The sequence below is a fragment of the Paenibacillus sp. 01T442 genome (genome assembly GCF_056398345.1).
On record NZ_JBFTPF010000009.1, the window covers coordinates 57672 to 114249 of the forward strand.

62 protein-coding genes and 1 pseudogene (2 of these 63 only partly in view) are annotated in these 56578 nt (G+C 44.3%); 49 read left to right on the forward strand and 14 right to left on the reverse strand.

What is annotated here, in order from left to right:
• From AC1DLM_RS10515 to AC1DLM_RS10555, 9 genes are all read left to right on the forward strand, one after another.
• On the forward strand, window positions 1–380 hold the 3' portion of the coding sequence (locus tag AC1DLM_RS10515; RefSeq protein ID WP_441986892.1) for a DinB family protein. 97 nt of this gene lie to the left of the window's left edge; the window shows 380 of its 477 coding nt (coding positions 98–477); the start codon falls outside the window, past its left edge; the stop codon is at window positions 378–380.
• Between the two features lie 13 nt (window positions 381–393).
• Window positions 394–924, forward strand: coding sequence for a GNAT family N-acetyltransferase (locus AC1DLM_RS10520; protein ID WP_441986891.1), 531 nt, complete (start codon window positions 394–396; stop codon window positions 922–924).
• 17 nt (window positions 925–941) lie between these two features.
• Window positions 942–2270 (forward strand): LLM class flavin-dependent oxidoreductase, encoded by a 1329-nt coding sequence (locus tag AC1DLM_RS10525; RefSeq protein ID WP_441986890.1) that lies wholly within the window; start codon window positions 942–944, stop codon window positions 2268–2270.
• 863 nt (window positions 2271–3133) lie between these two features.
• Window positions 3134–3967, forward strand: coding sequence for an electron transfer flavoprotein subunit beta/FixA family protein (locus AC1DLM_RS10530; RefSeq protein ID WP_441986889.1), 834 nt, complete (start codon window positions 3134–3136; stop codon window positions 3965–3967).
• 24 nt (window positions 3968–3991) lie between these two features.
• On the forward strand, window positions 3992–5128 hold the full coding sequence (locus AC1DLM_RS10535) for an electron transfer flavoprotein subunit alpha/FixB family protein (protein WP_441986888.1): 1137 nt from the start codon (window positions 3992–3994) through the stop codon (window positions 5126–5128).
• The gene (locus AC1DLM_RS10540; protein WP_056614817.1) at window positions 5125–6435 is read left to right on the forward strand and encodes an FAD-dependent oxidoreductase; all 1311 of its coding nucleotides are present in this window, start codon (window positions 5125–5127) and stop codon (window positions 6433–6435) included. The genes AC1DLM_RS10535 and AC1DLM_RS10540 overlap by 4 nt, the downstream gene beginning before the upstream one ends.
• On the forward strand, window positions 6432–6719 hold the full coding sequence (locus AC1DLM_RS10545; protein WP_028554142.1) for a ferredoxin family protein: 288 nt from the start codon (window positions 6432–6434) through the stop codon (window positions 6717–6719). The genes AC1DLM_RS10540 and AC1DLM_RS10545 overlap by 4 nt, the downstream gene beginning before the upstream one ends.
• Before the next feature lie 153 nt (window positions 6720–6872).
• Window positions 6873–9068, forward strand: coding sequence for an alpha-galactosidase (locus AC1DLM_RS10550; protein ID WP_441986887.1), 2196 nt, complete (start codon window positions 6873–6875; stop codon window positions 9066–9068).
• A gap of 368 nt (window positions 9069–9436) precedes the next feature.
• Entirely contained in the window at window positions 9437–9949 is a 513-nt protein-coding gene (locus AC1DLM_RS10555) for a DinB family protein (protein WP_441986886.1), read from the forward strand.
• Between the two features lie 41 nt (window positions 9950–9990).
• Here AC1DLM_RS10555 and AC1DLM_RS10560 read toward each other — a convergent pair whose 3' ends face one another.
• Both AC1DLM_RS10560 and AC1DLM_RS10565 read right to left on the reverse strand, forming a co-directional pair.
• Complete coding sequence (locus AC1DLM_RS10560; protein WP_028554145.1) at window positions 9991–10218, reverse strand: hypothetical protein; 228 nt, start codon at window positions 10216–10218, stop codon at window positions 9991–9993.
• Window positions 10219–10423: 205 nt separating this feature from the next.
• Entirely contained in the window at window positions 10424–11218 is a 795-nt protein-coding gene (locus tag AC1DLM_RS10565) for an AraC family transcriptional regulator (RefSeq protein ID WP_441986885.1), read from the reverse strand.
• Between the two features lie 131 nt (window positions 11219–11349).
• Between AC1DLM_RS10565 and AC1DLM_RS10570 the strand changes: the two genes are divergently transcribed.
• Both AC1DLM_RS10570 and AC1DLM_RS10575 read left to right on the forward strand, forming a co-directional pair.
• Window positions 11350–12120, forward strand: coding sequence for a sugar phosphate isomerase/epimerase family protein (locus AC1DLM_RS10570; RefSeq protein WP_441986884.1), 771 nt, complete (start codon window positions 11350–11352; stop codon window positions 12118–12120).
• Between the two features lie 32 nt (window positions 12121–12152).
• A complete protein-coding gene (locus AC1DLM_RS10575; protein ID WP_441986883.1) occupies window positions 12153–13172 on the forward strand; it encodes a Gfo/Idh/MocA family protein in 1020 nt (339 codons plus the stop codon).
• Between the two features lie 123 nt (window positions 13173–13295).
• Here the strand turns inward: AC1DLM_RS10575 and AC1DLM_RS10580 are convergent, their stop codons facing one another.
• Complete coding sequence (locus AC1DLM_RS10580) at window positions 13296–15413, reverse strand: LTA synthase family protein (protein ID WP_441986882.1); 2118 nt, start codon at window positions 15411–15413, stop codon at window positions 13296–13298.
• Window positions 15414–15621: 208 nt separating this feature from the next.
• Here AC1DLM_RS10580 and AC1DLM_RS10585 point away from each other — a divergent pair, with 208 nt between their 5' ends.
• The gene (locus tag AC1DLM_RS10585; RefSeq protein WP_441987051.1) at window positions 15622–16488 is read left to right on the forward strand and encodes a YitT family protein; all 867 of its coding nucleotides are present in this window, start codon (window positions 15622–15624) and stop codon (window positions 16486–16488) included.
• Window positions 16489–16492: 4 nt separating this feature from the next.
• On the opposite strand, the gene AC1DLM_RS10590 is transcribed toward AC1DLM_RS10585, so the two are convergent.
• Both AC1DLM_RS10590 and AC1DLM_RS10595 read right to left on the reverse strand, forming a co-directional pair.
• Complete coding sequence (locus AC1DLM_RS10590; protein ID WP_441986881.1) at window positions 16493–17203, reverse strand: response regulator transcription factor; 711 nt, start codon at window positions 17201–17203, stop codon at window positions 16493–16495.
• A gap of 26 nt (window positions 17204–17229) precedes the next feature.
• Complete coding sequence (locus AC1DLM_RS10595; RefSeq protein ID WP_477569919.1) at window positions 17230–18579, reverse strand: sensor histidine kinase; 1350 nt, start codon at window positions 18577–18579, stop codon at window positions 17230–17232.
• Between the two features lie 147 nt (window positions 18580–18726).
• Here AC1DLM_RS10595 and AC1DLM_RS10600 point away from each other — a divergent pair, with 147 nt between their 5' ends.
• Both AC1DLM_RS10600 and AC1DLM_RS10605 read left to right on the forward strand, forming a co-directional pair.
• Window positions 18727–19647: a lysostaphin resistance A-like protein gene (locus tag AC1DLM_RS10600; RefSeq protein ID WP_477569920.1), complete on the forward strand. Its 921-nt coding sequence runs from the start codon at window positions 18727–18729 to the stop codon at window positions 19645–19647.
• 83 nt (window positions 19648–19730) lie between these two features.
• Window positions 19731–20642 (forward strand): aldose 1-epimerase, encoded by a 912-nt coding sequence (locus AC1DLM_RS10605; RefSeq protein ID WP_441987050.1) that lies wholly within the window; start codon window positions 19731–19733, stop codon window positions 20640–20642.
• Window position 20643: 1 nt separating this feature from the next.
• Here AC1DLM_RS10605 and AC1DLM_RS10610 read toward each other — a convergent pair whose 3' ends face one another.
• The 3 genes from AC1DLM_RS10610 to AC1DLM_RS10620 form a co-directional block, all read right to left on the reverse strand.
• Window positions 20644–21024, reverse strand: coding sequence for a YmaF family protein (locus AC1DLM_RS10610; RefSeq protein ID WP_441986878.1), 381 nt, complete (start codon window positions 21022–21024; stop codon window positions 20644–20646).
• 57 nt (window positions 21025–21081) lie between these two features.
• Window positions 21082–23175, reverse strand: a complete 2094-nt coding sequence (locus AC1DLM_RS10615; RefSeq protein ID WP_441986877.1) for an LTA synthase family protein — start codon at window positions 23173–23175, stop codon at window positions 21082–21084.
• A 76-nt stretch (window positions 23176–23251) separates the two neighbouring features.
• Entirely contained in the window at window positions 23252–23893 is a 642-nt protein-coding gene (locus tag AC1DLM_RS10620; protein ID WP_477569921.1) for a DsbA family oxidoreductase, read from the reverse strand.
• 1215 nt (window positions 23894–25108) lie between these two features.
• On the opposite strand from AC1DLM_RS10620, the gene AC1DLM_RS10625 reads away from it, so the two are divergent.
• The 8 genes from AC1DLM_RS10625 to AC1DLM_RS10660 all read left to right on the forward strand — a co-directional run bounded on the left by AC1DLM_RS10625 (window position 25109) and on the right by AC1DLM_RS10660 (window position 32430).
• Window positions 25109–25699, forward strand: coding sequence for a transposase (locus tag AC1DLM_RS10625; protein ID WP_441986875.1), 591 nt, complete (start codon window positions 25109–25111; stop codon window positions 25697–25699).
• 105 nt (window positions 25700–25804) lie between these two features.
• A complete protein-coding gene (yidD, locus tag AC1DLM_RS10630) occupies window positions 25805–26029 on the forward strand; it encodes a membrane protein insertion efficiency factor YidD (protein ID WP_216626085.1) in 225 nt (74 codons plus the stop codon).
• Window positions 26030–26436: 407 nt separating this feature from the next.
• Window positions 26437–28437 (forward strand): methionine--tRNA ligase, encoded by a 2001-nt coding sequence (metG, locus tag AC1DLM_RS10635; RefSeq protein ID WP_477569922.1) that lies wholly within the window; start codon window positions 26437–26439, stop codon window positions 28435–28437.
• Between the two features lie 127 nt (window positions 28438–28564).
• On the forward strand, window positions 28565–28990 hold the full coding sequence (locus tag AC1DLM_RS10640; RefSeq protein ID WP_441986873.1) for a hypothetical protein: 426 nt from the start codon (window positions 28565–28567) through the stop codon (window positions 28988–28990).
• A 176-nt stretch (window positions 28991–29166) separates the two neighbouring features.
• Window positions 29167–30081 carry a metal ABC transporter substrate-binding protein gene (locus tag AC1DLM_RS10645; RefSeq protein ID WP_477569923.1) on the forward strand — a complete coding sequence of 305 codons (915 nt, stop codon included), beginning with the start codon at window positions 29167–29169 and terminating at the stop codon, window positions 30079–30081.
• A gap of 39 nt (window positions 30082–30120) precedes the next feature.
• Window positions 30121–30900: a metal ABC transporter ATP-binding protein gene (locus AC1DLM_RS10650; protein WP_441986871.1), complete on the forward strand. Its 780-nt coding sequence runs from the start codon at window positions 30121–30123 to the stop codon at window positions 30898–30900.
• Window positions 30901–30912: 12 nt separating this feature from the next.
• On the forward strand, window positions 30913–31713 hold the full coding sequence (locus AC1DLM_RS10655) for a metal ABC transporter permease (RefSeq protein ID WP_056614758.1): 801 nt from the start codon (window positions 30913–30915) through the stop codon (window positions 31711–31713).
• 3 nt (window positions 31714–31716) lie between these two features.
• Window positions 31717–32430, forward strand: a complete 714-nt coding sequence (locus AC1DLM_RS10660; protein ID WP_441986870.1) for a cytochrome c biogenesis CcdA family protein — start codon at window positions 31717–31719, stop codon at window positions 32428–32430.
• A gap of 5 nt (window positions 32431–32435) precedes the next feature.
• On the opposite strand, the pseudogene splB reads toward AC1DLM_RS10660, so the two are convergent.
• Window positions 32436–33497, reverse strand: a pseudogene (splB, locus tag AC1DLM_RS10665) (spore photoproduct lyase).
• A gap of 158 nt (window positions 33498–33655) precedes the next feature.
• Between splB and mntR the strand changes: the two are divergent.
• Together mntR and AC1DLM_RS10675 are read left to right on the forward strand one after the other, a co-directional pair.
• Window positions 33656–34081: a transcriptional regulator MntR gene (mntR, locus tag AC1DLM_RS10670; RefSeq protein WP_056614749.1), complete on the forward strand. Its 426-nt coding sequence runs from the start codon at window positions 33656–33658 to the stop codon at window positions 34079–34081.
• A 111-nt stretch (window positions 34082–34192) separates the two neighbouring features.
• Window positions 34193–35170, forward strand: coding sequence for a patatin-like phospholipase family protein (locus AC1DLM_RS10675; RefSeq protein ID WP_441986868.1), 978 nt, complete (start codon window positions 34193–34195; stop codon window positions 35168–35170).
• Here the strand turns inward: AC1DLM_RS10675 and AC1DLM_RS10680 are convergent.
• Complete coding sequence (locus AC1DLM_RS10680; protein WP_441986867.1) at window positions 35167–35424, reverse strand: hypothetical protein; 258 nt, start codon at window positions 35422–35424, stop codon at window positions 35167–35169. The genes AC1DLM_RS10675 and AC1DLM_RS10680 overlap by 4 nt on opposite strands.
• Entirely contained in the window at window positions 35421–36311 is an 891-nt protein-coding gene (locus AC1DLM_RS10685) for a DUF1385 domain-containing protein (protein WP_056616997.1), read from the reverse strand. Before AC1DLM_RS10685 ends, AC1DLM_RS10680 begins: the two co-directional genes overlap by 4 nt.
• A gap of 199 nt (window positions 36312–36510) precedes the next feature.
• On the opposite strand from AC1DLM_RS10685, the gene AC1DLM_RS10690 reads away from it, so the two are divergent.
• From AC1DLM_RS10690 to AC1DLM_RS10710, 5 genes are all read left to right on the forward strand, one after another.
• Complete coding sequence (locus AC1DLM_RS10690) at window positions 36511–37002, forward strand: YqhR family membrane protein (RefSeq protein WP_441986866.1); 492 nt, start codon at window positions 36511–36513, stop codon at window positions 37000–37002.
• Window positions 37003–37081: 79 nt separating this feature from the next.
• Window positions 37082–37513: a type II 3-dehydroquinate dehydratase gene (aroQ, locus tag AC1DLM_RS10695; protein ID WP_171630163.1), complete on the forward strand. Its 432-nt coding sequence runs from the start codon at window positions 37082–37084 to the stop codon at window positions 37511–37513.
• Between the two features lie 60 nt (window positions 37514–37573).
• Window positions 37574–38647, forward strand: a complete 1074-nt coding sequence (locus AC1DLM_RS10700) for a M24 family metallopeptidase (RefSeq protein WP_441986865.1) — start codon at window positions 37574–37576, stop codon at window positions 38645–38647.
• A gap of 15 nt (window positions 38648–38662) precedes the next feature.
• Complete coding sequence (gene efp, locus AC1DLM_RS10705) at window positions 38663–39226, forward strand: elongation factor P (protein ID WP_171630165.1); 564 nt, start codon at window positions 38663–38665, stop codon at window positions 39224–39226.
• 125 nt (window positions 39227–39351) lie between these two features.
• Window positions 39352–40608: an aspartate kinase gene (locus tag AC1DLM_RS10710; RefSeq protein ID WP_056614731.1), complete on the forward strand. Its 1257-nt coding sequence runs from the start codon at window positions 39352–39354 to the stop codon at window positions 40606–40608.
• A 9-nt stretch (window positions 40609–40617) separates the two neighbouring features.
• Here AC1DLM_RS10710 and AC1DLM_RS10715 read toward each other — a convergent pair whose 3' ends face one another.
• The 3 genes from AC1DLM_RS10715 to comA form a co-directional block, all read right to left on the reverse strand.
• Entirely contained in the window at window positions 40618–41082 is a 465-nt protein-coding gene (locus AC1DLM_RS10715) for a DUF441 domain-containing protein (RefSeq protein WP_056616992.1), read from the reverse strand.
• A 78-nt stretch (window positions 41083–41160) separates the two neighbouring features.
• A complete protein-coding gene (locus AC1DLM_RS10720; RefSeq protein WP_441986864.1) occupies window positions 41161–41880 on the reverse strand; it encodes a 2-phosphosulfolactate phosphatase in 720 nt (239 codons plus the stop codon).
• 3 nt (window positions 41881–41883) lie between these two features.
• Window positions 41884–42687 (reverse strand): phosphosulfolactate synthase, encoded by an 804-nt coding sequence (gene comA / locus AC1DLM_RS10725; protein WP_441986863.1) that lies wholly within the window; start codon window positions 42685–42687, stop codon window positions 41884–41886.
• A gap of 202 nt (window positions 42688–42889) precedes the next feature.
• On the opposite strand from comA, the gene AC1DLM_RS10730 reads away from it, so the two are divergent.
• The 20 genes from AC1DLM_RS10730 to dxs all read left to right on the forward strand — a co-directional run.
• On the forward strand, window positions 42890–43153 hold the full coding sequence (locus AC1DLM_RS10730; protein ID WP_171630169.1) for a YqhV family protein: 264 nt from the start codon (window positions 42890–42892) through the stop codon (window positions 43151–43153).
• A 72-nt stretch (window positions 43154–43225) separates the two neighbouring features.
• On the forward strand, window positions 43226–44194 hold the full coding sequence (gene spoIIIAA, locus AC1DLM_RS10735) for a stage III sporulation protein AA (protein ID WP_441986862.1): 969 nt from the start codon (window positions 43226–43228) through the stop codon (window positions 44192–44194).
• Window positions 44195–44215: 21 nt separating this feature from the next.
• Entirely contained in the window at window positions 44216–44734 is a 519-nt protein-coding gene (gene spoIIIAB, locus AC1DLM_RS10740) for a stage III sporulation protein SpoIIIAB (protein ID WP_441986861.1), read from the forward strand.
• Between the two features lie 58 nt (window positions 44735–44792).
• Entirely contained in the window at window positions 44793–44996 is a 204-nt protein-coding gene (gene spoIIIAC, locus AC1DLM_RS10745; protein WP_056614718.1) for a stage III sporulation protein AC, read from the forward strand.
• 9 nt (window positions 44997–45005) lie between these two features.
• The gene (gene spoIIIAD / locus AC1DLM_RS10750) at window positions 45006–45395 is read left to right on the forward strand and encodes a stage III sporulation protein AD (RefSeq protein ID WP_056614713.1); all 390 of its coding nucleotides are present in this window, start codon (window positions 45006–45008) and stop codon (window positions 45393–45395) included.
• A gap of 25 nt (window positions 45396–45420) precedes the next feature.
• Window positions 45421–46620 (forward strand): stage III sporulation protein AE, encoded by a 1200-nt coding sequence (gene spoIIIAE / locus AC1DLM_RS10755; RefSeq protein ID WP_056614710.1) that lies wholly within the window; start codon window positions 45421–45423, stop codon window positions 46618–46620.
• Between the two features lie 13 nt (window positions 46621–46633).
• Complete coding sequence (gene spoIIIAF, locus AC1DLM_RS10760; protein ID WP_441986860.1) at window positions 46634–47380, forward strand: stage III sporulation protein AF; 747 nt, start codon at window positions 46634–46636, stop codon at window positions 47378–47380.
• 4 nt (window positions 47381–47384) lie between these two features.
• Window positions 47385–48026, forward strand: coding sequence for a stage III sporulation protein AG (spoIIIAG, locus tag AC1DLM_RS10765; protein WP_441986859.1), 642 nt, complete (start codon window positions 47385–47387; stop codon window positions 48024–48026).
• A 39-nt stretch (window positions 48027–48065) separates the two neighbouring features.
• Entirely contained in the window at window positions 48066–48803 is a 738-nt protein-coding gene (locus tag AC1DLM_RS10770) for a SpoIIIAH-like family protein (RefSeq protein ID WP_477569924.1), read from the forward strand.
• A gap of 157 nt (window positions 48804–48960) precedes the next feature.
• A complete protein-coding gene (gene accB / locus AC1DLM_RS10775) occupies window positions 48961–49455 on the forward strand; it encodes an acetyl-CoA carboxylase biotin carboxyl carrier protein (protein WP_441986857.1) in 495 nt (164 codons plus the stop codon).
• 66 nt (window positions 49456–49521) lie between these two features.
• On the forward strand, window positions 49522–50880 hold the full coding sequence (accC, locus tag AC1DLM_RS10780; RefSeq protein WP_477569925.1) for an acetyl-CoA carboxylase biotin carboxylase subunit: 1359 nt from the start codon (window positions 49522–49524) through the stop codon (window positions 50878–50880).
• Between the two features lie 196 nt (window positions 50881–51076).
• Window positions 51077–51490 (forward strand): Asp23/Gls24 family envelope stress response protein, encoded by a 414-nt coding sequence (locus AC1DLM_RS10785; RefSeq protein WP_171630178.1) that lies wholly within the window; start codon window positions 51077–51079, stop codon window positions 51488–51490.
• 85 nt (window positions 51491–51575) lie between these two features.
• Window positions 51576–52136, forward strand: coding sequence for an alkaline shock response membrane anchor protein AmaP (gene amaP, locus AC1DLM_RS10790; protein ID WP_171630179.1), 561 nt, complete (start codon window positions 51576–51578; stop codon window positions 52134–52136).
• A 14-nt stretch (window positions 52137–52150) separates the two neighbouring features.
• Window positions 52151–52378 carry a DUF2273 domain-containing protein gene (locus AC1DLM_RS10795; RefSeq protein ID WP_441986855.1) on the forward strand — a complete coding sequence of 76 codons (228 nt, stop codon included), beginning with the start codon at window positions 52151–52153 and terminating at the stop codon, window positions 52376–52378.
• A gap of 119 nt (window positions 52379–52497) precedes the next feature.
• Window positions 52498–52959: a transcription antitermination factor NusB gene (gene nusB / locus AC1DLM_RS10800; protein WP_171630181.1), complete on the forward strand. Its 462-nt coding sequence runs from the start codon at window positions 52498–52500 to the stop codon at window positions 52957–52959.
• Between the two features lie 68 nt (window positions 52960–53027).
• Window positions 53028–53894, forward strand: coding sequence for a bifunctional methylenetetrahydrofolate dehydrogenase/methenyltetrahydrofolate cyclohydrolase FolD (gene folD / locus AC1DLM_RS10805; RefSeq protein ID WP_441986854.1), 867 nt, complete (start codon window positions 53028–53030; stop codon window positions 53892–53894).
• 7 nt (window positions 53895–53901) lie between these two features.
• Window positions 53902–55272 (forward strand): exodeoxyribonuclease VII large subunit, encoded by a 1371-nt coding sequence (gene xseA, locus AC1DLM_RS10810; RefSeq protein WP_441986853.1) that lies wholly within the window; start codon window positions 53902–53904, stop codon window positions 55270–55272.
• Complete coding sequence (gene xseB, locus AC1DLM_RS10815) at window positions 55259–55510, forward strand: exodeoxyribonuclease VII small subunit (RefSeq protein WP_056614667.1); 252 nt, start codon at window positions 55259–55261, stop codon at window positions 55508–55510. The genes xseA and xseB overlap by 14 nt, the downstream gene beginning before the upstream one ends.
• Window positions 55506–56420, forward strand: a complete 915-nt coding sequence (locus tag AC1DLM_RS10820) for a polyprenyl synthetase family protein (protein ID WP_376769489.1) — start codon at window positions 55506–55508, stop codon at window positions 56418–56420. The genes xseB and AC1DLM_RS10820 overlap by 5 nt, the downstream gene beginning before the upstream one ends.
• Before the next feature lie 114 nt (window positions 56421–56534).
• On the forward strand, window positions 56535–56578 hold the 5' portion of the coding sequence (gene dxs / locus AC1DLM_RS10825) for a 1-deoxy-D-xylulose-5-phosphate synthase (protein WP_441986852.1). The gene runs 1849 nt beyond the window's last position; the window shows 44 of its 1893 coding nt (coding positions 1–44); it begins with the start codon at window positions 56535–56537; its stop codon lies off the right edge, out of view.

Here is a 56578-nt window from a genome sequence, read left to right on the forward strand (position 1 = left end):
AGCCAGCGCTGGATAAATGGAGTGTAACGGAGGTTCTCTCTCATTTGGCTGACCATAATATTGTCGTTTCCTTCCGAATCCGCGCTATTATTTCGGGTGCATCGGCCATATTGCCGGCTTTTGATCAAGATCCATGGGTCAGCAGCGCCAAAGCCAATGAAGGCTTAGCTTCCGATATTTTAGTTTTATTTCAGTCTTTACTCGTATATAACCATGAGCTTTTTGGACGATTAACACCCGATGATTGGGAGAAAACAGGCGTTAATTTCAAAGGACAAACACTCACACTCAAAGATGTGGTCGACTCCTTTATCGCACATGTGCAGGTTCATTTGGCACAAATTGCACGAATCAAGAATGCGCTGGAAGCGCGCGTTTAGGGAGGGATTCAGTATGACGGATGCAAAAGACATTCACATTCGGGAAGCCAATGATGGTGACCGCGAAGCGATCCGCAGAGTTCTGGAAGATGCCTATGGTCAATATCGGGATGTACTACCTCCTGAAGGATGGGATCAATATAAGGAAAATATTATCGCCTCCGTGGATAGTAGCAAGCCAATCGCGCGTATTATTGCACTAATCGATGATGAAGTTGTGGGTAGCTCACAGTTGTTTCAATCCTCCGAAGCCGCATACGGAGCGCCTGAGCTTGAGATTGAGTCACCTATCCTTCGTTTGCTAGCGGTTTCGCCAAGTGCCAGAGGCAAGGGAATCGCTACCGCACTAATAAAAGAAAATGTGAGACGCGCTGCCGAGTTAGGTGCTGCTACACTTCATTTGCACACTTCGGATATGATGGAATCGGCTGTGAAGCTTTATGAACGTTTAGGCTTCGAACGTGCTTACGATAAGGATATCCAAAAAGGTGAAATACTCGTGAAAAGCTATCGGCTGCACATACAGACTGCAGCGATATTGTGAAAGGACGGAGAGAAACGATGACAAAACAAAAGCAAATCAAACTAGGTGCCATCATTCATGGGGTAGGTGGTCATGTGTCAGGCTGGAGACATCCTGAGGCGATTACGGATGCCAGTGTGAATTTTGGCTTTTATAAACAGCAAGCACAGAAAGCCGAATCCGGTAAATTCGATCTTGTATTTATTGCTGATGGCTTATATATTACCGAAAAATCGATTCCACATTTTCTTAATCGGTTCGAACCAATTACCATTCTTTCCGCGTTAGCATCGGTCACCTCGCACATTGGCCTGGTGGGGACGTTATCAACGTCATATAGTGAGCCTTTCACCGTGGCCCGTCAGTTTGCATCCATTGATTTAATCAGTGACGGACGTTCCGGTTGGAACGTAGTTACCTCTCCACTGGAAGGTTCAGCCAAAAACTATAGCAAAGCGGAGCACCCCTCACATCCCGAGCGCTATCGGATCGCTAATGAATATTTGGAAGTGACACGCGGGCTATGGGATTCGTGGGAAGATGATGCTTTTGTGCGTGATAAGGAGAGCGGTGTGTTTTTTGACCCAAGCAAGCTTCATACCTTGAACCACAAAGGTGAATATTTCTCCGTCCAGGGGCCTTTGAATATTGCTCGTTCAAGACAAGGGCAACCGGTCATTTTCCAAGCAGGCGCTTCAGAGGATGGCCGAGCGTTTGCTGCGAAAGTGGCGGATGCGATTTTTGCAGGACATGAGTCGATTGACGAAGCGAAAGCTTACTATGCTGATATCAAAAAAAGAGCAGCCTCGGAAGGCCGCAATCCGGATGAAGTCGTTATTCTACCGGGCATTGCCCCGATAATCGGACTCACAGAAGAAGAAGCCGAGCGCAAATATCAAGAAGTCGCGAACCTCGTCACAATTGACAAAGCGCTCGATTATCTAGGGAGATTCTTCGAGCATCACGATTTCTCTCAGTATCCGTTGGATGAGCCATTCCCTGACCTAGGTGATTTTGGCAGCAATAGCTTCCGTAGCGGAACCGATAAAATTAAGCAAACAGCCAAAGAGAAAAACCTAACACTGCGCCAAGTCGCTTTAAATGTAGCTACGCCTCGTAACGAATTCACAGGCACGCCTGAATACGTTGCAGATCGTGTGCAAGCGTGGTTCGAAGAAAATGCCGCTGATGGTTTTATCATCGCCGCTGCCTTGCCAAAAGGATTGGACGACTTCGTTGATTACGTAGTACCCATTCTACAAGAGCGCGGATTGTATAGAACAGAGTATGAAGCAGATACGCTTCGCGGGAATCTAGGTATACCAGTTCCAGCGAATCGATATACCAAGGTGAATGTGGAGGCGTAAGTACTCCCCCTTGTCTACACTATGCACATTGATCGATTCATCACAGTATATTAACGTTGTTTCACTAGGTATCTGTAAGACTGTCCATATGGCTGAAAAGCCAGTGGGCAGTTTTTTAGTACAATTAACGTATCCAAAACATAGCAGCTAACTTAACCATACATCCCATTCAATCCCTTCCCAAACGATACGCGTGAAACAATCCGGTCAATCTACTCAAACAACGAAATTCACTCAATCCACAACTAATTCACCCAATTCACTCGATTCACGCATTCTACTCTTTTCACTAAATTCACCCAATCCACGCTACCCCGTGTACTACTCCAAGCACACCACACCCTCAACATAATCTGCTCATTCTAACTCAACTCACGCAACTTTGCAGACTCACCCACTGTGCTCCCCCTAATCTATCGAGAAAAACAATTTCTGTGGTATCTACAATAAAAAATAGATTCAAAATTCTCATTAAGGGAAATCACACTATGAGTTTTTTCGAACGGGAGGGAGAACAGGGTTTTCAATAAAAGATTGATTCTAGTTGCTCTTAAGTCAGTTAAGTCAGTAATTAAATTACTTCAATGACTCTTGTAGATATCGCAGAAAATGACTTTCAGTGAAATAGCTCGTCGAATGAGAGCAAGTAACTGAATTTTTTCAACGGTTTAGTCAAGTTCCTTATCTTCGCGCATATACTGTTTTAGATTCTTATCCATATGCTTGTTCGAAAGGTCACAGAATGAGCTGAAAGCGATTACGCATCGACATTTACGTGACAAAATTCACAATGATGACAGGCCCACTCAGAACAGTTGTTTAACATGCAAGCCAGTTCCCCGCAGAAATAGGAGGGTGCAGAGATGCTGCATATTGTCGTCTGTATTAAACAAGTACCGGATTCTAGAGAAATTCGCATTGATCCCAAGAATAATACGCTCATTCGTCAAGGTGTTCCCAGTATTGTGAATTTCTACGATATGCATGGTTTGGAAGAAGCGTTGCGCATAAAAGATGAGCAAGGTGCGCGCATTACAGTTGTTACTATGGGACCGCCGCCCGCAGAAAAAGGACTTAAGGAATGTATTTCTTTAGGCGCCGATGACGCCGTGTTGGTGACGGATCGTGGTTTTGCTGGAGCGGATACGCTAGCGACCTCGTACGTTGTTGCTCGAACAATTCGCAAAATTGCGGAAACGTGGGGGCCGGTGGATATCGTATTTTGTGGAAAACAAACGCTAGATGGTGATACTGGACAAGTTGGCCCAGGCGTAGCCTGCCGATTGGATTTGGAACAACTTACCTATGTCAATAAAGTGGTTAAGGTCGATGAAGAAAAACGCAAAGTACGTGTTCATCGTTTGCTGGAGGATGGCATTGAAGTGGTAGAGACAAGCATGCCAGTACTGATCACCGCACTGAAAGAGCTGAATAAAGTGCGACGAGCATCATTGCCGGGCATGATTCGAGCGGCTAGATATAAGCCTACTGTATGGACTACGGCAGATTTTCCAGATTTGGAGCGGGCAAAGATTGGACTCAAAGGCTCGCCAACGATTGTTGCCAAAACGTGGGTACCCGAGATCAAAGCGGTGAAAACGGAAATGATCGCTTTCGATAGTCCAGAAACTGGCGCAGCTCAGCTGGCCGACAAGATATTGACGAAGGACATGCAAAGCCTATTAGATTGGGCTTAATAGTTAGGAACGGAGGATGACACGATGGCAAGAGAAACAGAACAGATTGATCCGTCGATGCCGGACTGGTCGGCATATCGTGGGGTTTTGATCGTTGTTGAGCAGCGCGAGGGCATCGCGAAAAAGGTGTCCTGGCAGCTGCTAGGAGAAGGCAAAAAGCTGGCAGCAAAGCTGGAAGCGCCGCTCATGGCGCTCGTCATTGGCGAGAATGTCGCACATCTCGCTGATGGAGCCGTGGCCTACGGCGCGGATCGGGTTTACCTTTGCGAAGCCGCGGAGCTTCGCAACTACAGGACCCGGCCATATAGCCGGGTCTGTCTGAAGCTGATTGAGGAAGCGAAGCCAGAGATCGTGCTGTTCGGCGCGACGGCGACAGGTCGCGACTTAGCAGGTGCGATTGCAACGCACCTGCCGACGGGGCTGACGGCCGACACAACGCAGCTCGACGTGGAGCCGCCGCCGTCGCGGCTGTTGCTGGCCAGCCGGCCGGCTTTCTCCGAGAAGATGATGGCCACCATCCTCTGTAAGCAGTACCGGCCGCAGATGGCGACAGCGCGCGCCGGTGTATTCCAAGCGCTGCCGAAAGACGCGGAGCGCCAAGGAGAGATCATCCGTATCGAAGCTACGATGCGGGAGGAAGAGATTGACGCGCAGGTGCTCGACTTCCTGCGCGAAACAGGGAAACTCAATCTCGAGGACTGCGAGATTATCGTTGCTGGGGGCCGTGGACTTGGTGGGCCCGATGCTTTCAAGCTTCTCGCCGAGCTAGCGGACGCGCTAGGCGGTGTCGTTGGCGCGTCGCGCGCTGCCGTTGATGCGGGCTGGATTAGCCACGAGCATCAGGTAGGGCAGACGGGCGCGACGGTGCGACCGAAGCTCTATTTCGCCATCGGCATCTCTGGCGCCGTGCAGCATACGGTCGGGATGAGTCATGCCGATGTCGTCGTCGCGATCAACAAAGATGAGAAAGCGCCTATTTTCCAATTTGCCCATTACGGTCTTGTTGGGGATTTATTCAAAATTGTTCCTGCGATTACAGAGGAATTCAGGAAACGACGTACGCTTTTCGGTATTCATCCTCAGGTGGTTGATGCCTCCATATCCACTACACAGACGCAGTCAGAGGCGACCTTCGCCCGAGAAAGGAGTGAAGCGAAATGAATGAAAAATTCGACGCGATCGTCGTTGGCGGTGGTCCCGCTGGGGCGGCTGCAGCACTAACGATGGCCAGAGCGGGGTTATCGGTTGTACTGCTTGAAAGAGGCGAGTTTCCAGGCGCCAAGAATATTTTTGGCGGTGTCCTCTATCGTAAGCAAATCGAGGAGCTTGTTCCTGAGTTTTGGACAGAGAAGAATTTTCCGATGGAGCGCTATATTGTTGAACAGCGGATCTGGATGATGGGCAAAGAGTCTATGGTCACGTTTGGCCATCGCAATGAGGCTTACAAAGAACCTTACAATTGCTTCACGGGTCTGCGGGTCAAATTCGATCAATGGTTCGCTGAAAAAGCTGTAGCAGCAGGCGCCATTCCGATTTATGAAACGGTGGCATTGGATGTTATTCGTGAAGGAAATAAGGTTGTAGGCGTACGAACCGACCGTGATGACGGCGATTTATATGCAGATGTTGTCGTCATTGCTGATGGCGTTAACTCCTTGCTCGGTAAGGCCATGGGGATCCATAAGGAATGGATGCCGGATGAGGTGTCATTAGCGGTCAAAGAGGTTATTGCGCTGCCAAGAGAGAAGATTGAGGACCGCTTTGGTCTTGAGGGGGACGAAGGTGTCACCATCGAATTTATGGGCGAAACGTCACTCGGTATGGCGGGTATGGGCTTTCTATACACGAATAAAGAAACGATCTCGTTAGGGGTCGGTGTGATGGTCAACCATTTGCGGGATAAAAAGGTGAAGCCATACGCTGTACTTGACGCGGTTAAACAGCATCCGATGATTCGGAAGTTGATTCAAGGCGGGGAGACCAAGGAATATTCCGGTCATCTTATTCCAGAAGGGGGCTTTCATTCAATCCCAACCCTATCTGGTGATGGCTGGTGTGTCTGTGGTGATGCCGCGCAGTTGATTAACTTTGTCCACCGGGAGGGGACGAATCTCGCTATGACCTCGGGCCGTTTGGCAGGGGAGGCTATTATCGAAGCGAAAGCTCGCGGGGATTTTACAGCCCCAACGATGCATCTTTACGATAATAAAATCAAAGAATCTTTTGTGCACAAAGATCTACAGAAGTACAAAGGAATGCACCAATTTTTGAAAGAGCAGGATCCTGAGTTATTGTTCGATCGACTGCCACGTGCTGTAAACGAAGCCGCTTACAATATGTTCCTCGTGGATGGGATAACGAAAGCCGAAAAGCAAAGAATGGCCATGAAGCTCATCAAAAATGCCGCAGGCGGTACGGTAAACTTGATGAAGCTGGGCTATAAGGGATGGAGGGCGATGAACGGATGAGCCAAAGTGATATTTCAGATAAACTGTTCACCATTCGTTACAAATGCGATGATAAATCCCACCTTGTCATTAAAGATAAACAAACCTGCTTGAATTGTGTAACAAAGGATTGTAATTATTTTTGTCCTTCCGATGTGTATGAGTGGGAAAAAAAGCTAAAGATCACGACTGTCGCATTTGAGAATTGTATTGAATGTGGTACGTGTCGCATTGCGTGTCCTTCTTATAACATCGATTGGGTGTATCCTAAGGGTGGCCATGGAATGACGTATAAGTACGGCTAATTGAGACATGTTGATGAAAATAGAGCTGAGACCGATTGGAGGTCTTGGTTCTATTTTTTTGCGAAAAAACGACATTCCTCCATATGTAGGTGTAGTTTCTCCATAGTTTTGTTTCTTTCAGGACACGATAATAGAGAATAGGAGGGATTTATAATGTCGATTTCTTTTGAACCTGTACAAGGTATATTCCATTTGCAAAATAATCAGATGAGCTATGTGATTCAACTTATTAATGGTTCCTATCCAGCCCACGTGTACTGGGGCCGCTCTATACGATCTGGTCAACTCGGCACGGTGATTCAATATAAGGAACGAGCTTCTTTTAGCCCGAATCCGGTTAAGGGTAATAAAACGATCTCTTTTGATACACTCCCGCAGGAATACCCTGCTTATGGGACAAGCGATTTCCGTGAGCCTGCGTATCAAGTTGCGCAACCTAATGGCTCGACGATTACTGAGCTTGTCTATGACAAGCATCGTATCGTGCAAGGGAAACCGGTACTGGATGGCTTACCATCTACGTATGTAGAAGCGGATCATGAAGCTGAAACGCTAGAAATAGAGCTTGTTGACAAAGTTGCTGGCTTGCGAGCAATTCTGTCCTATACGATTTTCGCCAATCATGCTGCTATCACGCGTTCTGTTCGTTTCATTAATGAAGGAACTGCTGATCTTAAGCTTTTGCGAGCATTAAGTATGAGCGTAGACTTTTCCCATGCTGATTGGGATCTGTTGCAGCTTTCAGGGAGTTGGGCGCGTGAACGTCATATTGAAAGAAGAGCCTTGGCTCCAGGCAAATTAACCGTTGAAAGCCGTCGTGGATCTAGCAGTCACTCACATAATCCGTTTGTCGCATTACTTGCCAAAGATGCCAATGAAGACTACGGTGATGTGTATGGTTTTAACCTAGTATACAGCGGGAATTTCGCAGCGCATGCGGAAGTCGATCCTTTTGCAACAGCACGTGTATCCATTGGGATTAATCCGTTTGATTTCAGCTGGCTGCTGGAGCCAGGACAACAGTTCCAAACGCCTGAGGCTGTTATGGTATACTCCGGTCAGGGGATTGGTGAAATGTCCAGATCCTACCACCGCCTTTACCGTTCGCGACTGTGCCGTGGTGAGTTCCGTGATCGTGTACGACCTGTCCTCGTTAACAACTGGGAAGCGACGTATTTCGATTTTAATGCTGATAAAATTGAGAGTATTGCTCGTGCCGGAAAAGAGCTTGGTATAGAGCTTTTCGTATTGGATGATGGTTGGTTTGGAAAACGAAATGATGACACGACTTCACTTGGGGACTGGGTTGTCGATAAGGCGAAGCTTCCAAATGGACTTGAAGATTTGGTAGAGCGAGTGAACAAGCTTGGATTGGAATTCGGTTTATGGTTTGAGCCTGAAATGGTATCGCCAGAGAGTGATTTGTATCGCAAACATCCAGATTGGTGCCTGCATGTACCAGATCGTCGCCGCACGGAAGGACGTGGGCAGCTGATTCTTGATTTTTCACGCGAAGAGGTTTGTGAAGGCGTGATGTCTATGCTGCGAAAAATCCTAAGCAGTGCTCCGATCACGTATGTCAAATGGGATATGAATCGGAATATGACCGAAATTGGCTCCGCGGCCTTGCCGCCTGAACGCCAAAGAGAGACAGCGCATCGCTATATGCTTGGCTTGTATCGCGTGATGGAAGCCATTACTACCGAATACCCGCATATCTTGTTTGAAAGCTGCTCCGGCGGCGGTGGGCGTTTCGATCCAGGTATTCTGTATTACATGCCGCAAACGTGGACGAGCGATAATACGGATGCCGTATGCCGTTTGAAAATCCAATATGGCACGAGTATCGTGTACCCTGTTAGTTCCATGGGATCGCATGTCTCTGCTGTTCCTAATCATCAAGTACATCGCATGTCGTCCTTGGAAACCCGCGGCCATGTAGCCATGTCAGGTAACTTCGGCTATGAGCTTGATCTAACGAAGTTCACGGAAGAAGAGAAGGAGCTCGTCAAACGTCAGGTTGCCGACTACAAACAACTTCGACCGCTTGTTCAATTTGGCGATATGTATCGCCTGTTGAGCCCGTTCGAGGGGAACGACACCGCGTGGATGATTGTCTCCGAGGACAAGACACAAGCCATGGTTGTGTTCATCCGCGTGCTTGCTGAACCATATGCGCCGTTGAAGACGTTACGCTTAAAAGGACTCAACCCTGACTTCGATTATCAAATCGAAGGCTCAGAAGGGCTCTTCCCCGGCGACCATTTGCTATACGCCGGTATTCCTGTCGTCGGATTGCATACCGACTTCCAAAGCAAAATCTGGCTGCTGAATGCTAAGCAGCAGTAATTTATAAGACAGTGAGTAACCCCCATTTCCCTTTTTGGGAAAATGGGGGTTTTCGCATATCGCGTGTTTGCTCAGAGATTAACTCAGCAAAAATAATCTTCTGTCGTATTTGCAACAACTATTATTAAATTTGGGGAACGTGAAGAAATTAAACAGGCTGTAGTTCAGCCGCGAGACATAAATAATAATCTTGTAGATATCACAGAAAATTGTTTCTGTGAAATAGATGAGGCGATGTTGTAGTTCACTGGACTGGTATGAAAATGATTCGGCTGAACTTACACTTGAAGAAGATTCATTTTTCGGGAATTTTGCGATATGATAGAAAGATTCAAACCATCATATAAGTGAAGGGAGACATTTCTAACATGCTGCAACGACCAAGTCATGACGAATATTCATCCTACTATACGGGTTATATCGGGTTGGTGCCCGAAGGGGACTATGGTTCCATTTTGAACAGTCAAGAAAAGGCACTCGTATCTCTATTTTCACAGTTAACAGAGGAGCAGGCTTTATCTCGCTACGCACCAGGGAAGTGGAGTTTGAAGGAAGTGCTGGCTCATATCACGGATACAGAGCGCATTATGAGCTATCGATTACTGCGCATTGCTCGCGGAGACACGATGGATTTACCTGGCTTTGATCAAGATGTTTTTATTGCCAATACAACTTTCGACGATATGGCCTTAACGGATTTGGTGAAAGATTTCCAAGCGGAGAGACAAGCTACGTTGGCCTTATTGCCTACAATTACTGAAACAGCATGGACACGCGTTGGGACAGCGAATACATTCGCCATTTCTGCCCGCGCGATTGCCTTCGTGATCGCAGGACATGCCCAGCATCATCTTAACATCGTAGAGCAGAAGTACTTATAAGTAAAAAAGCCTGAAATCCACGGATGGATTTCAGGCTTTTTTTAGTAAAGTGATAAAGCTAACGAATCTCGTTCATTCAGGGAATGAAGAATTGCTTCGCACCCGACAATTTCGATGCTAATGATTGAATCCAGACATTTCTTGAGTGTTGCTCTACCTTTGGTAACCTTGGCCTCAAGTGCTGACTTCAGTAAATTGAACTTCTTTTTATTTTTCTCATCGGAGTATACGGGTACAGGTTTGTTATGAATCGTTATAAACATTTTCATGAGTTCCACCATCCTAAGAATTGGATATAGTACTAGCATATCGGATTATTATTAATAGAACCTTAAAATAGTTTTACAATTTTAAGACAAATAAGAGATTGCTATGTATTTTCGTATATAGATAATACGATTTAGGAGCTAAAATTGTTTCATATATTGGTTAGGAAAATTGAATATTGTGTGAATTTATTTTAAATGAATAGGTTTAAGTGTACTGCATGTTTTGTCGATAGGCTTTGGGTGAGGTACCGAAACGTTGTTTAAATGCACGATGAAAGTAAGGGTAAGAGCCAAATCCACAGCTAAGAGCGATTTGTTCTAAGGACATGGAGCTATCATGCATACGCTCAACCGCGCTGGATAGACGTACTTCTGTGGCATATTGGATCATTGTTTTACCAAAATATTCTTTGAACAAATGGACAGCTCGGGAAATGCTAAGTCCTACATGATCTGCAACATCTTCAATTTTGAACGCGGCAGTAGCATGTGCCTCAATGAATCGTTTCATGCGAGTGCCGGTGAAAGGGCGACCCTGCACTGTTTCTGTCGCAGCGCGTTCAAGATAAAGGCACAGTGCTTGGAGCAAATAACCGCTTAGCTCGGGATTCTCTTCTTCCATTCTGCGTTTCTCTAGGCTTAATTGCCGCCATAGTGAGATCAATCTGGGGTCGAGGTCGATGCGCATGCAAGTAGGTTTGTTGTTGCGTTTCCACCATGCATCAATCCAATCACCTTTGCAAAATAAGTAGTAATCACCGCTGGCGATTTTCTGATCAGGCTGCGTCTTCGCTTTTTCGATTCGCAACTCGTAAGGATCGCCGGGCTTAAACAAAAGCAGATGGCCTGCTTCAATCGGGATCATACGACCATCAACAAGGGCTTCACAACTGCCTTCTGTCTGTAATCGAAAAAGATAATAAAGTAGCCCTGATTTGTTATTATTATAAAACGGGTCCATATGAAAAGAATACCCACAAGTTAATAGTTCAGCTTCCATGTCATTTCGCCTTTCGTAGCCAAATAAGAGATGTTTTAATTATATCGTGAATGGTCATAATAGGCTAATCTCGATTATACTTATGCCAAGATTACTATTAATGATTTCACTATGAGAAAAGAGGAGAACAAATGGGACGTTTAGGAATTGGACTTCAATTGTACACATTGAGAGATGATATGGCTCGTGATATGGAAGGTACACTTCGCCATGTTGCGAAGCTAGGATATGAGGGTGTTGAGTTTGCTGGCTATTATGACATGCCTGCAGATAAGCTTAAAGGTTTGCTAGATGAACTTGGATTGAAATGTTTCGGAAGCCATATCAGCTTGCAAAGATTCCGAGATAATTTTCAAGGCGAGATCGATTATTTGAAAACAATCGGTGCTACATATGCCATTTGCCCTTATGTTGGTGCAGAAGAGCGTGAAAACGTTGAACAATGGAAATCTCTAATTGCTGAGTGCCAGGCACTTGCGGTTGAGACGCAAAAACAAGGCTTGCAATTCCTTTATCACAACCATGACTTCGAATTCCATTACAAAGTGGAAGATGAGTTCGTTTTCGATGCAATGTATGCAAATAACGATGCTATTAAAGTTGAAATGGACGTATGTTGGGTACAATTCGCAGGTCAAGACCCACTGGCATACATTGCCAAATATGCAGGACGTCTTCCATTAGTGCATTTCAAAGATTTCACGAAAGATGCTGATGGTAAACTAGTTACTTTGGAGCTAGGTTTAGGCGATGTTCCTTTAGATAAAGTTATCGTTGCTGCCGAGCAAGCTGGTGTAGAGTGGCTTGTCGTAGAACAAGATAACTGCCAGAAAGCACCTTTAACTAGTATTGAAAACAGCTTCAACTGGGTTAAAGAGCATTATTTAAACGTTCATAACTAATTTATTCTTATAATTGAAGGAGCATTTATCACATGAGTAAAATTAAAGTAGCCGTCATTGGCTGTGGTTCCATTTCCAAACATAGACATATTCCAGAATACGCAAACAATTCAAATGTTGAGCTAGTTGCATTCGTTGATCCGATCATTGAAAGAGCTCAGCACTACGTTGAATTGCATGGCGGTAAAGCTTATAGCAACTATGTTGACATGTTAAAAGCTGAGAAAGTTGATGCTGTTAGCGTTTGTACACCAAACTACCTTCATGCTGAAATCTCCATTGCCGCGGCTAATGCTGGCGCGCATGTGCTAGTTGAAAAGCCAATGGCCACTACAGCTGCTGAATCCGAAGCGATGATTGAAGCTGCTAAGAAAAATGGCGTATTCTTGATGGTTGGTCACAACCAACGTCTAATGCCTCCACATGTGAAAGCGAAAGAAATCTTGGAGTCAGGTAAGCTTGGGAAAGTTCTTACATTCCGTACATCGTTCGGTCACCCAGGTCCTGAGGGCTGGAGCATTGATGGTCGTGAGAGCTGGTTCTTCCGTAAGGAAGAAGCCATTATGGGCGCTATGGGCGATCTAGGCGTACACAAGTCAGATCTTATCCGCTGGTTGCTTGATGATGAAGTTGCTCAGGTAGCAGCATTCGTTGGTACACTTCACAAAGAGGGTACAGACGTTGATGATAATGCGACTTGCTTGCTTCGTATGAAAAGTGGAGCTACAGGTTCCCTAGTAGCAAGCTGGACTTATTACAAAGGTCAAGACAACTCCACCGTTCTATGGTGTGAGAATGGTGTTATCAAAATTGATACAGACCCTAACGATCAAGTAATCGTTGAGCTTCGTAATGGTACAGTTGAGCGTTACAAGGTAGGTCAAGTAGCAACGAATGAGAAACAAACATCTAGCGGAGTTATCAGCGAGTTCGTTACTAGCATTCTAGATAACAAACCGCCTCGCATTTCTGGCGAAGAGGGTTACCAAGCATTGAAAGTGATTCTGGCAGCATTCGAATCCGAAGCGACTGGTAAAATCATTAATCTTTAATTTATAGATTAGTAACGAGAGCTCATCCTATAACGGGATGAGCTCTTACTTATTTTCATCAGCATGTTAAAAAGAAAAAGCCCCAATTCTCAAAGTGAGAATTAGGGACTGGCAATATTTTTTTTAACGTCCACCAATATCGATGGAAACCGAATTCGATTTGCCGACAATCGTTTCTTTGGAGTCTTTAACCTGTACTTGGATATCCCAAAGTCCTGTTTTAAGTAAAGTTCCTTCCACTGATGCGGTAACCGTATGCTCGTCTTTCCAAGTCGTCGGAATCACTTTCCCGTTCAAAGTTACGTAACCCAGTGGGGGAAGATTATTACCGGAGACAGTAAGTGTTAAATTCGTGCGACCTGATATATCTTGTGAGTCGGCTTCCACTTTATCTAGGCTAATTGGACCGAAACCGAGCATGTACTTCGGATCGATGATCGGTGTTAAATAGTTCTTATAAGCGTGTCGATCTCCGAAGAGAATATCATATTGCAAAGTTTCGTAATCTTTCAAATCACTTTCTTTAATATTCATTTCAGCAAAATGATCCTTAGGCGGGATGACTGGATACTTTTTAGCCAATTCCGTTAAGAAATTTGTATAATAATTGCCTTGTTGCTTCGATAATTCGATTAAATATGGACCTAAGAAGGAAGGGCTAATATTCAAATTGTCTTTACGTTCTGTATCGAAATTGTTCCATACGACCAATGGTACACTGTACATTTTTTTCAAGAAATCAGGATCATCTTTACCACTAATATACTTCGTGTCAATATACGTTGCGTAATCATCACCTAGCGCTGGCAGATGATCGCCCCAGAATGCAATAATCGTAGGCTCGCCTTTTTTCTCGTAGTATTCCACTAATTGCTTCAACATATTGTCCGACCCATTAATACCTTGAGCAAGCGTTTCAAGCATACCAACCGAGGAAGCGGAGAAGTTGCCTGTTACGTTAAACGTATTTTTCGGGAATTTGCCAGGGTAGAAATGAAAATGATTTTCCATTGTGTTCGCAAACACGAAATCAGAGCCTGCGCTTTGCTCAGTTGCATGAATAATGTTAGCAGCAACTTCGCTATCCGCAATATAAGGCCCAGAGTATGTCGGTTTGAAATACTCAATCGGAATATATTTGGAAAAGCCGAAATCTTGATAGATTTTATTACTATTAAAGTACCAATTATAAAAGGGGCTAATCGCAGTCGAAGTATAACCTTGACGTGCATAAATACTCGCTAATGAATCGACTTCATTTGAAATATATTGATTATAGGCAATGGAGCCTTGTGGTAAGAAGCGCATGGAGTTGCCTGTAAGAACTTCGAATTCCACATTGGCTGTTCCACCGCCATACTGAGGTGAAAGCATCGTTCCGCTCGTTCCAGTCTTCTGTAGTTTATGGAAGAAAGGAATCGGATCTTTGTCGAACTTCGCGCCGGGGATAAGGGTTGGATCCCAGAAAGCTTCACTTAAAATAACAATAACATTAGGTTTAATTGGTTTTGTGTAGGAATCTCCCGCTTTAATCGGTGGCGTCGGAGATGCATTCACGATAGCTTCAACGGCTTTATCATTATAACCTTCTCGGCTATTTGAGAACATTTCTTTGGTATTCAGTACTGTTGCAAGCGCATATCCGTTTGTTTTGGTGTTCTGCACCTGATTCCAAACTGCGGCTTCGATGCCAAACCACTTCTGAACAGGCAAAGGCAGATCCGTATAAACAGCTAGAAACATAACTAAACCAATTCCAGCAAGAATTGCACGTTCTTTTAAGGCTGCTTTTTTAATAAACATGGTTGTACGGTAGAGGATGAAATAACTGCCAACAAGGAACAGGAGAATGACAGATAAGACATTAAAAGTCAAAATGTTAGATAAATATTTCACCATATCCGAGGCTTCGCCAGCTACGACTAAATCCCATGGCGTCAAAGGCACGCCTAGAATTTTGAGCTTTACGCCACTAATAAGGGCCAAAATAATGAGGAAACCGGCGATCACCCAATACGCGATTCGAGTTCGCCCTATGATGGCAACGAATAACAATAGAAGACTTACTACGATCCATTCGTTGAAAAGAAGCTCTATAAAATGCTTGAAGCTCCAAGACATCATTTCAGTGTAGTTCCCACGGCTCAAGATTTCCATGATCAGAACAGGGATTAGTGCAAGAAGTAAAAGTGGTAGTCTTGGCCGAATTACCAATAACAATCGTTCAATGTGTTGTTTCATAGATTCTCCTGTACAAAAATAAGTTAAAAGTCCTTTGAATACCTGATATTATACCATGCCTTTCGACATTATTCGATGGTATCTCTATGAAAAATAGATTGATTGCAGGAAAATCGTGGCTATATCAAGAATACTTATAAAGAGGATATAAGTTAGGAGGGGATCACGTATGGCTAAAGAACAAATGCAACTAAAAAGAGAAGCAGTTATGCAGCTACAACACCGGAAAATGACAAAAAGTGCGTTTTTTCGACGTGGATTATTCTTATTCATTGGTGCCGTTTTAATGTCTGTTGGGTTGGAAATTTTTTTAGTGCCTAATCGAATTATTGATGGAGGCATTACGGGAATTTCGATCATTTTATCGTATTTGACCCAAGGTCCAATTGGTGTGTTCTTGACATTATTAAATATCCCTTTCTTATTCATCGGTTATAAATTGATTGGTAAAACCTTCGCCTTATCTACCCTCTTTGCTATTCTTGTTATGTCGGCAGGTACAGCCTTGCTTCATCCTGTGAAAGAACTTACGAACGATCCGTTGCTAGCCGCAGTATTCGGCGGGATCATTCTTGGTATTGGCGTGGGAATGGTTATTCGTTTCGGGGGATCATTGGATGGTACAGAAATTATTGCGATTCTCGTTTCGAAAAAAATTCCGTTCTCGGTCGGCGAGATCGTTATGTTTTTCAACTTATTCATTCTTGGAAGTGCAGGGTTTGTCTATACGTGGGACCGTGCCATGTACTCGTTAATCGCATATTTTATCGCTTATAAAATGATTGATGTCACCATAGAAGGGTTCGATGAGTCGAAGTCTGTATGGATTATTAGTGACCACTTTAGAGAGATTGGCGGAGCAATTCTGGATCGCTTAGGACGCGGCGTCACTTATTTAGAAGGTGAAGGCGGATTCTCTGGAGATAACAAGAAAGTCATCTTCTGTGTGATTACACGGTTGGAAGAAGCCAAGTTGAAATCCATCGTGGATGGACTTGACCCCAAAGCATTTCTTGCAGTTGGCAATATCCACGATGTCAAAGGCGGAAGATTCAAGAAGAAAGATATCCATTAAACCACTAATCGGATTTCTCCTTCTTGATTTCTTTATCCTTTTGTGAAGAACCTCGCTCGAAAATGCCTAAATTTCTTAGCTGCTGAGCAGCATCCTTGCTGCTCGGGCTTCCGAGTTTTTTCAAAATATGCCCAACATGAATTTTCACTGTTCGTAATGAAATGAAGAAGCGGTTCGCAATTTCCGTCTGCGTATGGCCTTGATCGATCATATCAAGAACTTGAAGCTCCGTTGGGGTGATGAGATCCCTCACTTCTTTGATCTTGAATTGCTGTTCCAGCCGTTTAAGTCTACGGAATTCCTCGCGCATTTGCTCAGAAACAGCTGCATTAATCGCGGACTGGCGCGCATGTGCCGCCCGAATAATGGCTGGGAGCTCCTCGAAACGCGACTTAATTTGATAATCGATTGCCCCTGCCTGAAAGGAACGGAAAATGAAATCCTTTTCCTCCATCGAGGTTAACATGATGACTTTGGCTCCCCAAGATAAGAAGGCTTGCTCCGCAAGACTTATGCCCGCGGGTTCATTTTGAAGCATAATATCCATAAGTACGACATCAGCGGAAGGTGTGGCATTCCCAAATAACGCTTGAGCTTCTTCTGCTGTAGATCGGCTATCCACGACCGTCATATCTCCTTGACGATTCAAATAATCCGTCAGGCCGCGCAGCCAGTCTAGATCATCTTCCACGATGAGTATGCGAATTGAATCCATTCCGATACTTCCTCTCCTCTGCAAGTCTAACGCTGTCCCGGAAATGTCAGATAGACACTTGTGCCTTTACCGGGTTCACTGCTAATTTCCAAACTACCACCGTGTTTTTTCATGACGCTATAGCAATAAGCTAGACCAAGACCAAAGTTATTCCGATTGCCGCTTTTTGTTGTATAGAAAGGTTCTACAGCTTGCTTGAGGACGGATTTCTCCATACCCATACCTGTATCTTTAATTTCTAGGACCATATTTTTTTTGCTTGAAAAAGCTTTAATAAAAAGCTCCCCGCCGCTGCTCATCGCTTCAATGGCATTCATAAGAATGTTCGTTAGTGTTTCAGTGACTTGGATCTGATCAAGTTGAAGTTCGAGCCGATCAGGCAACTCAACATGTACTCGGATCTTTCCTAAATAGACATCAAGGGATTCTAGCACATCTTGCAGCAACTGGCGTACGTCAACCTGTGAAATACGCAGAGGCAATTCTTGTGTTTGTTCATGTACACGGCTAATCATATCCTGAATATGCCTGGAGGCGTTCATGACGACATGAATGTCCTGTATAAGCTCGGTTTGACCTGTGTCTGTTGCGTGTTGGTTCATCTTCTCCAGAAATAACCGCATTTTTCCTACATCATTTTTGATGGCATGGTTAAGAATGGCCGTACCAGACGTAATGGCGCGGAGCGTGGAATCCAATTTGCGGCGCTCAATGAGCAGCCGGATACCAAGAAAGCCGTATTTGAAAAACGTAAATACAAAGAAAGGGACCACAAAGGCCAAAATCCACACATGATAGATCCACAATCGATAGAAACCGAAGCTGGGCATGACATAATTCAGCACGCCAACGCAAAGCATGGGCGGAAAAAGTGCAAGGCAGGTGAACAAATGTGTTCGCCGCATGGCTGGGAGATGTTCTTTTTTGAGTGCAATCAGTAAGGTACCTATGAGGATGTATGGGAAGGCCCAGGTCGCGACTACGCGGAATTCTATGGGCATTTCTTCGGTATACCCTGGTAATAAGATCAGACAAGCAATAGGCGGTACTAGCAAAATAAGCGGTAACCATGTACGCAAGAGTGGCTTCTGCCAAGTAGAATGATAGGCTAATGATAGCATTGCGAAAGCGTAGGGTAAGCCGTAATAGGAAAGCAAGGAGCAGATACTCATCACACGATAAAAGAATGCACTTAGTGATGGGTTTGGTGAAGTTACCTGAAAATAGGGGATGATATCCGCGGATATGACAGCTGCTAACGCGCCAGAACCGCCTGTAAAAGCCACTGCGCTCATCCAGCGCATGGTACGTGAACCGGGATCTACAATAAGTAGTCCTGATGCGATGAACCAAAGGGCAAATAGGACAAAAAGCATATGTTCCCCCTTAGGTAATGTCAATAGATAGTCTTATTGTGGCATGACGCAATCGTTTGCACAAGAGTTTCCTTTCTAATTAAATGGGAGGATTTGGGCATAGGTTCACGAATTGTTGATATACGAAAGGAGTGAGCCGATATTGAAGTGAAGAAGAGAAGATCATTTCCAATCCTTCAGATTGTAGGTAAAGTACTGCTAACCCTCATTTTCATCATCGTCATCACGGTCATTTTATCCATAGCTGCAGCTGTACTTGCCGTGAGGTTAAATCCTGATCTTATCGTGAGTATGGAAGCTGTTACGAGTAATCCCTTTTTTATTAAAGCCTCATTATGGGCACAGATTGTAGGTTTCATAACTGGTGTTGGTTTGGGTTTTTATATATTTGAGCGGAAAAAGGGATGGAAATTAGGGCTGCAAACTGTTCAGTTCGCCCGTCGGTTCGGAGAAGGTTTTCTCTGGGGGGCCGTGCTGATAACCCTTAGCAGTTTAGTGATATGGTTATTCGGAGGCATCCATTTTGTGCAGGTGAATTGGAGTTTATCGAAGGGAACTGCGATAGGCGGGAGCTTTCTTCTCTTTATTGGGGTAGCGATCAACGAAGAACTATTTGCGCGCGGGTATTTACAGGGTCTTGTGAAAAGCCGTTTCGGCCCGAAAATAGCTGTAGGGGTGTCGACGATTGTTTTCGCCCTCCTGCATAGCTTTAATCCAGGGATGTGGACGACAGCGCTACCTTTTATCAATATCCTATTGGCAGGCCTATTGATGGGGTTATGTCGTGAGTTGACAGGGAGTCTATGGATGCCAATAGGACTGCATTTAGCGTGGAATTTCATGCAGGGATGTGTGTTCGGTTTTGATGTTTCAGGGATTCCAATGTCGTCATTCATTGCGACAGAAACGCAAGGTGCTATTTTCGTGTCTGGTGGAGCTTTTGGGGCAGAAGGAAGTTTAATTACGAGCTTTATTCTTGTACTTGGCATCATAATGATTTATAACTATTATCAAACCCGTAATCGTTATAGCCATACAATGCAACCTAATTTGAAAGACAACATTTAAAATAGGGGGATTCATCTGTGAGCCAGTATGAAGTTATACATAGTGAATGGGAAGGGGAGTCGACGCTCAAACTCGTCGACCACATGAATGAGGCGGTGGCCGAAATCATTCCGGCCGTCGGTCTACACCTGTTCCGCTTCGATGTGCGGAACCATGGCTACATCGCGAAGCCCGACGACTTGTCGGAGCTTCGCGTCAATTCCTCGCGCTACGGCGTGCCCATTCTGTTCCCGCCGGGCCGTGTAAGAAATGCGGCCTTCACCTTCGGTGGCCGCGAATATCGGCTCCCGGCGAATCGGGAGCCTGATCACGCCCACGGCCAGCTGCGCGAGCGGGCGTGGAAGGTCGTTGCCAGCGGCGCAGACGCTGCTGGCGGGGCTTACGTCTCCGCGGAGTTTGACATCGCGGAGACACCGGACATGCTGGCGTATTTCCCACACGCCGCATGCTTCCGCTTTACGTACCGTCTGCAGGACGGTACACTGTCGCTCAGCGGTGAAATCGCCAACCGAGGCGGCAATACCATGCCGCTTTCTCTTGGCTTTCACCCGTACTTCGCGTTCGCGGAGGGCGAAGCCGACCGCGTGCGGGTAACTATTCCCACGGCGGCAGAATGGCTGCTGTCCACGGGTGGGTTTGCGGCAGGGGAACCTGTGCCGACGGCGCTCACAGCTGCCTTACAGAGCGGCGAGAAGGTTTCCTCGTTGCCAGGATATCCTGGCGGTTCACAGATGCTTAGCATCGCGCCTGGGGCTCAAGTATGCGAGATTGCGTATGAGGCTCGCAACACGAAACTTATCTTTGAAATGGGGGACAAATTCCCAATTCACGTTCTATTCACAGCACCATGGAGCAACGCAGTGTCACTTGAACCGTACACGAGCATCATGAACGTGTTCAATGAATCCTATCCTGCTGAAATCTCAGGTGCTCAAAGCTTGGAGCCAGGTGAGACTTTTACTTTCCATTGGGCGATTCATATAGAAACGAAGTAATCTACCAAGGTTCATATCCAAACCCTATTGTGGAATAACCTTGATAGGCATGTTGATGGAGCTCTACAATGATCCCTTCCATTTGAGCGGATTTTGCAAGCGCACCTCGTCTTCCAGTGTTATATAGATTAGGGTCCACAACGCCTTGCAGTAAATGAATATGGGCTCCGTTTTCTACAGGAATGGGCGGGCCTGTAGTGCCATAATAAGTGTGATAGTGACCATATTTTATCCCTGAAATACCTTGATATTGATGGACATGTTGGTCGTAAGAAGTACCATTTACATTGAAAGTATACAGACGCAAAAGATGATGGTGCCCTAATTCTTCCGAAGTTACCGTTGTGAAGAAATGAACGTGAGCTGGTGGAATGCTCCTCATCACACGAAAGCCCCCTATGAGTAGGATATGCTTCATCCTATTCATAGGGGGCTTTTGTCATGACGATGGCAATGGATAAAGATTTGATTGACCGATTTTCATCTTTTTATCATCATATACGCGCACTTCAACTTGTTGCGGCTTACCTAATTCAATCACAGGATTCGAAGCGATATCAACATAAAGCGTATCTTTTCCATCGAAATTAGATTTGACTTCCTGCCCATTAATATACACATTACAGGACGAGAAAAATGGTGAACCCGTTACTTTAATTTTTTTGTCTGCTATCGTGACCTTTGAAATGATAGGATCACCGTATCCTAACGTATACTTAGGTTGTACTATCGTGTCTTTGTAGCCTTTAGCTTCATAGCCGTATCTGGCCCCAAACAGATTGTCATACTGCATCTTCTCATAATCCGCGAGATCGCTCGCCTTTATGTTAAATGACGACCACATGTCTTGCGGAGGAATGACAGGTATTTTCTTTGATAATTCATATAAATAATCCGTATAATAACTTCCCTTTACACCTGCCAAGTGCAGCAGCATCGGCCCCAAAAAAGAAGGACTTGAAGATAAATTCAGCTTCTCTTGATCAGCAGGTACGAAGTTATTCCAAATGACAAAAGGCGTGTAATGTGTTTTCGTATACAGATCGGGGTCATTAGGCACCACATATTTGGCATCACGATATACTTTATAATCTTCCTCAAAGAAAGGGAAATGGTCCCCGAAAAACAAAATAATCGTCGGATCTGACTTTTTCGAATAATAATCAACCAAAGATTGCAGAGCCTGATCCGTAGCTGTAATACCTTGTGCATAAGTTTCTAGAATACTTTTCGATTCTGCCGAAATATCACCAGTAACCTGAATCGTATTTGTATTGAATTTATTGGGAGGGTAAGGATGGTGATTTTCCATCGTATTAGCAAAAATGAAATCAGGTCCAGCACTTTTTTCTGTTTCCTCAATAATTTTGTTCACAACAGCATGATCCGCATAATTGGGTCCTGAGAAATCATTCGGGAAATATTCACTTGAGATAAATCGGGAAAACCCGAAATGCTTATACACTTTTCTGCTATCAAAGAAATAACTGAAAAATGGATTAATCGCGGTTGCCGTGTACCCTTGTCTTGTTGTAATGCTTGCTAAGGAGTCAACACCGTGATTCATATATTCGATATAGGGAATGATTTTATCAGGTGATTTTCCGAAAAAACGCATTGAGTTCCCTGATAAAACCTCAAATTCAACATTTGCTGTACTACCCCCGAATTGTGGAGATAACATGTTGCCGCCAGTGAATTTTTTTTGTAACTCATGCAAATGCGGAATCGGATCGCGGCTAAAAGTGACGTTTTTCATGATCGTTGGATCAAAAAAGGACTCTCCTAGCAAAACGATAATATTTGGTTTTTTATCATTTGTAGCTGGTTTTTCTGGGATTTGATCCAGAAGAGACGTAATTGCTTTCTTACTATAACCATCTGGTTTCGCTACATGTAAAAAGTTAAGCATCTGAACTGTAGCATACAAATAACCATTTTCATCATAGGTAATCGTTTGATCCCAAGGAACCGTGTAAACCCCATATAGTTTAGTAAACGAAAGGGGCTTATCCGCGTACAAACTAGTTGCGATTACAACAGCGATTACACCGTAAACACTGCGTTCGATCCAATGAAACTTCATTTTGCGATTGCGTAAAATGAGGTGAAACAGACAAGCAACAATAACGATAAACAGCATGGTATAACCAACAATACGATTATTAAAGTATTCGCTCAAAAACTTCTTGTACTCCATAAGTTGGTTGTTAAAATAAAGATCCCATGGATAATAAGGTGCGCCAATAGCCTTTAACTTACTGCCGCTAATCGCCCCAAGGGGCAACAAAATGGCACAAAGGAGCCAAAACGACAGCCTAGAACGACCAGTAATAGCAATAAGAAACAAATACAAAGATCCAACAACGAAATAAGCAAGCACCATGGCCAAAGGATACGTTGTGATCCAATGATGAAATTCCTTATAAGTACCCCTCTCCAAAAATTCAACCATGCACATCAATACAAAAGGAAGTATAAAAATCATTGCGCGAGTAGGCAGCTGCTTGAGTGCCTTCAGTAAAATAGTCATTCGTAAAACTCCTAGTTATCAGCTTATAAAAACCCGACTCTCCACGTGGAGATGCCGGGCGATATTGAACCTTAGATCATGTTTCGTCCGAACCCACTGCACTAATTTGCTCTAACGCTTGCAGAAACGTAGCTGCGGGTTGAGCACCTGTTAATGCATACTTACGATTTATTACGAAAAAGGGAACCCCTGTTACGCCGGCTTGACTGGCAAAAGCAAGGTCATCTTCAACCTGCTCCAGCCCTTCTTTAGCTGAAAGTTGAATACGAGTTTGATGCGGATCCATGCCATGCAGACTTGCAGTTTCAAGTAGAAAGTCGATGTGACCAATATCTTTTCCATCCTCAAAATAAGCTTTGAACAAGTCGTCAACAAGCTGCTGTTTGACTTCTTCAGGTGCGATCGCAATGAGCTGATGCGCTTTTAACGTATTTGGCATTTTCGTGATTTGCCCAAAATCAAAATGTAAACCTGATGCCTGTCCAGCCTGAGTCACTTGTTGGTGCATTGCTTGCAGTTTGCTTTCATCAGCACGAAATTTAGTACGCATAAGTGTCGCGAAATCTGCACCTTCCACGGGTGTCGAAGGATCAAGTTGATACGCACGATAGTGCAGTTCTACAGGTTCAGCTGTAAAATCTTCTAACGCATCCATCAAATTCTTCTTCCCGATCCGGCACCAAGGACAGACTAAATCTTGAAATATCTCAATTATCATCTCGAATAAACTCCTTCAATCATTGCTTTAGCTCCATTCAACATTATAACCCAAAGATAATAAATGTCACCATGTAACACAAACCGATATCTAACTTGCAATACGAACAGAATTCAAATAAATTGACCTATCAAGAGAGCTCAAACATCAGAAGAACGACACACTGCGCCCATTTCGGTTACACAACTCCGCCCCCCCGAACCTCGAACCTCGAACCTCGAACCCCAACCCCCAAATCCCAAGCCCTGAACGCCGATCGCCGAACCCCGAACCCCGAACCCCGAACCCCGAACCTCGAACCTCGAACCTCGAACCCCGAACCCCGAGCCCCGAACCTCGAACCCCGAACCCCGAACCCCGAGCCCCGAACCTCGAACCTCGAACCCCAACCTCCAAATCCCAAGCCCTGAACACCGATCGCCGAACCCCAAGCCCCAAGCCCCAAGCCCCAAGCCCCAAGCCCCAAGCCCCAAGCCCTGCCCCCCGAAACCATACTGACGCATCACCAAAATTTTTTGCTAAACTACTCTTGATTTTTTTTCATGCGAATCTGTAATATCTACAATCGATTAAATTAAAAACAGATAGCAGCATAAAATTTAAACCAACATATTATCACTAGTATCTGGGAGGGGGGAGTATCCCGCCAAAATATAAATTCTGTGCTATCTACAAGTCGCAGTACGGCGGGTTGAAATGTGCTTTCTAAGCTATTTTATTTCTCTTTATTTCTTCTTTAAATCCCTAAATCCCTAAATCCCTAAATCCCTAAATCCCTAAATCCCTAAATCCCTAAATCCCTAGAACCTTTGAACCATAATTCTTTAGAACCTTAAATCCCCTTAAATCCTTATTTCTTTATTTCTATTTTTTTTATTTCTATTTTTCTATCTATCTTTCTGACTTTCTGTCTTTCTGTCTTTCTGTCAAAATATCTTTATAACTTTACTAAATATTTTACTTATATATTTATTATGTTTTTTCTTTGCATATTTCTTTATTTACTTATTTATTTTCCTATTTAATTCCTTTAACTTCCTTTAACTTCCTTGTATTTTAACTTGTACATATCACAGAATTTGTTTTATTGCGAATATATAGCCTCTAGACAACGACACTGTATATGGAAAATATTATAAAAAACATATACATACGAACGTTTGTTTGATATAATAAAAACATAGAACATAGGTTCTCGTAAGGGGTTGAGAGGCGATGAATATTAAATCACTTGCTAGTGAAGCGTCAACTTGTGAAACAGAAGTGGCGTGTGAGGATTTTCTTATGAACTTGCGTTGGTCTAATGGGTTTCATTGTCCTCGGTGTGATCACCATGAAGCTTTTCAAATTCGTACTCGTAGATTGTTGGAGTGCAAAGAGTGTAGAATGCAGATTTCGATAACCGCGGGTACAATTATGCATAAATCTAAACTTTCCTTGTTAACCTGGTTCAAAGCTATCCAGCTTATATGTATGAGCGGTGTTGAAGTTACTGGATACGGATTAGCAGAGATTCTGGATATTAACTATAGAAGTGCTAAGCTGTTGATTGATAAAATTTGTTTTGCAATTAAGGTTGAAGAGAGCAGATTACTTGCATTGCGTAAATTGAGAAGGAAGGCTATTCGCTCTGAATCAACTAAATCAAAGTTTCCTATGCCGAAAATCATCGATAATTGGTGTGATCCATTTGATCTCAAAACATATATAGAAGTCAAATTATCTAAACTTACGCAGCAATCAGTGATGAAAACTTTTGTATCCATTCATTTATATTCAAGATTCCTGAAGTGTTTTCAGTTCTAAAGGAGTTGGAAGTCACAGTCATAGTAAGAGGATTTGACGGGATCCTTATTTTCAGTCAAGATGGTAGTGTTGGTTACAACTTTACAAAGAATTAGGAGAATACTGATGAAAAGGGTTGTGCAAGCCCCTATCCATTTTTATCGGAAGTTTATTTCGCCGCTCAAACCCCCAACATGTCGATTCTATCCAACTTGTTCGCAATATGCGTTAGAAGCCATTGAGGTTCACGGACCTATGAAAGGTTCTTGGTTATCCGTGAAACGGATTTGCAAATGCCATCCTTTTCACCCAGGTGGTGTGGATCATGTGCCAGCAAAGAGCGGAAATTAATATAGTGAATCTGTCGGCTTGACATGAGGCTGTTTTTTTCGATATATTGTGCTTAAGATGCTAAATATTGTTTATTTCGATGAACGGATAAGTACAATCAGATGCCTATGAACAGAGAGCCGGGGTAGGTGAAAGCCGGTATAGGAGAATGTTTGGAATATGGTCCCGGAGAATAGGCCTTCGAGCTACTCAGCATTAGAGTGTATAGCCAGTGCTTACACAAACTTTGCCAGAGAGTAAGCTGGTCTCGTGTCCCAGCGTTAATGGGCAAGTCGTAATAGACTTACTGAGCCCCGAGCTTGTGAAAGGCGGGGGAACCTGGGTGGTACCGCGTGAGTTCAACTCTCGTCCCAAGATGGATGAGGGTTTTTTGTGTTTTCAACTAACCGCTATTGGAGGAACGAAAAATGTCTGAACAATCCAAAACATTTTACATTACCACACCGATCTACTATCCAAGTGACAAGCTGCATATTGGGCATGCATATTCGACTGTTGCTGGAGATGCAATGGCGCGCTACAAAAGGTTACAAGGCTATAATGTTAGGTATTTAACAGGTACAGATGAACATGGTCAGAAAATTGAACGTAAGGCGCAAGAAAAAGGAACAACACCACAAGCTTTTGTGGATAATATCGTTTCTGGGATTAAAGAACTTTGGGCGAAACTGGATATTTCTTATGATGATTTTATTCGTACAACGGAAGATCGACATAAGGATGCGGTAACTAAGATTTTTCAGCGTTTACTTGATCAAGGTGATATTTATTTAGGTGAGTATGAAGGTTGGTACTGTATTCCAGATGAATCTTTCTTCTTGGAGAGTAAGTTAGTCGATGGAAAATGTCCTGATTGTGGGCGTCCTGTGGAGAAGATGAAGGAGCAAACTTATTTCTTCCGGATGAGTAAGTATGCGGATAGACTCGTTCAATATTATGAAGAGAACCCTGATTTCATCCAACCGGAATCACGTAAGAATGAGATGTTGAATAATTTCATTAAACCAGGTTTAGAGGATTTGGCAGTTTCGAGAACGACTTTTGACTGGGGAATTAAAGTTCCTGGAGATCCAAAGCATGTCATTTATGTATGGATTGATGCTCTTTCCAATTATATTACAGCACTTGGTTATGGTTCTGATGATGAGACGATTTTCAAAACGTATTGGCCAGCAGATGTGCATTTAATGAGTAAGGAGATTGTGCGGTTCCATACGATTTATTGGCCGATTATGTTAATGGCGCTTGATTTGCCTCTGCCGAAAAAAGTATTTGCCCACGGCTGGTTGCTTATGAAGGATGGCAAAATGTCCAAGTCCAAGGGGAATGTTGTGGACCCTGTTACACTTATTGATCGTTATGGTTTGGATGCACTTCGGTATTACCTCATGCGTGAAGTGCCATTCGGAGCAGACGGTACATTTACTCCTGAGAGTTTTGTGGAACGTGTAAATCATGATCTAGCTAATGATTTGGGGAATTTATTGAATCGTACGATTGTGATGATCGATAAGTATTTTGCAGGTAAAATTCCTGCCTATATTCCCGGAGCTACTGAATTTGACGAAAGTCTGTTGGAGACAGTTCGTACAACTGTAGCTAAGTATGAGGAATCCATGGAGAAAATGGAGTTCTCCATCGCGCTATCCGCGGTGTGGCAGATGATTAGCCGCACGAACAAATATATCGACGAAACACAGCCATGGTCGATGGTGAAAGACGAAGCCAAGCGTGATACGCTAGGCTCGGTCATGTATGTGCTGGCGGAATCTCAGCGCATCTCTTCTGTTCTTCTTCGTCCTTTCTTGACGAAGACACCAGAACTGATCTGGGCGCAGCTAGGCTTAGCTGCGGACGATTTACCGCGCTTGACTGCGTGGGAGAGCGTGCAGTCCTTTGGGCATCTCCCTACAGGCACCAAGGTGCAGAAGGGAGAGCCGATGTTCCCCAGACTCGACGTAGCGGCAGAAGTCGCCTACATCGTCGAGGCCATGGGTGGCGGTGCTTCGGAGAGCACCGAAGAACCAAAAGCTGCAGCGCCAGCGTCCGCTGCATCTGCTTCTGTGCCAACGCCGGAGCCAAAAGAAGAAATCGGGATCGACGATTTTGGCAAAGTGGAGCTGCGCGTGGCACAAGTGATTTCGGCGGAGCCTGTGAAAGGCGCCGAAAAGCTTCTTAAGCTGCAGCTCGACCTCGGCTATGAGCAGCGTCAGGTTGTTTCGGGCATCGCGAAGTTCTACACGCCCGATGATCTTGTTGGACGCAAAGTTATTTGCGTCACGAACTTGAAGCCCGCGAAGCTGCGCGGCGAGCTGTCTCAAGGTATGATTCTCGCCGCTTCACATGGCGATCAGCTCACGCTAGCGACCGTTCCAGATTCAATGCCGAACGGTGCGATCGTGAAATAATAGCTTTATGCACAAAGACCCTTTCCCAGATTTTCTGGGAAAGGGTCTTTTGCTTTTTGTGACTATGTTAAGGGTATTTTTGACGACAAAGGGCAAGCTAAAGGAAACTAACCACGGAGTGAATAAGATGCTTATACAACGTATAGGAAAAGGGATAACTCTAGTAATATTGATCATCACTTTATCAGCTTGTTCGTTATTCGGTGGAGGCCAGAAGAAAAAGGAAGAAGAAAAAAAACAAAAACAAGCTGATGCTAAAAATGAGAGTGTGATTGATCAAGAACTGAAAAAGCAGTATCAGATGTACAACGAAGTGATCAAATATCAAAAAGAGCAGGATGCTAAACTCATTAAGGAATCGGAAGAGCGTTATAAGAAGTTGAAAGAAGAATCAGACAAACCAATAAAAGGTAGCAGCGAGGAAAAACAAAAAGCCAAAGAAGCTAAAGTTGGGAAAGAAGGCTCTGGCGATTCAGGTTCAGGTGATTCTGGGGACTCCGGAGACTCGAGTGATTCAGGAAATTCAAGCGATTCTGGAGGATCTGAAGAATAATCAATCTCGCATTAAAATATAGGGAAATCAAAGTTGAATTAGAAATGGCCATGCTGTGAACGTTGCAGCTGGCTTTTTTGACTTTCCTCTCCAGATATATTGACTTCAATAAACCCACCTCGTATAATCAAAACGTTAATAAAAAAAATTACGATTTAGAGTGGGTGTTTATTCAAATGACAAGACATGCGAAGCGATATATTTACATAGCTTTATTGTTAATTGTTGCTTGCTGCATTGTTGGCTGCAGCAGTTCGAAAGCTGGATTAGTAGAGGGAAAAGTGAATGTTGTGACTAGTTTTTATCCCTTATATGATTTCACGAAACAAATTGGTGGCGATTATGTAAATGTAATAAATCTTGTCCCGGCTGGCGTGGAGCCACATGACTGGTCTCCAAAAAGCAGGGATATCAAAAATATGTCAGGGGCCCAAGTTTTCGTATATCAAGGCGCAGGCTTTGAAGGTTGGGTAAAAGATTTTCTAGGAAGTCTATCAAGTACATCTAAAGTGCGCGTCGTAGAAGCAAGTCAAGGTGCTAATTTGATCACAACAGATGATAATAAAAAAGAATTTGATCCTCATGCTTGGTTAAGCCCGTTAAATGCACAGAAAATGGCTAATAATATTAAAACGGCTTTAATCGAAGCGGATCCAGTTCATAAGGATGCGTATGAGCAAAACTATCAGACATACAACGCTAAATTATCGGAGTTAGATGCTAGATACAAAAAAGAACTTGCTACTACTACAAAAAAAGAAATTGCTGTATCTCATCATGCTTTTGCATATCTATGTAGAGACTACGGCTTGACTCAAATGTCCATCATGGGTTTATCACCGGATGCAGAGCCAACAGCGCAAGATCTCAAACAAATCAACACCTTTATTAGAGAGCATCAGCTCAAATATATATTCTTTGAGGAACTTGTCTCGGATAAGCTGGCAAAAACGTTAGCTAAAGATGCAAAGGTGAACACCCTCGTACTTAATCCACTAGAAGGTCTAACCGAAAAGCAAATTGATGCAGGCGAAGATTATATTTCGATTATGGACAAAAACTTGAAAAACCTACTTCTAGCGTTACAATAAAGGAAGTAGGACCATTCTTAGTAAGTCAGGGGTAATCAGATGGATACTAGTAATAAAATGTTATGCCATCAGAAAATCGTTTCAATCGATCAGATTTCATTTTCATATGAAAATAAGACAGTGATTAACAATCTCCAGTTTGATGTGTTTGAGCGTGATTTTGTTGGTGTGATTGGTTCTAACGGTGCTGGTAAGACGACACTTCTGAAAATGTTAGTTGGCCTATTGAAACCAACTAGTGGAGAAATCCGATTGTTTGATCGTCCATTGAGTCAATTCAAGGACTGGGAACGAATCGGTTATGTACCACAGAAGAATGCCTTCAATCCGTTATTCCCAGCAACAGTTAGGGAGGTAGTTCTCTCTGGCATGTATACCAAAAAGAACGTGTATCGCCGACTCTCTAAAGCTGATTTGCAAAAAGCTGAAGACGCGATGCTGGCGATGCGCATCGAGGATCTAGCCGATCGTCGTATTGGCCAGCTCTCTGGAGGTCAACAGCAACGAGCCTTCTTAGCTCGTGCGATTGTGAACAACCCGGAGCTGCTCATTCTTGATGAGCCTACGGTAGGGATTGATGCCGAAACGCAGATCGGTTTCTTCCGAATGATCAAGCATATGCACCAGCATCATCATATGACTTTCATTATGGTTTCTCATGATATGGACATGATTCAGTCGTATCTGGGAACAGAGCCGCAGCAAGTGAGCGGAGGCATCAAGTTTTATGTGAAGCATACCCATGATCCCGAGGATTGCCGTGAGACGAATCTAACCCATTCACTCGGCCAGATTCGAGAGATGATCGGAGTTCAGTAAGGAGCGGGCGTTTTGGACATATTTACAGAGTACTTTTTTCAACGTGCATTAATAGGTGGATTATTGATCGGGCTAACTGCGCCATTAATGGGCGTTTTTCTTGTTCTAAGACGTCTATCTATGATAGGGGACACGCTAGCTCATGTTTCGATTGCTGGCGTAGCACTCGGTTTCTTGATCAATGTGTACCCACTAGGTGTGGGACTTGTGTTCGCCTTATTGGCCTCATTTGCAATAGAACGACTGCGCAAGGCATATAAAACCTACGCTGAGCTCTCCATAGCCATTATTATGTCAGGTGGCGTTGCGTTGGCAACATTACTTTTTACCCTTGGCAAAGGGTTTAATATGAATGTCATGAGCTACCTGTTCGGCAGTATTTATACACTAGATTCCACTGATTTATGGGTGGTACTTGTTGTATGTGTTTTAGTTATCGGAGTAATCGCTTTTCATTTCAAAGAATTTTTCTTGATGTTTTTTGACGAGGATGCAGCGAGTGTAAGTGGACTTCCTTTGAAATTTTATAATATGATGATTACAATGCTGACGGCACTTGTCATTTCAGTCGCTATCAAAATTGTAGGCGCCTTATTGGTTTCCTCCTTGTTAACAATTCCAGTCGCTTGCAGTCTGTTAATTGCTCGTAGCTTCAAACATTCCGTTTTCTTAGCGATTTTATTCTCGGAAATTGCTGTCATCGTTGGTCTTGTTGTAGCTGGGATTTGGGATCTGGCACCAGGAGGGACAGTTGTGCTGAGCCTTATCGCTATTTTAATTGGGATTATTTTAAAAAGAGGATTGAGGATATAAGTCATGGATTCAGTTAATGTATGGATCGCCCTCTGGGCGGGTATAGCATCTTTCATTTCACCTTGTTGTTTGCCTTTATATCCTTCGTTCTTATCCTACATAACAGGTATTTCGGTCAGTGAACTTAAGTCAGGTAGAACAACTGTACAAGTTAGACGTCAAACCATGCTACACACCTTAAGTTTTATCGTTGGATTCTCCATTATTTTTTATGCTTTAGGGCTGACAGCAGGCTTTGTTGGCAGTTTCTTTATTGACTATCGGGACTTGCTTCGTCAATTCGCTGCACTTTTAATATTTGTAATGGGATTATTTTTACTCGGTATTTTTCAACCGCAATGGCTAATGAGAGAACGCAAACTGTCGATCAAATTTCGACCAGCTGGATATATTGGCTCAGTCTTTGTTGGTATGGGTTTTGCAGCAGGCTGGTCACCATGTGTTGGGCCTATTCTGTCAGCCATTCTTGCTTTGGCGGCAACTGAACCAGGAACTTGGTTTCAACTAACCACTTCATACTCGCTTGGATTCGCGATTCCTTTCTTCGTTCTTTCCTTTTTCATCGGTTCAACCAAATGGATTCTTCGCTATTCCAACCTACTTATGAAAATTGGTGGAGGCTTGATGATCGTCATCGCCATTCTTCTTTATACAGGTAAAATGACGCAAATCACCCTTTGGTTGAACTCCATTACACCAGATTTCTTAAAGTTTTAGGCGTTTCATGTAAAATATTCAATCTTCGCTTGAGGGAATTTCTCGAAAATTTGTTCTGTGATATATTCTCTCAACGCGGTAGCTTGTTCATCTTTGTACACATATTTACCTTTCCCATATTTGCCCCATTAGTACTTTCTCTTTTCTTCGTCCATTTCCAGCTTTGTTTTGGGGTATCGCTTTTCAATAATATTCTTGGCTGTTTTCGTGAAACGATGCTGAATCATCTCGAAAGTAAGATCATGTGTGGCTTCAGCAGGCAGGGTGTTGTAGAGCTTCTCAATTAGTGTTGCATAACCTTCCTCCCAGCCTTCATGCCAAATAATAGGTGCAATGATGAAACCAAGTGGATATCCAGCCTTGGCAACTTTGCCTGCCGCTTCGATTCGCTCATGAAATCGAGATGTACCAGGCTCGAAGTTTTTGATTACATAATCTGCATTCACACTGAAGCGAAAACGTGTATGCTTGTTATGTTTGGCATCTAATAAAGGCTCTACGTGATGGTACTTGGTAACAAATCGTAGGCGGCCGTGCTCTTGTTCACCCATAAATTCGATTAACTGTTTGAGCGAGCCTGAAATGTGCTCAAGCCCTACAGGATCTGAGGTGCACGCGGCTTCAAAACGAGTAATTTCAGGTTCACGCTCCGCGATATAGTTCTTAGCTGCCCCGAGAATATCGTCAATATTGACATAGACCCGAATATACGGCTTCGCACCCATCGTTGTTTGCAAATAACAATAATGACAATGTCCCATGCAGCCTGTTGCGATCGGTATCGCGTATTCGGCGGATGGCTTGGATGTCTCGAATTTTAACGTTTTTCGTATACCAACGACTAAGGTTCGCTTGGCTATCCGATATTTATCTAATTCGGTTTCGCCGGGCAAATCGCGGATTTGATTATGCGAGGTCGTCATATGGATCTCAAGGCCTTCTTGTTCTGCCCATTTATAAATTTGCTTACCTTTGGGATAATTCAGAGCATCTGGTTCAAAATAAACAAGCTCTGGCACGAAAATCGTCGTGCTAGGCTGCGGTCTTGTAAGCAACTCAGTAGACATGAGGGCCTCCTTTACAAATCGGAATGACAATCTATTATTTTAGTGTGCCAAAGTGAAGTGCTTTGAAAACATGGGAGATTTGACCGCATCTGGGTAGATGGATTATGATAGGAAAGCAGTATGGCTAAGAAATTCGCACAGCAGGGGGAAATATAGCAATGGCTACGCCAAGTATGGAAGATTATTTGGAGAGAATATACAAGCTTATCGATGAGAAAGGTTACGCTCGTGTTTCCGACATTGCTGAAGGGCTTGAAGTGCACCCCTCCTCCGTAACTAAAATGATCCAAAAATTAGATAAAGATAATTATTTAATCTATGAAAAATATCGCGGTCTCATCCTAACGCCCAAGGGGAAGAAGATGGGCAAACGCTTGATGGATAGACATGAGCTTTTGGAAAATTTTCTAACGACAATTGGTGTCCATGAGGACAATATATATAAGGATGTCGAAGGCATAGAGCATCATTTAAGCTGGGATTCGATTACGTGTATTGAAACCTTATTAGAATACTTTCGGAGAGATCCAAGCCGAGCAGATGAGCTTATGAATGTTCGTAAAGAATTAGAGGCAGAGAACTAGGCAGAGACCGTTTACGGTACTCTGTCTTTTTTTTATGGGAATAGAAACAAACTGCTCTCGCATACATACCTAAGAAGCCCTACGAAATAGAGCTATGGGAGGATGCAGGGTATGAAGATTAATGGCGTGTTTGAAGGTGGAGGCGTCAAAGGAATTGCCTTGGCGGGTGGTGTGAGCGCAGCCATAGAACAAGGATATACCTTCCATAATGTCGCAGGTACAAGCTCTGGTGCGATTGTGGCTGCTTTGTTGGCAGCTGGCTACTCGGGGGAAGAAATGAGGGAGTTGATCCTTAGAGCGCCTTTCAAGTCGTTTATGCAACGTTCTCCTATTTTCAACACGAAGATCATAGGTCCCGCGGCACGCTTGTTGCTCAAAAAAGGGCTATATTCCGGCGAAGCCTTGGAACATTGGATCAATCAACAACTCGCGGCAAAAGGCGTTCGCACGTTTGCTGATCTGGGGCCAAACCAGCTCCGTATTATTGCCTCAGATATTACACAGGGCAAGCTATTGGTTCTGCCTAATGATATAGCGCAATACGGCATCGAGCCTGGCAAGCTTTCGGTTGCCAAAGCGGTGAGAATGAGCACGAGCATTCCATACTTCTTCGATCCAGTTAGAATCCGGCGGAATATAAAAAGCTCCGAGAAGGCTAAGCCATTCTCAGAGCAGTTTAATTATATCGTGGACGGTGGTTTGTTAAGCAACTTCCCGCTTTGGGTGTTCGACAATGAAATGCCGCGTGCTAAGCTCATTCCTGTTATTGGTTTCCAACTTGTTGGAAAAAGTGATACGCCAACTCATACGATCCGAGGACCTATTACGATGCTAGAAGCGCTCTTTAGCACAATGCTTAGTGCGCATGATGAACGCTACATTGAACAGAAGAATCGCTTCCGAACCGTGAAAATTCCTACGTTAGGTGTTGGGAATACACAATTCACCATCTCCAAGGAATTAAGCATGTCACTTTACGAGTCGGGCTTCTTGGCGGCCAAAGCGTATTTCAAAAGTTGGTCGGCCAGTACCTACGAAGAAAATTATGAGAAATATGTGATGCGACCTCCACATAAATCTTTGACTTAGTGGTATTTCGGGAAATCATCCTTATCGGAATCTTTCGTCCCGTTGATAACGCGGAATTTCGCGTTCTTCGTTTTACCTTTTCCAGCTCCACGAGGGATGGAAGGTTTCTTCCAACGGGAAGGTGGGAATTTATACAGTAGGAAAATCGCCCCAAGCACAAGGATAGGAATGAATAACACACGTAGACTAACGATCAAGCCTATTGCAATCAAAATGCCTATGGCAATTTCAATCGGAGAAAACTTTCTTCTCATGCCCGTCCCTCCATAATTCGTTTTTCCGCTTCTAGCATGCGGTTAAAAGATGCAATGGACACCTCGACTTGACTGTCTTCAGGTTCTTTGGTTGTCAGTAATTGAAGCCAAAGACCAGGATACCCTAAATAACGAAGAACAGGTACTTCACGAAGGGAATTTGTAAAACGTAATACCTCATAAGAAACCCCAATAACCAATGGTAACAAAATGAGACGCTGCACAATACGCTCGACCATGCCGTCGTAGTGAAGGAATGAGTAGATGACAACACCAATTAATACGGTAAATACGATAAAGCTGCTTCCACAACGGTAATGAAGGGTATTGAATTTTTGCACATTGCTAACCGTTAATTCCATACCTGCTTCATAAGCGCTGATCACTTTATGCTCTGCGCCATGATATTGAAACAATCTTCGAATCATAGGTGTAAGAGAGATGAAGTAAATATATCCAACCAGCAAAATGATTTTGATTACACCTTCTATAAGATTATGAAGAATCTGATTGCTAAATACATTTTGAAACAAAAACTGTTCAATAATAGCTGGAACTAAAGTAAAAATGAACTTCCCAAATAAAAATGAAAGGACACCGACAAAAGCAACGCCTAGAACCATGGATATGCCAGAGAACATGCCAGCTTTCTCTTCTTTCTTCGGCATGTCAGCTTCACCTTCTTGCTCGGCGAATGACTCGGCGGAGAAATTCAGATGCTGTGCACCTTTGGCACTGGACTCAATAATTCCTACAATTCCTCGTACAAAAGGAATTTTCTTAAGTGCTTGAACCCACGGAATCACTTTCTTTGGTACTTCCAAAAAATCAAGGGAACCGTCTTTTTTGCGCACAGCAGTTACATGCACATTTCTTCCTGCGAACATGACGCCCTCGATGACGGCTTGTCCTCCGTATATACTGTTTTGTTCTGCCACAAGATTCACCTTCTCATCTTTCTCGAATTCATTTTCTCACTTTCTTATTGTAACGGATTCAGGTGTTGAATGCTACCGATTGCGACAGAACATACTATGATTGCCAATGAATAGACAAGCCTTATCGGTAGAGAAAGGAAGATCACAGATGACAAGTGCGCATACCGCGAAGAGAAAACAGACGAATCGTTGGGTATTTGTGCTATATATCGGTTTTTTTGCAGGGTTAATATGGGGTGCCCTCAAAATCGTCGAGAATTACTTTAAGTTCACAACCATAGGCATTGGTTTTCTAGTTGAACCTTTTTTCAAGCACGATTTTTTTAATACTTGGATGGGATTATTCATGGGGTGGATCACGTTTGCTCTATTCTCGATATTCGCGGCTTTCATCTACATGGTCACCATGTGGAAATTGCGCAGTCCTTTTTGGGGGATAGGCTATGGTGCACTGTGGTGGGCGATCATTTATCTCATTGTAGGGCCAATTACGGGAATGATGTATTGGATTACGGAGTTGGAGCTAAATACAATCATCAGTGATGTTTGTTTATTCCTCGTATGGGGGATGTTTATTGGGTATTCGATTGCCATTGAATATACAAGCGCTAGAACGACAGAGGCTATACCCAACTCATGAAAGTTATGGTAAAATATCAAAGGTTAATTAGCAGAAAGCAGCTAGTTGCCTATGACGATTGTTTCGGGAGGATTTCGAATTGAAAAGGGTTCTAGTTTTGAATGGTCCGAATTTGAATATGCTTGGCATACGTGAACCTGGTGTATATGGAACCGTCACACTTTCTTCAATCATTGAAGGTTTGCAAGAGCTTGGAACCGAGCTTTCGCTCGAATTGGAGAGCTTCCAATCTAACCATGAAGGGGAGATTATTGACAAAATTCACGCTGCCTACGGTACAAAGGATGGCATTCTTATGAATCCTGGTGCCTTCACGCACTACAGCTATGCGATTCGTGATGCGCTGTCTACGGTTCAATTGCCAACGGTAGAGGTTCATATTTCGAATATTCATAAACGTGAAGAATTTCGTCATCATTCGGTCATTGCACCCGTCGTAATTGGTCAAATATGTGGATTTGGCGCAGATAGCTATGCGCTTGGTTTACGAGCATTACTACCCCATCTGTAAGCATTTGCTTACGTAGCTAGTTTTGCCATAGCAAAACTTTAAAAAGGAATGGTGATTTGGATGCAGGAGAAACGTATTGAACGTCTACGCGAGGCTATGCAGCAGCAGGAATTACCGGCACTACTCATCACGAACGCATATAACCGTACATATGTATCTGGTTTCACCGGTTCATCTGGCTATGTACTGATTACGTTAGACCGTGCCATCTTATTAACTGATTTCCGTTATATGACGCAAGCGCCGCAACAAGCTAAACTGTTTGAAGTGGTAGAACATAAAGCAAAGGCGATTGAGTCCGTAAGAGAACTCTTGCAACAGCAAGGGATCACGAAGCTTGGTTTCGAGCAAAGCGACGTCTCTTATGGCGATTTTTTAAACTACCAACAAGGTCTTCCTGGCATCGAAGTCGTGCCAACTTCACGTCTTGTTGAATTGATTCGTATGGTAAAAGATGAAGCAGAACTGCAAGTGATGCAGGAAGCGGCTGATTTGGCCGATCAAACTTTCTCACACATCCTTAACTTCATTAAGCCTGGTGTCAAAGAGTTAGATATTGCCCTAGAAATTGAAGTGTTTATTCGTAAAAACGGAGGCACCTCGACATCCTTCGAGACGATCGTCGCGTCTGGTGAGCGTTCAGCGTTACCTCACGGTAAAGCAAGTGATCGCATTCTCCAATTAAACGAATTTGTCAAATTGGATTTTGGAGCGTATTATAAAGGTTATTGCTCTGATATCACAAGAACGGTTATGCTAGGAAAGCCGACAGATAAACATAAAGAAATTTATGATATTGTGTTGGAAGCACAGTTGAATTGTCTGGCAAACCTCAAACCAGGCATTACGGGCAGAGAAGGCGATGCGTTCGCACGCGATGTCATCGTGAAGCGCGGCTATGGCGATTATTTCGGTCACGGGACCGGACATGGGCTGGGGATGGAAGTCCACGAATCTCCGCGTGTGTCGAAAACCGAAGATATGATTTTAACTCCTGGTATGGTTGTTACTGTTGAGCCTGGTATTTATCTCCCTGATTTTGGCGGAGTTCGAATTGAGGATGACGTAGTAATTACTGAGACCGGCATTAAAATACTTACACATTCTACCAAAGATTTTCTTATCATTGACTAGCGGAGGGATTTACAAGTGATATCAGTAAACGATTTTAAAACAGGTCTGACAATTGAAGTAGAACATGATATTTTTACAGTTCTAGATTTCCAACACGTGAAACCAGGTAAAGGGGCTGCATTCGTGCGCTCTAAGCTCAAAAACCTACGCAATGGTAACACCGTTGAGCGTACGTTCCGTGCAGGTGAGAACGTTGGACGTGCTCACATCGAAAACCGTGAAATGCAGTACTTATACGCGGCTGGCGACGAGTACACGTTCATGGATACGGAGACTTACGATCAGATTTCGCTTGCCCACGAGCAATTGAAATGGGAATTGAACTTCTTGAAAGAAAACATGAATATCAAAATCATGAGCTATCAAGGTGAAATTCTAGGGATTAACCTTCCGAAGAGCGTTGACTTGAAAGTTGTTGAAACTGATGCAAGCGTTAAAGGAAACACAGCACAAGGCGCATTGAAAAATGCGAAAGTGGAAACAGGTCTTAATGTAATGGTGCCACTTTTCATCAACGAAGGCGATGTTCTTTCCGTTGATACAGATGATGGCAAATACCTTTCACGCGCTAGCAACTAATTAGCAAAGCCTTTCGGACTCATCGGAGTCCGAAAGGCTTTTTTTCTTTTCTTACCACAGCCCGACAAATGTATGCTATAATATTGAATTGTTATGCACTAGTATGCGTTAGGAGTGGGTCAGCTTTGTCTCTTATAGTGATGAAATTTGGCGGTAGCTCTGTCGGTGATGCGGAGCGAATGAAACGAGTTGCAAAAAGAATCGTGGAGCGTAAACAAGCTGGACACAGCTGTGTTGTTGTCGTTTCTGCGATGGGTGATACAACGGATGATTTAATCGACTTGTCCAAGCAAATTTACGATGGAGCCCCACCGGCTCGTGAAATGGATATGTTGTTGACGACGGGCGAGCAAGTTTCCGTAGCGCTTTTATCGATGGCTATACATAATCTTGGTGAACAAGCGGTTTCGTACACCGGGTGGCAAAGTGGCATTTATACGGAGCCTGTACATGGGAAAGCAAGAATTACGGATATTCAGCCTCATCGTGTTCTGAACGCGATTGAGCAAGGGAATGTCGTCATCGTAGCTGGTTTCCAAGGGATGACTGAAGCGGGTGAAATTACAACATTAGGCCGCGGCGGGTCCGATACAACAGCAGTCGCGCTTGCTGCAGCGATCAAAGCCGATCTTTGTGAAATTTATACAGATGTTGATGGCATTTATTCAACAGATCCTCGAATTGTGAAAGTAGCTAGGAAGCTTGCTGAAATTTCCTATGATGAAATGTTGGAGCTCGCTAACCTTGGAGCTGCAGTTCTTCATCCTCGCGCAGTCGAGTATGCGAAAAATTACAACGTGACCCTCGTGGTGCGTTCAAGCTTTAATTACAATGAAGGCACCAATGTGAAGGAGGAAGCAGTGATGGAGCAAGGAATCGTAGTTCGTGGCATCGCATATGACAAAAATGTAGCAAGAATTAGTATTCTGGGTGTTCCTGAGAAACCAGGTCAACTTGCTAAAGTATTCTTAGCACTTGCTGAAGTGCAAATTGACGTGGACATTATCGTTCAAAGCGGTGTGATTAACGGATCTGCGGATTTCTCTTTCACAACGACATTGGCGGATCGTGAGAAAGCGCTAGATGTCATTGAACAAATTCGTGCTGAAGTTGGTTTCCGTGAAGTGACGTCCGAAGTTGATCTTGTTAAAGTTTCAATCGTTGGGGCTGGAATGGTTAGCTCACCAGGTGTTGCAGCTACGATGTTCAAAGTCATTTCTGATCTTGGCATTACGATCTCATTGGTAAGCACATCAGAGATTAAAATGTCTTGTGTCATTGACAATACGAACTTAACCGACGTAATCCGTGCTCTTCACACAGCATACGGCTTAGACACAGCGGAGCAAGCTTTCGTTGGTGGTCCAGAAGATCGCAGATAATTTGAAATCTTAATGAAGTTTGTCTGCTATGAAATAAGCAATCTTCAATAGAAATGCCGTTATTCCGGCAGCCATTAAGGGTCCTACCGGAATGCCGCGCATAAATAAGATGCCAAATATAGAACCAAGGACAAGACCCACAATTAATTGTGGGTCTACTTTTAGTAACTCCAAGCCTTTCCCATTCATATAGGTGGCAATCGCCCCTCCCACGAGGGCGATGATGCCAGGCCATGTAGTGAAGACAGAGAGAATATCTTTCATCGAAATACGGTCACTTGCAAATGGAATCAAAACACCGATCGTCAGGAACAGCAAGCCGAGCTCAAGACCTCTACGTTCCATGGTAGGGAAATAGCGATCGAGACCAATTAACTTAATGGCCAGTAAAAGACAAGCCGCAGTTGTAATGATCGGCGAACGGCCTATGAGTCCAATTATAATTAGAATAACTAAGAGCATATCACCATTCATATACATAACCCCTTGTCCTCATCATCGTCATTTAAGTTTATGAAAGGGGCTTGTATTTAGAACGCATGGTAAGGTGGACTATCGCCCAAAAAGAACCATCTGATCGTGTTCCAGAACGGGAACGCATTCCGCACTATTCGTCTTGGCACAAAGTTCGACATCCGCGAGGAAGCCGGACTTTTTCATTTTTTTACCGTTGCTGCAAGAGAGAATGGTCTCGAGCAAGTGATCCTTAGCTTCGAGATAGCAACCTCGCATTGCTAGACCGAAGTCATTCGTTATCATGTGCTGCTCGCCTATTAGAATTGCAATTTCATTCAGGATGAGGCCGGCACAGAGGCCGTCCTCCAAAGAGAAAACATCCTGCGTACCTGCACAGACGATCACTGTGTCCCGTTTAAGCTCGATAGCTGCCGCAGCAGAGGCTTTGCCGTTAATGATGGCTCCCGCAAGCACACGATCGGCTTTTATCGCTTTTTGAATCCCTCTTGTGCCATTGGTAGTCGTCAAGATGATGCGTTTGCCTTGAACGACTTCGCGTGTGTACTCAAGTGGTGAATTGCCAAAATCAAAGCCAGGAATTTTTTTGCAATAGCGCTCTCCACCAAGTAGATCGCCTTCTCTCGCCAATTCCTTCGCTTTTATAACCGTATCAACAGGGACTACACCCTTGCTGCCATTCATCAATGCGGTGATGATTGTGCTGGTTGCACGTAAAACATCAACGACAATGACGGTTTTATGGAGAAACTCGTCACTTCTTGCTTCGCCGATGTTGGCGATCACCTCGATATGCATGTGTTAATCCTTTCTGGCACCCAAGGACAACGTATCTGAACGCAGTCCTCTCCTCAAAGCTTCTAATGCAATAACTTCATCTGGGGAAATATTTCCCAAGTGAATATCGGGACCGAGGGAGTTAATCAGGTGCACTTGTTGGCTTTTTAGCGGTGCCTCCCATAAGAGCTTATCACCTGAAATGGAAGCAAGCACACTTTGCAGTTCCTCATCTTTGCATTTCCCCTCCCCATCAAAAATGCCAACACCCATGCCAGACTCACGCGCTTCAATCGTGACAAGGGAAGCACCTAATTCCGAATCGATTAAGACCGTTTCAATTAATTCTGCTAATTCTATGGAGGAGCCCCATCCTTTTTTTCCATACTCCGTAACGACTTCTAACCCTTCATCTAATCCTCTGCTAATTAACTTATTCCGTTGTCTACGATCCATTTGAATCGTGCCGTCAGATATTTCAACGCCATTAAAGCCGAGTGCAAGGATCATGTCAAAAAATGAATCTACTGCATGCTGGCTTACAGCCACTTCCAGAAAAGTACCTCCTGGATAAATGAGAATGTTATTCTCTTTGGCTAGGTTTATTTTGCTTCGCAGTACGGATTGTGGATAAAGCGGTGAAGTCCCGAATCCAAGTTTGATCATATCCACATGGCTGCTAGAGGTTTGGAGCAAATCCTGAAAGGCAATCATGCCAAGCCCCTTATCCATCACCATCGTTTTCCCCAACGTTCTTGGTTTCTGCTGCCTTGTTCCTGTAGGGTCGGCTAGAACGGGGTTCCATTTTAATTGAGAGGTCACTTCCATCGGTATTTCTCCTCACTGTCCTTCGAAGGATCAATTATGTGTACAGCATATGCATGAGCACAAATGGAGGTGCCCAGCATGCCTAAAATGAGACGAGCTCGCATAAGGTAGGGAAAAGCGTATGCTTCCGAAGCTAGTTTTGACGATGCACTATTCCGCTTCGCTTGCATGGGCTACAAAACTATTGGGAGGTGTATAGTTCATGAACAAGATTGTACTCACGATGGCTTCCTTGCGGGTGATGTCAGGAAGCATCGAAATTATTGCTGCTATTCTTATGATCAGATTGGCTACGATCGAGAAGGCGCTGTTAGTGAATTCAGCTCTAGCACTAGTAGGTCCTCTAGTACTACTAACTACGACAACAATTGGATTAGTAGGCGTAGCAGACAAACTATCATATGGGAAGATGTTATGGATCATAGCAGGGGTCAGTTGTTTGTTTATTGGGATTATTAAAAAGTAATCGGTCATATTTCTTTCTAGTAAGCATAGAAATGAATATAGAAGACTGGACAACTTGGAGGGCTGTCTCTCAATGCTAGCGAGTATTATACATTTGTTGCCGCAGAACATCCGATTCATGCTGAGCGAACTTCCTCCGAATGTACAAGCTAGTGTGGAGGAGATCAGGGTGAGAGAGTCACGTCCTCTGGAAATTAGTTGGGCGGACCGATATGCCTTCATTAGCGAGCGTGGTCAAATGATCACTCAGGAAGCTTTGGCTTACAAACCGACCAGGCAAGATTGTATGACACTACTTGAGATCTTAACGAATCATTCGTTGTACACGTTTGAGGAAGAACTGCGCAGAGGCTATATCACCGTTTCAGGAGGTCATCGAGTTGGACTTGCTGGTCGTACGATTCTCGATCAAGGTCAAGTGAAGCAAATACGCGATGTGAGTTCCTTTAACATTCGGATCGCGCGCGAAATTCAAGGTGTGGGTCAGGAGATTTTACCGTATTTGGTAGATCCAAGCTTGGGAAATATTCATCATACCCTGATCATCTCTCCGCCGCAGCAAGGGAAGACCACCTTAATTCGTGATTTGGCCAGACTGATTAGCCGAGGGGAGTGGGGAGCTAGGAATAGCTCACTAACAGGAAAAAAAGTAGGCATCGTAGATGAACGCTCCGAATTGGCTGCTTGTGTTAAAGGCGTACCGAGATTCGACTTAGGGCCTCGCACAGATGTGTTAGATGGTTGTCCGAAGGCTGAAGGGATGATGATGATGATTCGTTCCTTATCTCCTGAGGTGCTCATCGTGGATGAGATTGGAAGAGCCCAGGATGCGAATGCGATTCATGAAGCGGTTCACACGGGGATTCGTGTGCTAGCGACAGCACATGGAGCAAGCTATGAAGATGTCCATGGACGACCAGTACTTAGGGAGTTGATGGAGGCAGGTGTGTTTACGAAATACGTGATCCTACAGCGAAGAAAAGGTGCGTCAGCTTCCTTTCGGATCTTGGATCATCAAGGTAAGGCAATGGGAGATGGATGACGAACGCAAAGGACGATGGGTATGCTGAAATTCGTTGGAGGGGTACTGATCTTCGGAGCAGCGTCGATGTATGGGTTTCTGCAAGCTGCTCACTATGTAAGGCGACCCAAGCAAATTCGTATACTGATTGGCGCGCTTGGCCGAATGGAGACGGAAATTGCCTATGCGCTTACGCCGCTTCCTGAAGCTTTCGCTTCATTAAGCAAGCAAGTTGCTGATCCACTTTCGACTTTATTTCGATTAATGTCAGAACGTTTACTGGGAAGCAATGGGGAATCAACGAAGGATCTATGGCAAAAGACAGTCAAAGAAGTCTGGGCAAGAACCTCTATGCGGCAATCAGAGCAAGAAGTGATTCTTGGGCTAGGCCCTGTGCTAGGGCTCTCAGATCAAAGTGACCAAATCAAACACTTGCGTCTTGCGATGAGCCAACTTCAATCGGAAGAAACGGATGCCAGAGATGAGCAACAGCGCTACGAGAAAATGTGGAAAAGCTTAGGCGTCCTCATCGGAGCGTTAATCGTAATTTTAATGTATTAGTGGGGGATCATGTATCCGTGCTTGACAAGTTCCTTGAAGGCGGAGTGAGGTGCCAGGAATGAATGTAGATGTGAACGCCATTTTCCAAATCGCCGGCATCGGAATCATCATTGCGATGATCCATTCGGTGCTGAAACAGATGGGAAAAGAGGATATGGCACATTGGGTCACGGTCATAGGCTTCGTGGTCGTGCTTTTTATGGTCGTTAGTATGCTGGATAACTTGTTCAAAGAAATTAAAACTATATTCCTATTCCAATGAGGTGGTCTGATGGAAATCATCCAAATCGTAGGTTTAGGACTCATCGTTACGATCTTGACGCTTATCATCAAGGAACAGAAGCCGATGTTCGCCTTTCTATTAGCTGCTTTTACAGGCATAGTCATATTCTTGTTCTTAATAGGCAAAATTTCTTCGGTTATCCAAGTCCTTGAGGACTTAGCAGTGAAGTCGAACGTAAACCTCGTTTTCCTCAAAACGATTCTGAAAATTATTGGCGTTGCTTACATCGCCGAATTTGGCGCTCAAATCGTTAGAGATGCCGGTCAAGATTCCATAGCTTCCAAAATCGAGCTGTCGGGTAAGGTACTCATTATGGTTATGGCTATTCCAATCATAACAGTCATTATCGAAACCGTGGTTAAACTGCTCCCTGCTTAGAAGATTCGCCTAAGGAGTGACACGCATGCATCTACTTTATTCGCACCAGAAGCTGAACAACCGGTGGATCTTATTATTTATTATAACGATGGGTCTTTGGCTCGGCTTGTCGGGTTCCTTAACGGCCGAATCGCCTACAGATATCATCATCCAAGAACAAGCGAACCGCTTGAATACGGAGCCGGTCGAGCAATATTGGGATAAGCTGATGAAGGAATATGGCGGGTATTTCCCGGAGAGCAAACCTCCAACCTTCATGGAACTTCTCCTTGGGACCAAGGGCATTAGCATGAAGAGTATCTTTAAAGGACTTCTGAGCTATGTATTTCATGAGATTATCATCAATGGCAAGTTACTAGCTTCCATCGTTGTTTTGACCGTCTTTAGCATGATTCTGGAGACGCTGCAAAGCTCTTTTGAACGAAATACGGTTAGCAAGCTAGGTTACACAATCACGTATATGGTATTGATCATCATTGCCATCAATAGCTTCAGCGTTGCGATCGGGTACGCCAAGACAGCCATTTCGTCTATGATTCAATTCATGTTCGCCATCATGCCTTTGTTACTAACTTTATTAGCTTCTATGGGCAATGTTACTTCCGTGGCTATTCTTCATCCTCTGATCGTATTTATGATCCACTCGGTGGGAACAGCGATATATGTGTTTGTTTTCCCGCTCTTGTTTTTCTCGGCTGTGCTGCACATCGTTAGCTCACTCAGCGACAAGTTTAAGGTTACCCAGTTAGCAAATCTACTACGTACCGTCAGTTTAAGTATGCTGGGTGTGTTCGTAACGGTTTTCCTTGGTGTCATCTCTATTCAAGGGACAGCAGGTGCGGTTAGAGATGGTGTAGCGATTCGGACAGCGAAGTACATTACTGGGAATTTCGTGCCTGTTGTAGGACGGCTGTTCTCGGACGCAACGGAAACTGTGATAGGCGCCTCTCTCCTTGTCAAAAATGCAATAGGACTCGTTGGCGTTGTCATCCTCGTTCTCTTGTGCGCGTTTCCAGCGATCAAAATCTTGACGCTAGCTTTTATCTACAACTTATCAGCTGCATTGATGCAGCCTTTAGGAGATAGCCCGATCATTGCTTGTCTGCAAACGATTGGTAAAAGCTTAATTTACGTTTTTGCAGCGCTAGCGGCAGTAAGCTTAATGTTTTTTCTTGCCTTGACCATCATGATCACAATTAGCAATGTCTCCGTCATGATGAGGTGAAAGGAGCTAGGCGATGGATTGGTTAGCAGGATGGCTGAAAACCGTCATTATGGTCATTATGCTCGCGACGTTTGTTGATCTTCTACTCCCAAGCAATACGATGCAGCGGTATGTGAAGACGGTTTTGAGCCTATTCATTCTACTGACGCTACTCACCCCTGTGCTTCAGCTGTTCCAGAAGGACTGGGATATGGATCAGCTGCTCAGCCAAGCGGAGAAGGAGCAGAGTGAGAAAACGATGCTTGCGGGTGGTTTTGGCGGCAATCAAACACAAATGAAGTCATTGGCAGCCATCACGAAAGATGCCAATAAGATTCAAGATGCAGAACAGAAGAAAACACAACAATTAGTACAAACACAATTAGCAGGGCTAATTAAAGAGGATTTGCAGAAGCAAACGGAATGGCCGGTACAGGAGGTACAAGTTCATGTAGATGTAGACAATAATGGGAAACCCAGCATTACCAATGTGAAGGTGACCCTTGATGATATAGAAACGAAGAAACAAACGACGCCGAAGAGTAAAAGCATTGCTGCGATGGAGCCTGTCAAGCCTGTAGATCCCATCAAAATTGGGTCTACCGCGATTGCACAAGATCGTCAGACTTCTGCTCAAGGCGACTTGCAGTCAAACCTTAAAGCATTGCCTAGCGAGCAAGAAAAGGATCGACTCAAGCAAGATATTTCACGGAATTGGTTAGTGGATCCTGCCAAAATCGAGATCGAAACGATACAAAGCAAAGGATGGATGGCGAGGTGAATCGATGGGAACATTGCTGCAATGGATGGAGAACAAATTCGGCGGCGGACCAGGTGGACCTAAACGTAAGAATACGTTGCTTTGGGTCATCATGGTTGGGCTTTTAGGAGCCGCGCTAATGATCATCAACGCATTTATAAATGTCAAAGATCTGGATCCCATCAACACAGGCAGAGCGTCTCCAACAGCGGAAAGTAAAGAAACCTTTGCAGGAAGCGTGTCTAAGGAAAACGCAAGCTTTCATGATTATGAACAAGCTTATGGTGACCAACTGAAGGGCATCCTGCAACAAATTGTCGGTGTTGGCGAAGTGGAAGTGCTCGTTACTATTGAATCTACGGAGGAAATGACCGTAGACAAAAATTATAACGATAATCAGAACATGACGACAGAACGCGACAATGGTGGCGCAACACGCAACATATCCCAGGTAACGCGAAGCGGTGAAGTCGTTATTTATCAAGTATCAGGCGACCAGAAGCCGCTTGTGCTCAAATACATTAAACCCAAAATTAGAGGTGTCATTGTTGTTGCAAAAGGTGCAGAAAATCTCACGGTGAAGAAAATGATCTTGGAAGCCGTTGAGCGAGGAATGGATGTTCAAGCGAGTAAGATTTCGATATTACCGCGCAAAACAGGGAATTAATTCAGCAAATTATCTAACTATTCTAAGGAGGAATAAACAATGAATGCAAAAAGACAAACAATTTGGCTCGTATCGATGCTTAGCTTGATGGTAGTACTATCCGCGTATTATCTCTTTACAGAGGACGTCAATAAGCTGGATCTCGCATCGTCTGATGCCATCAAGCAATCGCAAGAAGTGAAAATTGATATGGCGCAAGTGGATCCAGTTACAGGCGCAAAAACGGATGTAAAAGCAACATCTGGAACAGGAACACAATCCGACACAAAAGCGACAACGCCGCAAACTTCTACAAAAACAGACGCTAAAGCGACGACGACACAAGATAGCTCCAAAACTACGACAAAAGATGCAACCAAACCAACAACGTCCAAAACAGATGATCAAGTGTTGAAACAGGTAGAGGAGCAAGCCAAAACGACTTCGGCAAACGACTATTTCACGAATGAACAAGTGAAACAAAACAACTACTTCAGCAAAGTTTCCACGGATCTGATGACAATCATTTTGGATACGAAGAAAACGCCTGAAGCGGTAGCAAAAGCAACTAATGATTTGTCTGCCTTGTCAGATCTGCAAGATAAAATTGAAAATCTTCAAGATCTTTTGATTCAAGATTTCCCGCAAGCCGTCATTAATCAAGATGGGAACAAGTGGAAAGTAACGGTTCAAGCAGATGAATTGGAAAAAAGCCAAGGTGTTTCCATCGTCGACATGGTTGTAAAAGAACTGGGAGCTATGCCAGAAAATATTAAGATCCAATACGTACGTCCGTAAGGATTCTAGTGAAGTTTTTGCTTCACAAATGGGTAGTGGAAAGGGTCCGGATAAACTGGACTCTTTCCATTTCGTGCGTTTATGGGTATAATACATACGTTGCGGCTATGAAAACGCATTTTTTAAGGGTTCACCAACGTCTAAAGGAGTGACTTGAATGTTTAAATTGAGTGAAATCAAAGAGTTAATTAAACTCGTCGATCAATCCTCTTTACAAGAACTTGAAATTGAAAATGAAGGTGCACGCCTTTCTATTCGTAAACCGAATAAAGTGGAGCCTTTGTATGTATCCGCTCCAGTGCAACACACATACGCACCGATTGGTCAACCAAACTACACAAATACAGCGCCAGCAGCTGCTCTTGAAGTGCCAGTAACTGCTAACGGACAAGCCAAGCAAGAGGATTCATCTTTACATAAGATCGTATCTCCGATGGTAGGGACATTCTATCAATCCGCTTCGCCAGGATCAGCGCCATTCGTAAGCGTTGGCTCTAAAGTAACGGACAAGAGTGTTGTTTGTATTGTGGAAGCTATGAAATTAATGAATGAAATAGAAGCCGAAGTAAAAGGCGAAATCGTTGAAATTCTCGTTGAGAACGGACAGTTAGTTGAGTACGGACAACCTTTATTTTTGGTTAGACCGGAATAGTTGCGTTTGCAAGCTTATGCTGACAGCGCAAGCTTTTCGCAGGAAGAGCTCTTAGGAGGGCAAATCATGAAATTTCATAAAATACTTATTGCGAACCGCGGAGAAATTGCAGTTCGTATTATCCGAGCATGTCGTGAACTAGGCATCTATACGGTAGCTGTGTACTCGGAAGCAGATCGAGAAGCATTACACGTTCGTTTGGCAGATGAGGCTTATTGCATCGGGCCAACAGCGTCCAAAGACAGCTATTTGAACTTCACTAACTTGATGAGTGTTGCAACGTTAACGGAATGCGATGCGATTCATCCTGGATATGGGTTCCTTGCTGAAAATGCAGACTTCGCAGAAATTTGCGAGAGCTGCAATATCACTTTCATTGGTCCTTCGCCAGACGCGATCTCCCGAATGGGAGATAAAGCGGTTGCCAAACAAACGATGAAGGAAGCAAGAGTTCCAATTATCCCAGGTTCTGATGGGTTGGTTGAGGATATTGATGATGCTGTGATTATTGCACGTGATATCGGGTATCCGATTATTATTAAAGCAACAGCAGGCGGCGGCGGTAAAGGAATCCGTATTGCAGAGAACGAGGAAACACTTGTTCAACAAATTACGGCAGCTCAACAAGAAGCTCAGAATGCCTTCGGTAATGCAGGGATCTACTTGGAAAAGTATTTAACGGGTATGAAGCATGTTGAGATTCAAATCCTAGCTGATAAACACGGCAATGTCGTTCACCTAGGCGAACGTGATTGCTCTGTACAGCGTCGTAGACAAAAGCTTGTCGAAGAAGCACCTTGTCCTATCCTTACAGAGGAAACGCGTAAAGCTATGGGGCAGGCAGCAGTGCGTGCAGCGAAAGCCGTGAATTATTCCGGAGCGGGAACCTTGGAATTCTTGTTAGGTCCAGATGGTAATTTTTACTTTATGGAAATGAATACACGGATCCAAGTTGAACACCCTGTTACCGAAATGATTACGGGGATCGATATTATTCAAGAAATGATTCGCGTTGCTGAGGGGAATCCGTTGTCATTCAGACAAGAGGACGTTCGCATTAACGGATGGGCCATCGAATGCCGTGTCAATGCAGAAGATCCGAATCGGAACTTCATGCCGTCTCCAGGGCAAGTGAAATTTTATTTGCCTCCAGGTGGATTCGGTGTTCGTGTGGATAGTGCCGTGTATCCTGGGTATACGATACCGCCACACTATGATTCCATGATCGCGAAGCTTATCGTCTGGGGAAGTACGCGTGAAGAAGCTATTAACCGTATGAAAAGAGCTCTCAATGAGTTCGCGGTGGACGGCGTAAACACGACGATTCCGTTTCATTTGAAACTGCTTGAGCACAAGAAATTTATCAGTGGCGATCACGATATTAAATTCTTAGAAGAGCACGACGTGAATGATCCAGAATCGTAGACAATCATTTGTCATATTTTTACCGAAATGTTATACTAATAAATTAAGATGGCTTATCCCATTTATATTTTAAGCTTATGATGCAAGATTCTTACAATCACAAGTTTAAGCTTTTCAAGCCAGTTTTACTGGCGCAAAACAAAGACTATGCTTACGAAGTGAATTTTGCTTCACAAAATTTTTAGGAGGTGCCACAATGAGCACAATCGCTCCGGATTACGTCAAGACAGACATGGGCAGCATCCAGATTGCCCCCGAGGTTATCGAAATCATTGCCGGATTGGCAACGGTGGAAGTGCAAGGAGTAGCGGGGATGAGTGGCGGATTAGCTGGCGGCATTGCTGAATTACTTGGACGCAAGAATTTGTCCAAAGGCGTAAAGGTAGAGGTCGGACAACGTGAAGCTGCCATTGACGTCTCCATCATTATCGAGTATGGAAATCGTATCCCAGAAGTTGCAAATGATATTCAGAACAATGTGAAGATGGCTATTGAATCAATGACAGGTTTGAATGTTGTTGAGGTCAACGTACACATTCATGATGTTCACTTTAAACAGGCAGAAAAACCGATTGACGAAGAACCAGCGGCTGCCAATCGTGTGAAGTAGGCGGTAAAGCTGAGCCATATGGATCAATTGAAACCCCCTACAGGTTGCAGGGGGTTTCCTCTAACTTAGGAAGGGGACAAGCGTAGTGGGTAAAATTGTGGACAGGCTCTTGCTACTTTTCTATAGCCTGATTATTTTCGTCGCATCGATCTTTGTATTGTTCACAGCATCTAGCTGGATCCCACTCGATCAAGCAAGTACAACGCTTAGCCATTTCTACTACGAGAAGAGCTACGCTTATCCAGGCATTATCATTAGCTTGATTATGCTGCTGATTTCCGTACGATTCCTAATCGTAACGCTTCGTCGCGGACGTTCCCAGGCACCATCGATTGATCAGCGCACCGATTTTGGGGATATTCGAATTTCCATCGAGACGGTTGAGAATCTTTCACTGAAAGCAGCGGGTCGCACGAAAGGTGCCAAGGACTTGCGTGCACGAGTTAGAGTGAATCAATCCGGGTTAGAAATAACGATTAGAACCATTGTAGATGGGGAAAGCTCGATTCCGGAATTGACTGAAGACATGCAAGGTACAGTGAAAAGTTACATAGAAGATATTACCGGTATTCCTGTAGCTTCCGTAACCGTATTCGTTGCGAATATCGTGCAATCTGCCCCAACGTTTAAAAGCCGGGTCGAATAGAGGTGAATCCACATATGTGGAATGAACTGTGGAAATTCCATAGGGGCAAAGTAATCGGAGTGACAGCGGGTATATTTTTCGGTTTTATTTATTTATTTTTTGGTTTTTGGGATATGTTGATCTTTGCATTTATCGTTCTTGTTGGTTTTTATGTTGGAAATAAGCTGGATCGCAAAGAAAGTTTCGTCATGCTGGAAGACATTTGGCGCTATCTCACACAAAAATGGAGAATGTTTCGCTAAAATCCCTGGTTCAACCATGGATTTTTTTGTTTGGATTGGATCCAATTTGACGTATACTAGGAGAAAGAGTTTTTAGGAGAAGGTCGCTTTGCAGGAGTAAAGCACTTAGGAGGAACAGAATGAAACGCAGAATTGCACGTGAAATTGCTATACAAAGCTTATACCAAATCCAAATGAATGAGGCTACTCCTCAGGAGGCTGTTCAAGTTGCGATTCATGAAGCTGAGCATGATAATGAAACGCAGCTGGATTTCTCCGGAGATAAGATAGATCCTGTCTATATTGTTGAACTTGTCGAAGGAACTTACAAGAACAAAGTAAGCATCGACGAGTTGTTGGAGGAGTATTTGAAAGGGTGGGCAATGGACAGACTGTCTCGCATCGATCGGGAAATTCTGCGACTGGGTGCCTATGAGATGCTGTATCGCGATGATGTTCCACCGAAGGTTGTTGTCAATGAAGCCATTGATTTGGCCAAGCATTACGGCACGGAGGAATCGGGCAAATTCGTAAATGGTGTGTTAGGAAAAATGATCAAAGAAATCGACGAACTGAAAGAGAAAGTTCTGCGTACGCTTTGAACAACGTTATTGAGATTAACGTCATTGTTAAATATAGGTAAGGCTTAAACGGCTAAGGGGGAAATAACATGTCAGCACAAGTAATTAATGGGAAAGAACTCGTGAGCTCAATTCGTGAGGAAATTAGATCTGACGTAGCGGTACTTACAGCTCAGGGAAACCAGCCAGGTCTTGTCGTTGTTATTGTAGGTGAAGATGCAGCTTCGCAAGTGTATGTTAGAAACAAAGCGAAAGCTTGCGATGATGTTGGTATTTATTCCGAAGTACACCGTCTGCCTGAAGAGACGACACAAGCAGAATTAATTGCACTCATCCATGGTTTTAACGCGAATAATCGAATTAACGGGATTCTAGTTCAATCTCCACTGCCCAAACATATCAATGAAGAAGCAGTTGTTGATGAAATTGATCCAGCGAAAGATGTAGATTGCTTCCATCCGATCAATGTAGGTAACCTGATGATTGGTAAAGATGGTATGAAGCCTTGTACCCCGCACGGTGTTATTGAAATCCTTAAGCGAACTGGCGTAGAAATCGCAGGTAAGCATGCAGTAGTTGTAGGTAGAAGCAATATCGTTGGTAAACCGATGGCTATGCTGTTGTTGCGTGAGCATGCGACGGTATCTATTGTTCATTCCCGCACGCCTAACATGGAAGAGATCACCAAACAAGCCGATATTCTTGTTGTAGCGGTTGGGAAAGCGCATTTGATCAAAGCCAATCATGTGAAACCAGGTGCAGTCGTTATTGACGTTGGGATGAATCGTCCTGCAGACGGCAAATTAACTGGTGATGTTGATTTTGAAGCTGTGAAAGAGATTGCAAGTGCGATAACACCTGTTCCAGGTTGTGTAGGCCCAATGACGATTACGATGCTGCTTCGCAATACAGTTGATGCGGCTAGCCGTGCAGCTAAAGCGAATGTGAGCGTATAGTCACCTTATGGCGAGAAATGAGACCAAGATTTTATCCGTAAAAGATTTAAACCGTTATATAAAGCTATTGCTGGAAGGAGATTCACGACTCCAGGATGTGTGGGTACGAGGCGAAATTTCGAATTTCACACATCACTCCAGCGGTCATATGTATTTTACGTTGAAGGATGCGGATGGTCGCCTGAAAAGCATCATGTTTGCTTCGCATAATCAGAAACTGGGATTTATCCCGAAAGAAGGCACGAAAGTCATTGCTCGCGGCAATATTTCCGTGTATGAGCGAGACGGTGCCTATCAGTTTTATGTGACGGCGATGCAGCCTGATGGCATCGGCAGTTTGTATTTGGCTTTCGAGCAGCTGAAAAAGAAGCTCGAAACAGAAGGGTTATTCGCGCCAGAGCGCAAGAAACCGATTCCTCGGTTTCCACGTGCCATTGGCGTGATCACGTCCCCGACGGGGGCCGCCATTCGTGATGTCATCATCACGCTGCAGCGGCGCTTCCCGTCGATCCCGATCTTGCTGTACCCTGTCCTCGTACAGGGTACACAGGCGGCACCTTCGATCGTGAAAGCGATCGAAGCCATGAATCGGCTTGGTGAAGCCGATGTGCTCATCGTGGGTCGCGGCGGCGGCTCACTGGAAGAGCTGTGGGCCTTCAACGAGGAGATCGTTGCGCGGGCTATCGCAGCCTCCGCGATCCCCATCATCTCGGCCGTCGGCCACGAGACGGACTTCACGATCGCCGACTTCGTCGCCGATCTCAGAGCGCCGACGCCTACGGCGGCGGCAGAGCTCGCGGTGCCGCACCACCTCGAGCTGAAGCAGCAGCTGTCGCAGCAGGCTCAGCGCCTGCATTACGGGCTGCTGCAGCAGCTGCGCCGCAAGCAGGAACGGCTCGAGCGCGCGAAGCGCTCGCCGTTCCTGACGAACCCCCGCAGGCAGCTGCTCATGCAGCCTGCAGAGCGACTCGACCGGCTGGCGGAGCAGCTCGGTTACCGTATGCGTCAGCGCCTTACGGAGCTGGCGCAGCGTCGATTGAGGCTGGAGCGTCGCTTATCCAGCTTCAATCCAACGGAGCAGGCCGTGATGGCGAGACGACGTTTGGACACGTCCAAACGTCAGATGCTCACGGCCATGCAGACCCTCCTGCGCTCGAAGAAGCAGGAGTGGCAGTCCAGCGTCCGTCATCTGGACGCCCTCAGCCCGCTGAAAGTTATGCAGCGGGGCTACAGCCTTGCTTATGACGAACAAGAAAAGCAACTTGTGAGATCGATAACGCAAGTAAACATCGGTGATCGATTATCCATACGTCTTAAGGACGGTAAAATACAATGTCAAGTTTCGGGGATGGAGGCGAACATTGATGTCAACAAGTGAAACTGAAGTAAGTTTTGAAGTAGCAATTGAGCAGCTAGAGCGTATAGTAAGTCAGCTGGAGAGCGGCGACGTTCCTCTAGAGAAAGCCATTGAACTGTATCAAGAAGGTGTAAGACTCTCCCATATTTGCGGCGTTAAGCTGGAGCAAGTGGAGAAAAAAATTGAGATGCTGGTTGAAGGGGAAGCTGGGGTAACAAGGAAGCCTTTCCAGCCTGTCTTGGAAGATAAGGGGAATTAGTTTGAATAACACGACGTCTACTATTCATACATACATCGCTTCCCATGCTGAATTGGTCGAAGCCGCATTGCGTCAATCATTGCCAACTGCTTGGGAGGTACCGGCTTCGTTACGTGAGTCCATGGACTACTCCTTGATGGCAGGTGGCAAACGACTGCGTCCTATTATGGTACTTGCTGCTGCAGAGTCGCTGGGGGGCTCCCTGGAGTCTGCTATGCCTGTTGCATTGGCCATCGAAATGGTTCATACCTATTCGTTAGTTCATGATGATCTGCCAGCAATGGATAATGATGATTATCGGAGAGGCAAGTTAACGAATCACAAAGTTTATGGTGAGGCAATGGCTATTCTTGCTGGCGATGCGCTGCTTACGCACGCCTTCTTCTGCGTTGCGCAATCACACAAAAGGTTTGGTGTTCCTGCTGAACGCGTACTAGCCATTACTGAAGAGCTTGCCGTACTGGCAGGTGCTCGTGGCATGGTTGGCGGCCAAGCAGCGGATATGTTAGGAGAGCAAGGTTTAACCAAGTTAGAAGAGCTCACTTATATTCATACACACAAAACGAGTGATCTTATTGTGTTCTCATTGCGTGCCGGTGGACATATAGCTGGGGCGACCGAAGCGCAATTGGAAGCGCTCAGTGAGTTTGGACATGCACTTGGACTTGCTTTTCAGATTCAAGATGATATTTTGGATATTATCGGAGATGAAGCGAAACTAGGTAAGCCTGTGAAGAGCGATGAGAAGCAGCAAAAGGTGACATTCCCTTATTTTATCGGCATGGAAGCTTCAGAGCAGAAAGTGCAAGAGCTGACGAATCAAGCGAAAGATGCCTTAATTCGATCGAACATACCGAACCCTGAACGACTGCTGCAGATCGCAGATTACCTGATGAAACGGGATCATTAAACGTACGTATACAAGTAGTATGCCGTTTCGGAAGGTAGTTTCACACGAAATACCCAATAATATGATATAATGGTGAAATCTTAGTATTTTCACATTGAAAGTGAGGAAACAAGCGTGCTGCTCGAACAAATCAATCGGCCTGCAGATTTGAAGCGGTT

Excerpts from the sequence above, each read along its gene's own strand:
- AC1DLM_RS10520 (WP_441986891.1), top strand. The coding sequence starts at position 394 with ATGACGGATGCAAAAGACATTCACATTCGGGAAGCCAATGATGGTGAC.
- AC1DLM_RS10525 (WP_441986890.1), top strand. The coding sequence starts at position 942 with ATGACAAAACAAAAGCAAATCAAACTAGGTGCCATCATTCATGGGGTA.
- AC1DLM_RS10530 (WP_441986889.1), top strand. The coding sequence starts at position 3,134 with ATGCTGCATATTGTCGTCTGTATTAAACAAGTACCGGATTCTAGAGAA.
- AC1DLM_RS10535 (WP_441986888.1), top strand. The coding sequence starts at position 3,992 with ATGGCAAGAGAAACAGAACAGATTGATCCGTCGATGCCGGACTGGTCG.
- AC1DLM_RS10540 (WP_056614817.1), top strand. The coding sequence starts at position 5,125 with ATGAATGAAAAATTCGACGCGATCGTCGTTGGCGGTGGTCCCGCTGGG.
- AC1DLM_RS10545 (WP_028554142.1), top strand. The coding sequence starts at position 6,432 with ATGAGCCAAAGTGATATTTCAGATAAACTGTTCACCATTCGTTACAAA.
- AC1DLM_RS10550 (WP_441986887.1), top strand. The coding sequence starts at position 6,873 with ATGTCGATTTCTTTTGAACCTGTACAAGGTATATTCCATTTGCAAAAT.
- AC1DLM_RS10555 (WP_441986886.1), top strand. The coding sequence starts at position 9,437 with ATGCTGCAACGACCAAGTCATGACGAATATTCATCCTACTATACGGGT.
- AC1DLM_RS10560 (WP_028554145.1), bottom strand. The coding sequence starts at position 10,218 with ATGAAAATGTTTATAACGATTCATAACAAACCTGTACCCGTATACTCC.
- AC1DLM_RS10565 (WP_441986885.1), bottom strand. The coding sequence starts at position 11,218 with ATGGAAGCTGAACTATTAACTTGTGGGTATTCTTTTCATATGGACCCG.
- AC1DLM_RS10570 (WP_441986884.1), top strand. The coding sequence starts at position 11,350 with ATGGGACGTTTAGGAATTGGACTTCAATTGTACACATTGAGAGATGAT.
- AC1DLM_RS10575 (WP_441986883.1), top strand. The coding sequence starts at position 12,153 with ATGAGTAAAATTAAAGTAGCCGTCATTGGCTGTGGTTCCATTTCCAAA.
- AC1DLM_RS10580 (WP_441986882.1), bottom strand. The coding sequence starts at position 15,413 with ATGAAACAACACATTGAACGATTGTTATTGGTAATTCGGCCAAGACTA.
- AC1DLM_RS10585 (WP_441987051.1), top strand. The coding sequence starts at position 15,622 with ATGCAGCTACAACACCGGAAAATGACAAAAAGTGCGTTTTTTCGACGT.
- AC1DLM_RS10590 (WP_441986881.1), bottom strand. The coding sequence starts at position 17,203 with ATGGATTCAATTCGCATACTCATCGTGGAAGATGATCTAGACTGGCTG.
- AC1DLM_RS10595 (WP_477569919.1), bottom strand. The coding sequence starts at position 18,579 with ATGCTTTTTGTCCTATTTGCCCTTTGGTTCATCGCATCAGGACTACTT.
- AC1DLM_RS10605 (WP_441987050.1), top strand. The coding sequence starts at position 19,731 with ATGAATGAGGCGGTGGCCGAAATCATTCCGGCCGTCGGTCTACACCTG.
- AC1DLM_RS10610 (WP_441986878.1), bottom strand. The coding sequence starts at position 21,024 with ATGAGGAGCATTCCACCAGCTCACGTTCATTTCTTCACAACGGTAACT.
- AC1DLM_RS10615 (WP_441986877.1), bottom strand. The coding sequence starts at position 23,175 with ATGACTATTTTACTGAAGGCACTCAAGCAGCTGCCTACTCGCGCAATG.
- AC1DLM_RS10620 (WP_477569921.1), bottom strand. The coding sequence starts at position 23,893 with ATGATAATTGAGATATTTCAAGATTTAGTCTGTCCTTGGTGCCGGATC.
- AC1DLM_RS10625 (WP_441986875.1), top strand. The coding sequence starts at position 25,109 with ATGAATATTAAATCACTTGCTAGTGAAGCGTCAACTTGTGAAACAGAA.
- yidD (WP_216626085.1), top strand. The coding sequence starts at position 25,805 with ATGAAAAGGGTTGTGCAAGCCCCTATCCATTTTTATCGGAAGTTTATT.
- metG (WP_477569922.1), top strand. The coding sequence starts at position 26,437 with ATGTCTGAACAATCCAAAACATTTTACATTACCACACCGATCTACTAT.
- AC1DLM_RS10640 (WP_441986873.1), top strand. The coding sequence starts at position 28,565 with ATGCTTATACAACGTATAGGAAAAGGGATAACTCTAGTAATATTGATC.
- AC1DLM_RS10645 (WP_477569923.1), top strand. The coding sequence starts at position 29,167 with ATGACAAGACATGCGAAGCGATATATTTACATAGCTTTATTGTTAATT.
- AC1DLM_RS10650 (WP_441986871.1), top strand. The coding sequence starts at position 30,121 with ATGGATACTAGTAATAAAATGTTATGCCATCAGAAAATCGTTTCAATC.
- AC1DLM_RS10660 (WP_441986870.1), top strand. The coding sequence starts at position 31,717 with ATGGATTCAGTTAATGTATGGATCGCCCTCTGGGCGGGTATAGCATCT.
- mntR (WP_056614749.1), top strand. The coding sequence starts at position 33,656 with ATGGCTACGCCAAGTATGGAAGATTATTTGGAGAGAATATACAAGCTT.
- AC1DLM_RS10675 (WP_441986868.1), top strand. The coding sequence starts at position 34,193 with ATGAAGATTAATGGCGTGTTTGAAGGTGGAGGCGTCAAAGGAATTGCC.
- AC1DLM_RS10680 (WP_441986867.1), bottom strand. The coding sequence starts at position 35,424 with ATGAGAAGAAAGTTTTCTCCGATTGAAATTGCCATAGGCATTTTGATT.
- AC1DLM_RS10685 (WP_056616997.1), bottom strand. The coding sequence starts at position 36,311 with ATGTTCGCAGGAAGAAATGTGCATGTAACTGCTGTGCGCAAAAAAGAC.
- AC1DLM_RS10690 (WP_441986866.1), top strand. The coding sequence starts at position 36,511 with ATGACAAGTGCGCATACCGCGAAGAGAAAACAGACGAATCGTTGGGTA.
- AC1DLM_RS10700 (WP_441986865.1), top strand. The coding sequence starts at position 37,574 with ATGCAGGAGAAACGTATTGAACGTCTACGCGAGGCTATGCAGCAGCAG.
- AC1DLM_RS10715 (WP_056616992.1), bottom strand. The coding sequence starts at position 41,082 with ATGAATGGTGATATGCTCTTAGTTATTCTAATTATAATTGGACTCATA.
- AC1DLM_RS10720 (WP_441986864.1), bottom strand. The coding sequence starts at position 41,880 with ATGCATATCGAGGTGATCGCCAACATCGGCGAAGCAAGAAGTGACGAG.
- comA (WP_441986863.1), bottom strand. The coding sequence starts at position 42,687 with ATGGAAGTGACCTCTCAATTAAAATGGAACCCCGTTCTAGCCGACCCT.
- AC1DLM_RS10730 (WP_171630169.1), top strand. The coding sequence starts at position 42,890 with ATGAACAAGATTGTACTCACGATGGCTTCCTTGCGGGTGATGTCAGGA.
- spoIIIAA (WP_441986862.1), top strand. The coding sequence starts at position 43,226 with ATGCTAGCGAGTATTATACATTTGTTGCCGCAGAACATCCGATTCATG.
- spoIIIAB (WP_441986861.1), top strand. The coding sequence starts at position 44,216 with ATGCTGAAATTCGTTGGAGGGGTACTGATCTTCGGAGCAGCGTCGATG.
- spoIIIAC (WP_056614718.1), top strand. The coding sequence starts at position 44,793 with ATGAATGTAGATGTGAACGCCATTTTCCAAATCGCCGGCATCGGAATC.
- spoIIIAD (WP_056614713.1), top strand. The coding sequence starts at position 45,006 with ATGGAAATCATCCAAATCGTAGGTTTAGGACTCATCGTTACGATCTTG.
- spoIIIAE (WP_056614710.1), top strand. The coding sequence starts at position 45,421 with ATGCATCTACTTTATTCGCACCAGAAGCTGAACAACCGGTGGATCTTA.
- spoIIIAF (WP_441986860.1), top strand. The coding sequence starts at position 46,634 with ATGGATTGGTTAGCAGGATGGCTGAAAACCGTCATTATGGTCATTATG.
- spoIIIAG (WP_441986859.1), top strand. The coding sequence starts at position 47,385 with ATGGGAACATTGCTGCAATGGATGGAGAACAAATTCGGCGGCGGACCA.
- AC1DLM_RS10770 (WP_477569924.1), top strand. The coding sequence starts at position 48,066 with ATGAATGCAAAAAGACAAACAATTTGGCTCGTATCGATGCTTAGCTTG.
- accB (WP_441986857.1), top strand. The coding sequence starts at position 48,961 with ATGTTTAAATTGAGTGAAATCAAAGAGTTAATTAAACTCGTCGATCAA.
- accC (WP_477569925.1), top strand. The coding sequence starts at position 49,522 with ATGAAATTTCATAAAATACTTATTGCGAACCGCGGAGAAATTGCAGTT.
- AC1DLM_RS10785 (WP_171630178.1), top strand. The coding sequence starts at position 51,077 with ATGAGCACAATCGCTCCGGATTACGTCAAGACAGACATGGGCAGCATC.
- AC1DLM_RS10795 (WP_441986855.1), top strand. The coding sequence starts at position 52,151 with ATGTGGAATGAACTGTGGAAATTCCATAGGGGCAAAGTAATCGGAGTG.
- nusB (WP_171630181.1), top strand. The coding sequence starts at position 52,498 with ATGAAACGCAGAATTGCACGTGAAATTGCTATACAAAGCTTATACCAA.
- folD (WP_441986854.1), top strand. The coding sequence starts at position 53,028 with ATGTCAGCACAAGTAATTAATGGGAAAGAACTCGTGAGCTCAATTCGT.
- xseA (WP_441986853.1), top strand. The coding sequence starts at position 53,902 with ATGGCGAGAAATGAGACCAAGATTTTATCCGTAAAAGATTTAAACCGT.
- xseB (WP_056614667.1), top strand. The coding sequence starts at position 55,259 with ATGTCAACAAGTGAAACTGAAGTAAGTTTTGAAGTAGCAATTGAGCAG.